This is a genomic window from Frankia sp. CpI1-P (genome assembly GCF_001421075.1).
In the GTDB taxonomy this organism is placed as follows: Bacteria; Actinomycetota; Actinomycetes; order Frankiales; family Frankiaceae; genus Frankia; species Frankia torreyi.
The window spans coordinates 56459-107472 of the sequence record NZ_LJJX01000026.1; the positions used below are offsets into that span (position 1 = coordinate 56459).

General features: G+C 72.8%; 24 protein-coding genes, 1 tRNA gene and 33 pseudogenes. 39 read left to right on the plus strand and 19 right to left on the minus strand.

The genetic code is table 11. From position 1 onward, the window contains the following. Positions 1 to 394: 394 nt before the first annotated feature. From FF86_RS17895 to FF86_RS17905, 5 genes and pseudogenes are all read right to left on the minus strand, one after another. Positions 395 to 2087 (minus strand): annotated as a pseudogene (locus tag FF86_RS17895) (glycosyltransferase 87 family protein); the annotation flags it as partial. 171 nt (positions 2088 to 2258) lie between these two features. Further along, a pseudogene (locus FF86_RS51295) lies at positions 2259 to 2739 on the minus strand (glycosyl transferase); the annotation flags it as partial. A gap of 1 nt (position 2740) precedes the next feature. Next, positions 2741 to 3548, minus strand: a pseudogene (locus FF86_RS51300) (penicillin-binding transpeptidase domain-containing protein); the annotation flags it as partial. A gap of 76 nt (positions 3549 to 3624) precedes the next feature. Continuing rightward, positions 3625 to 5966 (minus strand): annotated as a pseudogene (locus FF86_RS51305) (transglycosylase domain-containing protein); the annotation flags it as partial. Positions 5967 to 6346: 380 nt separating this feature from the next. Continuing rightward, positions 6347 to 6751, minus strand: coding sequence for a DUF5318 family protein (locus tag FF86_RS17905; protein ID WP_011607893.1), 405 nt, complete (start codon positions 6749 to 6751; stop codon positions 6347 to 6349). 584 nt (positions 6752 to 7335) lie between these two features. Between FF86_RS17905 and FF86_RS51310 the strand changes: the two genes are divergently transcribed. The 4 genes and pseudogenes from FF86_RS51310 to FF86_RS17920 form a co-directional block, all read left to right on the plus strand. Next, positions 7336 to 7793 (plus strand): PadR family transcriptional regulator (locus FF86_RS51310; protein WP_242418973.1); only part of this gene is annotated, 458 nt, incomplete at its 3' end. A 437-nt stretch (positions 7794 to 8230) separates the two neighbouring features. Beyond that, positions 8231 to 9019: inositol-3-phosphate synthase (locus FF86_RS17915; protein ID WP_242418974.1), on the plus strand; the 789-nt coding region annotated here is incomplete at its 3' end. A gap of 1 nt (position 9020) precedes the next feature. Continuing rightward, positions 9021 to 9304 (plus strand): annotated as a pseudogene (locus FF86_RS51320) (inositol-3-phosphate synthase); the annotation flags it as partial. 216 nt (positions 9305 to 9520) lie between these two features. Continuing rightward, the gene (locus tag FF86_RS17920) at positions 9521 to 10939 is read left to right on the plus strand and encodes an MFS transporter (protein ID WP_044885645.1); all 1419 of its coding nucleotides are present in this window, start codon (positions 9521 to 9523) and stop codon (positions 10937 to 10939) included. Between the two features lie 45 nt (positions 10940 to 10984). On the opposite strand, the gene FF86_RS17925 is transcribed toward FF86_RS17920, so the two are convergent. Together FF86_RS17925 and FF86_RS51325 are read right to left on the minus strand one after the other, a co-directional pair. Further along, positions 10985 to 12163 (minus strand): CCA tRNA nucleotidyltransferase (locus tag FF86_RS17925; RefSeq protein ID WP_242418975.1); only part of this gene is annotated, 1179 nt, incomplete at its 5' end. Between the two features lies 1 nt (position 12164). Beyond that, a pseudogene (locus tag FF86_RS51325) lies at positions 12165 to 12454 on the minus strand (CCA tRNA nucleotidyltransferase); the annotation flags it as partial. Between the two features lie 174 nt (positions 12455 to 12628). On the opposite strand from FF86_RS51325, the gene FF86_RS17930 reads away from it, so the two are divergent. The 18 genes and pseudogenes from FF86_RS17930 to FF86_RS51390 form a co-directional block, all read left to right on the plus strand. Then, a complete protein-coding gene (locus FF86_RS17930) occupies positions 12629 to 13099 on the plus strand; it encodes an NUDIX hydrolase (RefSeq protein ID WP_044885647.1) in 471 nt (156 codons plus the stop codon). Further along, positions 13096 to 13326 (plus strand): annotated as a pseudogene (locus tag FF86_RS51330) (hypothetical protein); the annotation flags it as partial. The gene FF86_RS17930 and the pseudogene FF86_RS51330, both read left to right, overlap by 4 nt. A 1-nt stretch (position 13327) precedes the next feature. Continuing rightward, positions 13328 to 14313, plus strand: a pseudogene (locus FF86_RS51335) (DUF6049 family protein); the annotation flags it as partial. A gap of 33 nt (positions 14314 to 14346) precedes the next feature. Beyond that, a pseudogene (locus tag FF86_RS51340) lies at positions 14347 to 14949 on the plus strand (hypothetical protein); the annotation flags it as partial. 1 nt (position 14950) lies between these two features. After that, positions 14951 to 15924 (plus strand): annotated as a pseudogene (locus FF86_RS51345) (DUF6049 family protein); the annotation flags it as partial. Positions 15925 to 17600: 1676 nt separating this feature from the next. Next, positions 17601 to 18877: murein biosynthesis integral membrane protein MurJ (murJ, locus tag FF86_RS51350; RefSeq protein ID WP_242418985.1), on the plus strand; the 1277-nt coding region annotated here is incomplete at its 3' end. Between the two features lies 1 nt (position 18878). Further along, positions 18879 to 19388, plus strand: a pseudogene (locus tag FF86_RS51355) (murein biosynthesis integral membrane protein MurJ); the annotation flags it as partial. 695 nt (positions 19389 to 20083) lie between these two features. After that, positions 20084 to 22087: a serine/threonine protein kinase gene (locus FF86_RS17945; RefSeq protein WP_044885649.1), complete on the plus strand. Its 2004-nt coding sequence runs from the start codon at positions 20084 to 20086 to the stop codon at positions 22085 to 22087. Positions 22088 to 22254: 167 nt separating this feature from the next. Then, positions 22255 to 22372: pseudogene (locus tag FF86_RS51360) on the plus strand (RNA polymerase sigma factor SigM); the annotation flags it as partial. 229 nt (positions 22373 to 22601) lie between these two features. Then, complete coding sequence (locus tag FF86_RS17950) at positions 22602 to 23813, plus strand: hypothetical protein (RefSeq protein ID WP_044885650.1); 1212 nt, start codon at positions 22602 to 22604, stop codon at positions 23811 to 23813. 209 nt (positions 23814 to 24022) lie between these two features. Next, on the plus strand, positions 24023 to 24277 hold a 255-nt coding region (locus tag FF86_RS51365; protein ID WP_396229933.1), incomplete at its 3' end, for an FAD-dependent oxidoreductase. A gap of 1 nt (position 24278) precedes the next feature. After that, a pseudogene (locus tag FF86_RS17955) lies at positions 24279 to 25063 on the plus strand (NAD(P)/FAD-dependent oxidoreductase); the annotation flags it as partial. A 92-nt stretch (positions 25064 to 25155) separates the two neighbouring features. Beyond that, positions 25156 to 25479, plus strand: a complete 324-nt coding sequence (gene trxA / locus FF86_RS17960; RefSeq protein ID WP_044885652.1) for a thioredoxin — start codon at positions 25156 to 25158, stop codon at positions 25477 to 25479. 375 nt (positions 25480 to 25854) lie between these two features. Beyond that, on the plus strand, positions 25855 to 26436 hold a 582-nt coding region (locus tag FF86_RS51370; RefSeq protein ID WP_242418976.1), incomplete at its 3' end, for a peptidoglycan-binding protein. A gap of 1 nt (position 26437) precedes the next feature. Further along, a pseudogene (locus FF86_RS51375) lies at positions 26438 to 27096 on the plus strand (N-acetylmuramoyl-L-alanine amidase); the annotation flags it as partial. 260 nt (positions 27097 to 27356) lie between these two features. Then, positions 27357 to 27492 (plus strand): annotated as a pseudogene (locus FF86_RS51380) (GNAT family N-acetyltransferase); the annotation flags it as partial. A 37-nt stretch (positions 27493 to 27529) separates the two neighbouring features. After that, positions 27530 to 27746, plus strand: a pseudogene (locus FF86_RS51385) (GNAT family N-acetyltransferase); the annotation flags it as partial. An 11-nt stretch (positions 27747 to 27757) separates the two neighbouring features. Continuing rightward, positions 27758 to 27995 (plus strand): annotated as a pseudogene (locus FF86_RS51390) (GNAT family N-acetyltransferase); the annotation flags it as partial. 318 nt (positions 27996 to 28313) lie between these two features. Here the strand turns inward: FF86_RS51390 and FF86_RS51395 are convergent. The 11 genes and pseudogenes from FF86_RS51395 to FF86_RS51405 form a co-directional block, all read right to left on the minus strand. Beyond that, positions 28314 to 28419: pseudogene (locus FF86_RS51395) on the minus strand (chromosome partitioning protein ParB); the annotation flags it as partial. A 1-nt stretch (position 28420) separates the two neighbouring features. Next, positions 28421 to 29315, minus strand: a pseudogene (locus tag FF86_RS17975) (ParB/RepB/Spo0J family partition protein); the annotation flags it as partial. Next, positions 29312 to 30208: a ParA family protein gene (locus tag FF86_RS17980; protein ID WP_396229935.1), complete on the minus strand. Its 897-nt coding sequence runs from the start codon at positions 30206 to 30208 to the stop codon at positions 29312 to 29314. The pseudogene FF86_RS17975 and the gene FF86_RS17980, both read right to left, overlap by 4 nt. 111 nt (positions 30209 to 30319) lie before the next feature. Further along, positions 30320 to 31094, minus strand: a pseudogene (gene rsmG / locus FF86_RS17985) (16S rRNA (guanine(527)-N(7))-methyltransferase RsmG); the annotation flags it as partial. Positions 31095 to 31444: 350 nt separating this feature from the next. Next, positions 31445 to 33652 (minus strand): hypothetical protein, encoded by a 2208-nt coding sequence (locus FF86_RS17990; protein WP_044885656.1) that lies wholly within the window; start codon positions 33650 to 33652, stop codon positions 31445 to 31447. Between the two features lie 179 nt (positions 33653 to 33831). Then, entirely contained in the window at positions 33832 to 34389 is a 558-nt protein-coding gene (locus tag FF86_RS17995) for a R3H domain-containing nucleic acid-binding protein (RefSeq protein ID WP_044885657.1), read from the minus strand. Positions 34390 to 34507: 118 nt separating this feature from the next. Next, a complete protein-coding gene (gene yidC / locus FF86_RS18000) occupies positions 34508 to 35944 on the minus strand; it encodes a membrane protein insertase YidC (RefSeq protein WP_044885658.1) in 1437 nt (478 codons plus the stop codon). 48 nt (positions 35945 to 35992) lie between these two features. Then, a pseudogene (gene yidD / locus FF86_RS18005) lies at positions 35993 to 36561 on the minus strand (membrane protein insertion efficiency factor YidD); the annotation flags it as partial. Then, complete coding sequence (rnpA, locus tag FF86_RS18010; protein WP_044885659.1) at positions 36558 to 36977, minus strand: ribonuclease P protein component; 420 nt, start codon at positions 36975 to 36977, stop codon at positions 36558 to 36560. The pseudogene yidD and the gene rnpA, both read right to left, overlap by 4 nt. Before the next feature lie 29 nt (positions 36978 to 37006). Then, the coding region (locus FF86_RS51400) for a 50S ribosomal protein L34 (RefSeq protein ID WP_242418988.1) at positions 37007 to 37088 on the minus strand (82 nt) is incomplete at its 5' end. Between the two features lies 1 nt (position 37089). Beyond that, a pseudogene (locus FF86_RS51405) lies at positions 37090 to 37144 on the minus strand (50S ribosomal protein L34); the annotation flags it as partial. An 846-nt stretch (positions 37145 to 37990) separates the two neighbouring features. Here FF86_RS51405 and dnaA point away from each other — a divergent pair. The 14 genes and pseudogenes from dnaA to FF86_RS62675 all read left to right on the plus strand — a co-directional run. Further along, positions 37991 to 39543: pseudogene (gene dnaA / locus FF86_RS18015) on the plus strand (chromosomal replication initiator protein DnaA); the annotation flags it as partial. Between the two features lie 952 nt (positions 39544 to 40495). Then, positions 40496 to 40705 (plus strand): annotated as a pseudogene (locus tag FF86_RS51410) (DNA polymerase III subunit beta); the annotation flags it as partial. A 1-nt stretch (position 40706) separates the two neighbouring features. Then, positions 40707 to 41558 (plus strand): annotated as a pseudogene (gene dnaN, locus FF86_RS18020) (DNA polymerase III subunit beta); the annotation flags it as partial. 1 nt (position 41559) lies between these two features. After that, positions 41560 to 41674 (plus strand): annotated as a pseudogene (locus FF86_RS51415) (hypothetical protein); the annotation flags it as partial. A gap of 1 nt (position 41675) precedes the next feature. Continuing rightward, a complete protein-coding gene (gene recF, locus FF86_RS18025; RefSeq protein WP_044885662.1) occupies positions 41676 to 42812 on the plus strand; it encodes a DNA replication/repair protein RecF in 1137 nt (378 codons plus the stop codon). Positions 42813 to 42882: 70 nt separating this feature from the next. Next, complete coding sequence (locus FF86_RS18030) at positions 42883 to 43482, plus strand: DciA family protein (RefSeq protein ID WP_082121928.1); 600 nt, start codon at positions 42883 to 42885, stop codon at positions 43480 to 43482. Positions 43483 to 43897: 415 nt separating this feature from the next. After that, the coding region (locus FF86_RS51420; protein WP_304438155.1) for a hypothetical protein at positions 43898 to 44080 on the plus strand (183 nt) is incomplete at its 3' end. A gap of 8 nt (positions 44081 to 44088) precedes the next feature. Beyond that, a pseudogene (locus tag FF86_RS51425) lies at positions 44089 to 44913 on the plus strand (ATP-binding protein); the annotation flags it as partial. 20 nt (positions 44914 to 44933) lie between these two features. Further along, a pseudogene (locus tag FF86_RS51435) lies at positions 44934 to 45278 on the plus strand (toprim domain-containing protein); the annotation flags it as partial. Position 45279: 1 nt separating this feature from the next. Beyond that, positions 45280 to 45832: pseudogene (locus FF86_RS51440) on the plus strand (toprim domain-containing protein); the annotation flags it as partial. Positions 45833 to 46001: 169 nt separating this feature from the next. Beyond that, positions 46002 to 47050, plus strand: a 1049-nt coding sequence (locus FF86_RS51445; RefSeq protein WP_304438156.1) for a DNA gyrase subunit A, incomplete at its 3' end; no start/stop codon positions are given. 1 nt (position 47051) lies between these two features. Continuing rightward, positions 47052 to 47620 (plus strand): annotated as a pseudogene (locus tag FF86_RS51450) (DNA gyrase subunit A); the annotation flags it as partial. 1 nt (position 47621) lies between these two features. After that, positions 47622 to 48385 (plus strand): annotated as a pseudogene (locus FF86_RS51455) (DNA gyrase C-terminal beta-propeller domain-containing protein); the annotation flags it as partial. Position 48386: 1 nt separating this feature from the next. Further along, a pseudogene (locus tag FF86_RS62675) lies at positions 48387 to 48506 on the plus strand (hypothetical protein); the annotation flags it as partial. Positions 48507 to 48661: 155 nt separating this feature from the next. Here FF86_RS62675 and FF86_RS18045 read toward each other — a convergent pair. Then, positions 48662 to 49510, minus strand: coding sequence for a hypothetical protein (locus FF86_RS18045; protein WP_128423317.1), 849 nt, complete (start codon positions 49508 to 49510; stop codon positions 48662 to 48664). A 157-nt stretch (positions 49511 to 49667) separates the two neighbouring features. On the opposite strand from FF86_RS18045, the pseudogene FF86_RS51460 reads away from it, so the two are divergent. From FF86_RS51460 to FF86_RS18055, 3 genes and pseudogenes are all read left to right on the plus strand, one after another. Further along, positions 49668 to 49955, plus strand: a pseudogene (locus tag FF86_RS51460) (DUF3566 domain-containing protein); the annotation flags it as partial. A gap of 42 nt (positions 49956 to 49997) precedes the next feature. Then, positions 49998 to 50339 carry a DUF3566 domain-containing protein gene (locus FF86_RS51465; protein ID WP_255355836.1) on the plus strand — a complete coding sequence of 114 codons (342 nt, stop codon included), beginning with the start codon at positions 49998 to 50000 and terminating at the stop codon, positions 50337 to 50339. Positions 50340 to 50403: 64 nt separating this feature from the next. After that, positions 50404 to 50477 (plus strand) — tRNA-Ile (locus FF86_RS18055). Positions 50478 to 51014 lie beyond the last annotated feature (537 nt).

Here is a 51014-nt window from a genome sequence, read left to right on the forward strand (position 1 = left end):
CGGGCCGCTCCCCCTGACCGATCGGGTCCCCCTGACCGATCGGGTTCCCCTGACCGATCGGGTTCCCCTGAGCGGCCTCAGCCACCAGCGGATCCGCTGCCGTCGGGTTCCGCTCCGCCGACGGTGTCCGACCGGTTCTGCCGCGGCCGGAACAGCGCCCCCGGCTCCATCGGCGCGAGCTCCGGCCGCGGGGCGGACCCGGCTGGCGGCTCCGCTGCTGGTGACGCGGCGATGGCTGCCGGCTCCGGCTCCGGGGCGCCACGTGCCGGCCTCGTCGGCCGGCCGCGCCAGCCACCGCGTACGTCGGGCGCGTGATCCAGGACCCCTCCGGCCGGGTCGTCCACCGCGTCCGGGTCCAGCCCCGCCGCCGGCCGATCCACGGCGATTCGGTCGNCCGGGTCCAGCGACCCCCCGGTCCGCACCACATCCGTCCGCGGATGCAGGATCTCCCGCACCACGAACGCCGCCATGACGACCAGCACCAGGTCGCGCAGCGCCACCGCGCCCACGAACCAGCCCCGGTCGATCCCGTGCCGGCCCTGGGTGTCGTTGTAGATGAAATGCATGAAGCGGGTGAACAGGACCCACGCCTCGCATGCCTGCCAGAGCAGGAACAGCCGCCACCGCGGCCGGGCCAGCGCGACCAGGGGGAGCAGCCAGATCGTGTACTGAGGAGAGAAGACCTTGTTGCTCAACAGGAACGCGACGACCAGCAGGAACAGCACCTGGGGCAGCCGCGGCCGGCGCGGCGCGAACCAGGTGAGCAGCCCGATCGCGACGACCGCGACCACCAGGGTCGCGGCAGTGATGATGTTCAGTGTCCCGATGGGCAGGCCGTGCTCACGGATGCCCTGCAGGACCAGCGGAACGCCGATCGCGACGGTCCCCCACGCCGCTACCGACGAGGCGGCGACGAGGCGGCGGGTATCCGGGCGGTGCACGATGAGCGCCGCCGCCACCGCGAGGACGACGACCGCCATCACCACGCAGACCACCAGGTGCAGCGGGCCGAACCAGGCGGGGTCGTGACGGTCTGCGAGCCAGGTCGCGCCGAAGGCCACCGAGTCCCAGTCGGCGCCCCGGTCGGAGTTCAGGTCGATGAACCGGGCGAGACCGTTGCGTGCCCCGTCCGGGCCCCCGCCGAGCAGGCGCAGCCAGTCCCCGCCGCGCCAGAAGGTCGTCCAGATGCTGTCGCCGACCTTGTTGCTCTGCTCGTCGAAGTAGCCGGCGGACAGCCACAGCGGCACGATGACGACGATCACCGTCACGATCGCCGTGGTGACGGTCTTCGCCAGCTCCCGCAGCTTCCCGGCACGCAGGCAGAGGAAGCCCAGCCCGATCAGAAACAGCACCGGGTACAGCTTGGTGAGGATGCCCAGGCCGAGGAGCAGGCCGGCCAGCCGCGGTGCCCGTCTGGACCAGGCGAGCAGGCCACCGGCCGCGAACGCCACCGCGAGGATGTCCCAGTTCGTCAGCAGATGCAGGACGAGCGCGGGCGCCAGCGCGAACAGCGCCGCGTCCCAGACCCGCCGGGATCCGGCCGTCAACGCGGTGCAGGCCACCGCCACGCACACGGCGACCATGAACAGCAGCGCCGTGAGGTCGTAGAAGACAGCCGAGCGCCGGTCCATCGTGTAGTGGTCGAACACCCGACGGCCGCCCTCGTCCCGGTAGACCGCCTTAGGGCCGGAGGCGTGGCCCGCGGGCCAGGAGATGAGGGCCATCGCCGCGCCGATCAGCGGCGGGTACTCCGTCGGGTAGTCCAGATAGGGGATCTTCCCGTCGACCAGGCCCTCCTGGCTGTAGAGGGCGACGACGTCGGAGTAGCACAGCGCGCTGTACTGGTGCTCGTGCGTCCAGGTTCGGGTGTCCCGACAGCCGATCTTCTGCGTGTAGCCGAGCACGCTGGCCACGATGGCCAGGGCCATCAGCACGCGCAGCGGGGTCAGCCAGGTCCGCCGGTCCGCAAGGACCGCGTGTTCGCCCGGCGGCCCGCCGATGAGCTGGCTCGCGCCCGCCACGACCGGGTCCTCCCGGGCCGGGCTGACGCGGGCGGGAGACGCCGGTGTCGTGGCCATGCGGGCCATTGTGGTACACGGCCCGCTCGGGCCGGGGACCGCAGTTCCGNCAGGGGAGCAGTCACCCGGGGGTGGGGCCGGTGGACGGACCGCCGCCCGCCGCGGCGGACTCGGGATTGCGGGTTCGCATCTCGACGATGCCCCGATGTCCCGAACCCGCCGGCGCGGTCGGCCCACCGGTCACCCCAAAGGGTCTGTGAAGAGCCCCGGCGGTTTGGACGAACGGTTCGGGCGGTTCGCTCCGGGCTGCTGCTGTTGCTCCTGTTGCTGCGGCTGCTGCTGACCGCCGCCGTTTCCGCTGAACAGGCCGCCCAGCAGATCAGTGAGGCCCGACGTCGGCGCGGTGCTCGGGGTGTCCGTCGGCGTGGGCGTGGGTGCCGGCTCGTTGTCCTGGACCAGTCCACCGAACGCCGGCGGGTCGAACTTCGACTTGGGCACGCCCTGCAGGGCCGCGTCCATGAAGGCCTTCCAGATCCGGGCCGGATAGGTGCCGCCGTAGACACCCTTCTCCGCCCCGGGAATGCCCTTGAGTAGTTCCTTGTCGGTGCCGCCGCCGCGGAACATGTCGACGCAGGACGACACCTCCTTGGTGTAGCCGCAGAACCACGCGGAGCGGAAGTCCGTCGATGTGCCGGTCTTGCCGGCCGCCTCGCGCCCGCCGNCCAGTCTCGCCTTGGTGCCGGTGCCGGTGGGATCGGTGATGACGCTCTGCAGGGCGTAGGTGGCGTCGCGCGCCACGGTGGTCGGGATGACCTGCTTCGCCTCCGGGTTACCCGAGTAGATGACCTGCCCGGTGCCGTCCACCACCTTGTCGACCATGTGCGGCTTGGCCCGGACGCCGCCCGCGGCGAGGGTGGCGTACACCGAGGTCATGTCGATGGCGTGGACGGGGTCCTTGCCCAGCGTGATGCCGGCCTCGATCGGCAGCGCGGTGTTGTCCGGGATGCCGAGCAGGTGCGCCGTGCTGACGACGTTCTGCACGCCGATGTTCTGGCCGAGCGGCACGTAGACCGTGTTGATCGAGGCGGCGGTGGCCTCGATGAGGTCCTTGTAGCCGAGGTCGCCCGCCTCGCCCTCGTCGTTGCCGACCACGTAGTCGCCCGGAAGAGTGATCTTCGCGGGCGCGGCGAAGGTCGACTTCAGGTTGATGTTCTTCTGTAGCGCCGCGACCAGGGTGATCGTCTTGAAGGTGGAGGCGGACTGCACCTCCGCCTGGGAGACGTTGTCCTGGTACTGCTCGTGTCCCTGGGCGTCCTTGCCGTACAGCGACCCGCCGTACCAGGCGAGGATCCGCCCGGTGCCGGGTTCCACCGCGGACAGGCCGGTGCGCAGGTCCGGCACGGCGGCGTACGCCTGGCTGAGCACCCCGCTGACGGCCTGGAAAGCGGCGATCTGGCGGCCCTTGTCGATGGTCGTGGTGATCCGCAGACCGCCGCGGTTGATCTGGTCCTCGGTGATGCCGTGGGCCATCAGCTCGCGTTTGACCTGCTCACGAATGTAGGCAACCTGGTCGGAGGAGGCGGCCGCGTCCTCCGCCTTGGCCAGNGGCGGCGGCGGGGTCTCCTGCGCGAGGCCTGCCGGTGCCCAGCCCTTGGCGACCATAGTCGCCACGACGTCGTGCCAGCGGTTGGCGGCGGGGACCGGGTTCTTCGCCGGATCGAGATAGTTCGGCGAGCGGATCAACCCGGCGATCACCGCGCCCTGGCTCGCGGTCAGATTGGCCGCGCTCGTGTTGTAGTACGCCTTTGCCGCGGCCTCGATACCGTAGGCACCGCGGCCGAAGTAGATCGTGTTCAGGTAGAACTCCAGGATCTGGTCCTTGGAGTACTTACGGTCCAGCTTCACCGCGAGCACGATCTCCCGCATCTTGCGGCTGAACGTGCGCTCCTGGCTCAGATAGGCGTTCTTCGCGTACTGCTGGGTGATGGTCGAACCACCCTGCAGGTCGCCGCCGGTGACATTGACGTAGAGCGCCCGCGCGATACCCTTCGGCGAGATGCCGGGCTCGCTGTAGAAGTTCTTGTCCTCGGCCGCGAGCACCGCGTGCTGCATCTCCTTGGACACCTGGGCCAACGGCACGTCGGTGCGGTTCACCGTCCCGATGCGCGCAAGCTCGTCGCCGGTTCCCTGGTTCGTTCCGGCCGGCGGACCGTAGAAGATGATCGAGGTCTGGTCGGTCTTCACCTCGCCGGGCAGCGGCACCCGGGTCGCCGCGTAGACGACGGCGACGCCGGCGACGAACAGCAGGATCGACGAGAAGACCCCGGCGAGCACGAGCCGACGCAGCCAGCGTGGCCGCCGTCGCCACCACTTCGGGCCACGACGGCCCTCGCCCGGCCTGGGGGAACGACCCCCACCGCCCGGCCCCTCGGGTCCACCTGGTCCGTCCGGGCCTCCCATCGCCGCCCGCGACGAGCGCGCGGGAGCGCCCCGCCCCGGCCCGGTGCGCGCGGGCGTGGGACGGCGGGCGCCGGGCCGGGGCGGGCCGGTGCGGCCCTCGGCCGCCTCCAGCTCGCCGACCCGAAGCGCCATTCGCTCGGTCGCCTGGGTGGGCCGGTCACGGCGCCGCCCGGCGACCCGGCGCACCGGCGTCACCTCCGTCATGCCGGCACCGGCCGCCGCGTCTCGCCCGGCCTGCTCCGCCGTCACCTTGCGGTAGACGGTCGCGTCGGCGGTGCGTTCGCTGACGTCGACCCGGCGCAGGGCCGCCTGGTCGACGGTGTCGTAGATCGTGTTCACCTCCGCCGAGGTCCGCGGGGCGCCAGCGGCCCGATCGCGTCCGGTCGGCAGCGGTGGGCCGGACGGGCGGTCCAGGTCGGGCCCGCTCCGATCGCCCACTCCGGCCATACCGCCCGAGCGCCGGTCCGGCACGCCTCGTCCGCCGGTGCGCTCCCGCCCCCGCCCGCCGCGGACGGCGGGCTCGTCGCCGGCCAGCCGGTCGGCGCGGCGACGCGGATCGGTTCCGTTCCCGCCCACGGGCGGCTGATCGGGGCCGGTGCCACCCCTCGGGTCCACCACCGGGATGAACGGTCCGCCCGCGACCGCGCGGGTGGGACCCGCATCTCGGGTGGGACCCGCATCTCGGGGCCTCCCGGCATCCCGGAACGTCGCCGGATCACGGGGGGCTGCCGGAACGCGGCCGGGTGCGTCGGACGTTGTCTGCCGGCCCGCCGCGCGGGTCACGGGCCATTCGGATGCGCCGCCAGGCAGCGACCGCTCGGCAGCCGCCCGGTCGGGCGTTGCACGCTCCGGTCCCCGCCCGGGGGAGGCGACCCGCTCGGGGGAGACACTACGGGCGGCGGCGGCGCGGCCGGCCCGCTCGTCGGCGACCGGATCGGGGCCGGAGGGCACCCCACGACCCGCGGCCCGGGCGGCCGAGCCGTGGTCGGGTACCCAGCCGGCGGTGGGGATCGCCGCGGCGCCGGCACCCGGGCGCCGGTCGGGCTGCGCGGCCTCGGCGGGAGCCACCGCGCGAGGCGGCGGTCCCCCGGCACGCCCGCCGGGACCAGCCGACCCAGCCGACCCGGCCGACCCGGCAACTCCCGGCGGCCCGGCAACTCCCACTGGCCCGGAGGGTCCGGCAACTCCCGCTGGCCCGACGGGTCCGGCGGGCGGCACCAGGGCGGCGCGTCCGGCGGCGGACCGACCGGCCGCCGGCACCAGGGCGGTGCGCTCGCCGCGGGGGCGGTCGACCGGCGGCGGGCCGTCGTGGCCGGCCCGGGCAGGCGAGTCCGGCCGGCCAGGCTGGCCGGCTCGGGCGATCCGGTCGCGCCTAGCCCGATCGGGGGACGCGTCCTGAGGCTGGCCGGGTTCGGACCGCGTCGGGTCCGAATCCGGGCCGCCCCGGTAGGCGCCCCGGTCGTAGGGAGAGCTCACCAACCGCTCCATCCGTCGCTCTGGGACTCCCCGGTCGCCGATCCGCCACAGGGGACGGGCCGGCACCCCCGACCGCTACCGAAGGTCCGGCCCCCACCGGTCCGATCCCGCTGGAACCCGGCCGTGGTGTACGCCGGGGGCCACAGGCCCTGGGCGGGACTCGGCCGACCACGCAGGGCCGGGCCACTCGCCGGGCTCACACCGGCAAGGTCACGGAACGGGACCACTCGTGGTCGGCACCACGCCTGGACCCGCCGCGACACCCACATGGCAGACCAGGATCTCACGCCAGATTCCGCCCGCTCGCGCAGGGCGCCCGGACCGCGGTCGCGCCGGACGGCGCAGCGGTGCGGCGCGGCCGGGAAGGCAGAGAGGGCGGCAGGCGTGCACCGTCAGGTATCGGCGGCACGGCGGTGCTGACGCTTCGCCTTCGGCTCGCCGGTGCCGATCACGTAGGACGTGATCAGGTGGTTCCACCCGCACGGGCGGCATACCTCGACGACGTAGACCCGCAGCTCGCTGTACCTCGCCGCGAGCGCCGGGAGGTCCTTCGTCGCCCGCACGCGGCCGGAGCTCTCACCGAGCTCGTCGCCGTAGGTGTAGGTGACGTGGATGAGCGGATCGGCGCCGCGGCAGACCGGACAACGCTTGCTGGTCGGCTCGCCGTGGTACTTGGCCGCGCGCAGCAGATAGGGGTGCGCGTCACAGACGTCGAGCGAGGACACCCGACCCGCGAACAGATCCGCGAGCGTCGCCCGGCGGGCGAGCGCGTAGTCGATGACCGACCGCGACCGCATGTCTCAACGGTACGCCGCGGACGTGTTCCAGGCAGATGGTCCGGACAGATGGTCACCGAACGGACTGCCGTCCGCCGCCCGTGCAACGGCCAGGCCCGCACGCCCCAGCGCGGGCCCCACGGCCACTGTGAGCCGGATGACACTGTGACGCCGGCCCCACCCACAGCAAGGTCGCTCGGTGGGCTCCGCCAGCCNCGGCGCGGTCACGCGGGTGAGCGGGCCACGACTGGATCGGACGCCGATCACCCCTGCGAACAAGCAGTTCTCGGGTCAACCACCGGCTGCGGCGAGATCACCGGGGGACCGAGCGGCACCGGCCCCTGGTGGCAGCCGGCAGGGGCCGCGCCGCGACCGCGCCCAGAGGTGGAGGTGTCGTTCTGTCATCTCCTGGTCGCCGGATGGTCATTCCTGGTTGCGGCGCTCGTCCCGAGACGTCTATCCTCGATGTATCGCTTCGATATGTCGGAGCGACAGTATCGGGGGAACAGCACGAGCGAGGCACAGCAGGAAGCGCCGCGCAACGAGGCGGCAGGCCGGGCGGCGATCAGGCCCGCGGCCGGGGCACGGTCGAGGGAGGGCGGGTCATGCTGGAACTGGCGGTTCTCGCCCTGCTCTCCGAGAGCCCGATGCACGGCTACGAGCTGCGCAAGCGGCTGGCCGCGGTCCTCGGCGCGTTCCACCGGTTCAGCTACGGCTCGCTCTACCCCTGCCTGCGCCGCCTCGCGGACGCCGGGTACGTCACCGCGGACGACGTCAGCGCGACGACCCGGCTCGGCGGGCGCAGTCGGGTCGTCTACACGTTGACCGGCGAGGGCAAGGAGAAGCTCGCCGAGCTGCTCGGTGAGGGTGGCCCGTCCTCCTGGGAGGACGAGATGTTCGGCGTGCGGTTCGCCTTCTTCGCGAAGACGGACGCCGCCGTCCGCCTGCGCATCCTGGAGGGGCGCCGCGGCCGGCTCGAGGAGCGCCGGGAGAAGGTACGTTCGGCCCTGACCCGGACCGTCGAGCGGTTCGACACCTACACCCTCGAGCTGCAGCGTCATGGNCTCGAGTCGGTGGAACGCGAGGTCCGGTGGCTCAACGAGCTGATCGAGACGGAGCGGGCCAGCGCCCCGACCGGCTTCACGGAACCACAGTTGTCCACAGCGTCCACAGGGTTGTCCACAGCTCCATCCACAGGATCGGAGCCATCCACCGGACCGGAGCCGGGCACGCTCCCCCCTCCCGCTCGTGGCGGCGGGACGGACGCGGCACCTATCTCGACGGCACGCACGGCGGCAACGACGGCGACGCGCGCACCCGGAACAGGCACGCCCCGGCCGAGGCCGGCCCGGACCCCGACGGTGAGGTTCCGGCCGGCCGGTGAGTGGCACCGCGTAGCGGCGCCCGCACCCTGCCTTCGGCTGGCGGGCGGCGTCGTGGCGGAGCTGGATGCCCGATATTTCCACTTCCATAGAAATCGCAGCTAAGGAGTAGACCGTCATGGGTTCGGTACGTGTCGCCATTGTCGGCGTGGGCAACTGCGCCGCCTCTCTGGTCCAGGGGGTCGAGTACTACCGCGGCGCCGACCCGTCGGCGCAGGTCCCCGGGCTGATGCACGTGACGCTTGGCGACTACCACGTCTCCGACCTGACGTTCGTCGCCGCGTTCGACGTGGACGCCAAGAAGGTCGGCCGCGATCTCTCCGAGGCCATCGTCGCCAGCGAGAACAACACCATCAAGATCGCTGACGTGCCGCCGCTCGGCATCACCGTCTCCCGGGGTCACACCCTCGACGGCCTCGGCCGCTACTACCGCGAGACCATCGAGGAGTCGGACGAGGCGCCGGTCGACGTCGTGGCCGCCCTGCGGGAGGCCCGGGCCGACGTGCTCGTCTGCTACCTGCCCGTGGGTTCCGAGGACGCCGCGAAGTTCTACGCCCAGTGCGCGATCGACGCCGGGGTCGCCTTCATCAACTGCCTGCCGGTGTTCATCGCCGGGGTGCCCGAGTGGGCGGAGAAGTTCCGCGCCGCCGGCGTGCCGATCGTCGGCGACGACATCAAGTCGCAGGTGGGCGCCACCATCACCCACCGGGTGATGGCGAAGCTCTTCGAGGACCGCGGCGTCGTCCTCGACCGCACGATGCAGCTCAACGTCGGCGGCAACATGGACTTCAAGAACATGCTCGAGCGTGACCGGCTGGAGTCGAAGAAGATCTCCAAGACCCAGGCCGTGACCTCCCAGGTCTCCCACGACCTCGGCAAGGACAACGTGCACATCGGGCCGTCGGACNACGTGGCCTGGCTCGACGACCGCAAGTGGGCCTACGTCCGGCTGGAGGGTCGTGCGTTCGGCGACGTCCCGCTGAACCTGGAGTACAAGCTCGAGGTCTGGGACTCCCCCAACAGCGCCGGCGTGGTCATCGACGCGGTGCGCTGCGCCAAGATCGCCCTGGACCGGGGCGTCGGCGGGCCGATCCTGTCCGCCTCGTCGTACTTCATGAAGTCCCCGCCGGAGCAGTACCGCGACAACGAGGCCCGCGACAAGGTCGAGGCGTTCATCCGCAACGAGGGCTGAGCGAGGCCCGTCGGGGCCCCGGCGGGCCCGTCCACCCGGCCTGCACGCCCGCTTCCCCGGCCGGGGAGGCGGGCGCCGGGTTCGGTCGTCCGGAGGGGGCGGCCGAACCCGGTGACACCCCCCGGCCACGCCGCAAGCGGCCCGAGCGGGCCCGAGTGGGCCTGCGCAGGCCCACCGGTGACCTGAGGCGGGCCGGGTGGCCCTACGCTGACAGGCGTGGCATGGTCGGCGAACCTCCGCGAGCTGCTTGGCGGCCGCCGGTTCCGGATGCTGTACGCGGCCCGGCTCACCTCCCAGGCCGCCGACGGCGTCTTCCAGGCGACCCTCGTCAGCTACGTGCTGTTCTCCCCCGAGCGGGCGACGTCCGCGGGGGCGCTGGCCTCGTCGCTGGCGATCGTCGTGCTGCCCTTCAGCGTGATCGGCCCGTTCGCGGGCATCGTGCTGGACCGGACGTCCCGCCAGCGGGTGCTCGTGGTCAGCTCGCTCGTGCGGATGGTGCTCATGGCCATCCTGGTGGTCCTCATCGCCGCCGGGCGCACCGGCGTCGACTTCTACGCGGTGGCGCTCGCGTCGGTGAGCGTGAACCGCTTCGTCCTCGCGGCGCTGTCCGCCGGGCTGCCCGTCGTCGTCGACGTCGACCGCCTCGTCACCGCCAACGCCCTGTCGGTCACCTCCGGCACCGTCGCGACCCTGCTCGGCGCCGGTCTCGGCAGCGGGGTACGGGGCCTCGTCGGCGGCGACGACCGGACGGTGGCCCTCGTCGCGGGCCTGGCGGCGCTCGCCTACCTGCTGGCGATGATGACGGCGTCGCGCTCCGGCCGGGGCGACTTCGGTCCCGTGGTCGCCGTGCCCTGGCAGGGAGCCTGGCGGCAGGCCACCGAGGTCGTCGCCGACATGGTCGACGGTGCCCGCTACCTCGCCGGCCACGGCCCGGCCCGCCGGGCGCTCGCCGCGCTGACCAGCTCGCGGGCGGCCTACGGGCTGGTCCTCGTGATGACGGTGCTGCTGTACCGCAACTACTTCACCGGCAACGAGGGCGGGCTGACGGGTCTCGCCGCCGTCGTGACCGCCAGCGGGATCGGCACCGTCACCGCCGCCGTCGTGACCCCGCGGGTCACCCGGCGGATGCCGAAATCGAGCTGGATCACGCTGGTCCTGGTGTTCGGGGGCGTCGTCGAGGTGGTGCTCGGCCTGCCCTTCCAGGCTCCCCTGTTCATCGTCGCCGGCGCGCTGCTCGGGTTCTCCGCCCAGGCCAGCAAGATCTGTGTGGACACCATCGTCCAGGAGGAGACCGACGACGCCTACCGCGGCCGCGCCTTCTCGCTCTACGACCTGTTGTTCAACGTCGCCTTCGTGGCCGCGGCGGCGATCGCGGCCGTCGTCCTGCCCGACGACGGCCGCTCGGGCGCGGTGGTCATCGTCGCCGGGCTGGGCTACGCGCTGGCCGGGCTGGTGTACTACCGGGCCGCCCGCCGCCACCCCGAGGACCGGGTGATCCGCGGCGTGGGCGACGGGCCGCCACCGCACCCGGCCGTTCCCCCGCCCAGCGGTCCCGCCGAGCCGGTTGATCCGACCGATCCCGCCGGCCGGATCAACCCGATCATCTCCGCGGGGCCGGCCGAGAGTCGCGGCTGACCCGCCCCGATCGCCCCGATCGCCCCGGCTGCTCCGGCCGCCCGGTCACGCGTCCGGGATCGGCACCTCGTGCTCGCGGGCCCACCGGAACAGCTCGGCCTCGGCCGCCTCGCGCCCGACGAGGCCGCACTCGAAGCGGAACTCCAGCATGTGCGCGCGGGCCTGGCCCACCAGGCGGGATGGGGCGAGCCCGAGCAGCGCCATGATGTCGTCACCGGACAGCTCCGGCCGGATCGCCGCGATCTCCTCCCGCGCGGCGAGGTCGGCGATCCGTTCCTCCAGCGAGTCGTAGGTGCGCGACAGCGCCGCCGCCTTGCGCCGGTTGCGGGTGGTGCAGTCGGAGCGGACGAGCTTGTGCAGCCGGGTGAGCTGGGGACCGGCGTCGTGGACGTAGCGACGCACCGCCGCGTCCGTCCACTCGCCCTCGCCGTAGCCGTGGAACCGCAGGTGCAGGTAGACGAGCCGGCAGATGGCGTCCGTGACGTCCTTGGGGAAGTGCAGCGCGGCCAGCCGGCGCCGCGTCATGTCCCGGCCGACGACCTCGTGGTGGTGGAACGACACCCGGCCGCCCGGGATGTGCCGCCGGGTGCGCGGCTTGCCGATGTCATGCAGCAGCGCCGCCCAGCGCAGCACCTCGTCGGGTTCGCCCGGCTCCTCCAGGGCGATCGCCTGGCGCAGCACGGTCAGGGTGTGCGCGTACACATCCTTGTGCTGGTGGTGCTCGTCGATCTCCATGCGCATCGCCGCGACCTCGGGCAGCACGATGTCGGCGACGCCGATCTCGACGAGCCGCTCCAGGCCCGCCACCGGATCGGCGGCGAGGATGAGCTTGCGCAGTTCGTCCCGGATCCGTTCGGGGGAGACGATCGCGAGCCGCTCGGTCCGCGCGCGCATCGCCTCGACCAGCTCGGGCACCGGGGTCAGCCCGAGGGCCGCCTCGAACCGGGCGGCGCGCAGGATGCGCAGCGGGTCGTCGTCGAACGACGCCTCCGGGCTCGCCGGGGTGCGCAGCACGCCGCGAGCGAGGTCGGCCATCCCGCCGAACAGGTCGACGAAGTCGTGGCCCGGGACCGACACCGCCATCGCGTTCACGGTGAAGTCCCGGCGGGACAGGTCCGCCTCCAGGCTGTCGCCGTAGGTGACCGCCGGGTTGCGGGACTGCCGGTCGTACGCCTCGCTGCGGTAGGTGGTGATCTCGAAGCGCAGCCCGCGCCGGGCCAGCCCNACCGTGCCGAAGGCGATCCCCGCCTCCCAGGTGGCCTCCGCCCAGCCCCGGGTGATCTCCAGCACCCGCTCGGGCCGGGCGTCCGTGGCGAAGTCGAGGTCGGCCGGGGCGCCGGTGGCGCCGGTGGCGGGCCGGCCGAGCAGGGCGTCGCGGACCGAGCCGCCGACGAGGTGGAGCAGGTGGCCGTGGGCGGCGAAGACACGACCGAGCTCGTCCGCGGCCGGCGGCACCCTGAGCAGCTCACTCACCACCCGTTCGGCCGAGTCGCGCGGGTTGTCCAGACTGATCACTGACACACCTTCAGGTTACGGGGTTGGACGCGGTGAACCGGCACCCGGACGAGCCGGGGACGATCACACCGCGGCCACGGCGACGCGGTTCCGACCACCGGGATCAACGGGCACAACCGGGGCGTTGCGGGCACACGGGCCGGCCGGGGGACCCGCGCCTCGTACGATCAATCCATGCCGCCGTCGACCTCCTCCGCCGGTCGCACTCCGCTGCCCCGGGTGGAGGAGACCTCGGCGGGCGGCCTCATTCTCGACCAGTGCTCCACGGACGCCTCCGCCGCGCTCATCGCCCGCCGGGATCGCCATGGGCGGCTGTTGTGGCTGCTACCCAAGGGTCACGTCGAGGCCGGCGAGACCACCGAACAGGCCGCCGTCCGGGAGGTCCGCGAGGAGACCGGGCTGACCGGGTCCGTCCTCGGCCGGTTGGGCACCATCGACTTCTGGTTCGTCGCCGGGGGGGCACGCATCCACAAGACGGTGCACCACTTCCTGCTGCTGCGCAGCGTCGGCTCGCTGTCGGACGCCGACATCGAGGTCGACGCCGTGGCCTGGGTTCCACTGGCCGAGGTCGCCGAGCGCCTCGCCTACGCCGACGAGCGGCGCCTGCTCGACGAGGTGCCCGTCGTGCTGGCCGCGACCGCATGACGGCGCCGCGCCGGCCCGCGCGACGGGCGCGGCCCCGCGGGGCGTCCGGCGCCCGGCGCTGGCCGGCCCGGCTCGCCGCCGTGGTGCTGCTCGCCCTCGTCATCCCGGTGGCCGGCGGCTCCGCGGCGGGCGCGGCGATCCGCGGCGGGCTCGTGGAACGGATCGCCCGACCCGATTCATCCACAGGATCACCACGGTCTTCCACAGCTTCATCCACAGACGAATCGNGCGGTTCGCTACCTTCTTCACCGGGATCGGCGTCGTCGTCCACCGGTCCGGGGAACCGGGTGACCGTGACCGTCGACGAGGTGCAGGCGCCGGCCGCGGGGTCCTCCGTGGTGTCGGTGCAGGGCACGCTGTCCACCTCGGGGCCGCAGCCCCTGACCGACCTGCGGATGAGCCTGTCGATCGGCTCCCCGGCGGTGACCTCCCGCGGGCGGCTCGAGACCCTGGCCGAGAACGGCGAGGCCCGCCCCCAGCCCAGCTACCGCCAGCTACCCCTCTCCGGCGGACAGAGCACGCAGCCGCTGTCCGATCCGCCCGTCCAGGGCGCCGACCCGGTCAGGTTCATGATCACAAGTGATCTCGGTGCATCCGCGCTGCCGGTGCGGGTCGGCGTCTACCCCCTGCGGGTGAAGGTCACGGGTTCCGTCGGCGGGCAGCCGGTGGCGCCGCTCGGCGTGGCGTACACCTTCCTGGTGCGTTCGTCCGGCCAGCAGCAGCGGACCCCGGTGGCGGTGGTCCTGCCGCTCGCCGACCAGCCCCGCCTGCGCTCGGACGGCCTGCTGACCGACAACGAGCTCGCCGACGAGGTGAAGCCGACCGGGCGGCTGTACCGCCTGCTCGACGCGGCCCGGTCGACCGTCACCGCCGAGGGCCGGCCCGCGGTCACCCTCGCCGTCGACCCGACGCTGGTGCAGGCGCTGCAGATCATGACGAACCCGGACGGCTACCACTACGCCAGCCCCGGCGGCGGCGCGGACGGCGTGAAGGAACCGCAGAGCTCCGACGCCGCCCAGTTCCTCAACGACATCAAGAACTTCGCCGACGCCGGCGGCGGTGTCTTCGCCCTGCCCTACGGCGACGCCGACCTGGCCGCCCTGGTCCACGCCCAGAAGCTGGACACGGTGAGCTACGCCGTCAACACTGGCCAGGTCGTGCTCGCCGCTCTGCTGAAACGAGAACCCGCGCAGATGGCGTCCGTCGCCTACCCCNTCGACGGGCTCGCCGACACCGCCACCGTGGACGTGCTGCGCCAGTTGAAGGTCGGGACCGTGTTGCTCGACGACCGCATCCTGCGTCCCGGGTCCGCCGTCCCCTACACGCCGTCGGCCACCTACGAACTCCCGACGTCGGCCGGCCCGATCCGGGCGCTCGCCACCGACCACCGCCTCGCCGAGATCGCCACCTCCTTCGACGGCCGAGCCGACGGTCCCAGCGCCGGGGTCGTCCTGACACACTTCCGAGCCGACCTCGCCATGATCACCGCGGAGCAGTCCGAGCCCCGGTTCCAGGTCCTCGCCCTGCCGCGGGGCTGGAACCCGCCCACGGACGACTGGGCCAAGCAGGTGCTGGGGGCGATCGACAGCGACTACTCCGTCCCGGTCCCGCTCGACGGCGGCGCCGGCCAGAACCAGTCGCCGGCCCGCCGCGGCGTGCTGGTCTACCCGGCCGACGCGCAGGCCCGGGAGCTGCCCGTCACCTACCTCGACGCGGTGGCGAGCGTCCGCGACGAGGCGCTGGCGCTGGGCCCGGTGCTCTGCCCGCCGCCGAAGGCCACCCGCACCTGCCGGATCGACCGGGTCGACCCGATGAGCAACGCACTTGTCACAGCGACCTCCGTCGCCTGGNGCGGGGGGCGCATGGTCGACGGTGTGTCGTTGAGCCAGCAGGTGGACGGGAACGTGTCCGCGATCCGCAACGGCATCCAGGTGGTGGCCTCCCGCAGCGTCAACCTGACGAGCAAGCACGGGCTGGTACCGATCACGCTCGAGAACAACACGAAGTTCGAGGTCACCGTCGTGCTCGCCTTCTCCTCGACCCACTCCCGGCTCCGCTCGCCGGCCCGTGAGACCCGCAACCTCCCCTCGGGGCAGAAGGCCCAGATCGAGATAGAGGTGGACGCCGAGGGCGCGGGGACGTTCCCGCTGGAGATCCGCCGCCTCAACCTCGACGGCCAGGCCCTCTCGACCGATCCCCCGACCCGGGTACTCGTGCGCTCCACCGTCTACGGCGCGATCGCCACGGCCATCACCATCGGCGCGGTCAGCGTGCTGCTGCTGGCCGTCGTGGTGCGCCTCGCCCGCCGGCTGCGGCCGGGCGCGCGCCGGACCGCCGACTCCGCCGGCGGCGCCCCCGAACCGATCGCCGGCGGCCCGGCGGCCTCGGACGGCCCGGCGGCCCCGGACGGCACGGCGATCCCGGGCGGACTGACGGACCCGGGTGCCGCCACGGCGGGGGTGGCGGCGCTGCCGGGTCGCCCCGGGAGCGAGTCCGATGCCGCCCGGCCACCCTTCCGGCGGGCGCCCGCCGCGGTCGCCTCCGGGTGGTCGACGGGCGCCCCCACCGCCGATCTCTCCTACGCCACGCGTCGCGAGCCGAGCGTCGCGCCCGCCGCCCGCGGCCTGGAGCCCGGGACCGACCAGGACCGAGACCAGGACCGAGACCAGGACCGGGACCAAGACCTGGATCACGACCGGGGCTGGGACCGGGGCCCGGAGCATCAGCCCGATTCCGGCCACGGCGCCGCGGCGGAACACGCCGGCCCCGGGTGGGACGTGGCCACCGGTGAGGTTCCGGCCCGTCGGCGACGGAGCGGCCCGTGACCCCCGTCGAGGGGGAGGGCGGCTCGGGTCCCCGGCACCGCCGGGGCGGCACCGGCCCCCGCGCTGGCCGCGGCGATCGTGGTCGCGATCCGTGGCGCGACACCCCCGGCGGCCCGGACCACCGGGCTGAGGAGTGGGCCGACGGCGCCGGCCGGCCGGGGGCGACTCTCGATCCGCCCCACGTCCCCGACCCGCTGCCCCAGGCGGACTGGTCCTACCCCGCCCAGGACCCGCCGCAGTACCGGGATTCCGGCCGGCCTTACCCGGAGCCTCACCGCTCCTACCCAAATGGTGATCAGCCGTACCCGGGAGGCGACCGGTCCTACCCGGGAGACGGCCGATCCTTTTCCAACCCGAGTGGGCGGCGCCCGGACCTCGACGAGCGATATCCGGACCTCGACCAGCGGTATCTCGATCCAGCCGATCAATACCCCGGCCCCGACGGCCGGCCCGGGAACCCGGACGACGGGTACGGGGATCGCGACGACGGCTACCGCCGCCGGGACGGCGCGTACGCGGATGAGCCGTACGCCGAAGGGCACTATCCACGGCGGGCACGGCGAGCGGCCTACCCCGAACACCAGTTCGATGATCACGACCCGGCCGGGCGGAACGACGCGTCCCACAGCGGCCACGACCGATGGGCCGACCCACGGGACGGCGCCGCGCCGCGCCCGGTCCCACCCCCCGGCGCGCCGCGGGCCGCGGTTCCGGAGGCGACCCGGAAGCTGCCGGCCGCGCCGCGGACACCACCGCCGCCCCCCGGCGTGCCGCCCCCGTCCGAGAGAGGTCCCGGCTCCGCCGCACGCGGACGGGTCCAGCCCGCTGCGCCGGTCGACGGGACACGGACCACCAGACTGCCCACCCCGCCCGGCCCGCCGCGGCCGGCGGACCCGGTACCCGGACGGCGGCCGCAGACGGAATCCGGCTCGCCCCCCGGCCAGGTCGGTCGGCCCACTGGTCCGGGTTCCGCCGGGCGCGGGTCGCAGGAGCAGCAGCCGGATGCCGCCGACCGCCCCCGACGCTTCGCCGGCGAACGGCGCCGGCCGTCTCTTGGCGAGTCCCGGCCGACGGTGGCGCTTCCGCGCAGCAACGTCCGGCGCATCCCCCCGGAGTCACACCAGCACGGCCGCAGCCGGGACGATGGCCGCGGCCGGGACACCGCCCTGCCCCCCGAGGCCCGGGACGGCCGAAACGCCCGCACCCGTGACCGTCGCGGCGACGCCCGCTACGGCGCGGACCGCGACGGCGCCCCCGGCGGTTGGCGCGACGATCCGGCCGCCGACCCGCGGGCAGACCGCCACGCCGGCGAGGTCGGGGACGGCGGGAACGGGGGGAACGGCGGCGGCTTCAGGGAGGGCGACCTCAGGGACGTTCGCGCCGCCCGCCCCCGGACCCCGGCCGCCCGCGAGACGGCCGGGCGGAACGCCCGGCGTGACCCGTCACGTCGACGGACCCCGCGCCCCACCGATGCCGCGGCCACCACCGCGCTCGCGAAGCCGTCAACCGCGAAGGCAGCAACCGCGCAACCCGCGAGCACCCCATCCACGAGCGCCCAACCCGCGCGGACGCCGTCGACGAGGGCACAGTCGACGACCGCGAAGTCGACGACCGCCCGCCGGGGGAAGTCCGGCGCAAGGAAGTCCGGGCCGAGCCTCGGCCAGGCCAGCGGGATCATGGCGATCGGCACGATCGTCTCCCGGGCGTCCGGCTTCCTGCGCACGGTCGCGATCGCCGCCGCGCTCGGCACCAGCGGAGTCAGCCAGGCCTACAACGTTGCCAACACCACGCCGAACGTCCTCTACGACCTGCTCCTCGGCGGGATCCTGACCAGCGTCATCGTCCCGGTGATGGTGCGCGCGGCCAAGGAGGACCCGGACGGCGGGGACAGTTTCGCCTCCTCCCTGCTGACCATCATGATCCTCGGGCTGGGCGCGGCGGTGGCGGTCGGCATGCTGGTCGCGCCCTGGATCACCGACGCCTACCTGCACTCGGGGCCGGCGGAGCGGGCGCTGGGCACCGAGATGCTGCGCTGGTTCCTGCCGCAGATCGTCTTCTACGGGGTGGGCGCGACGATCGGCGCGATCCTCAACGTCAGGCAGTCCTTCGCCGCGCCCATGTTCGCGCCGATCCTGAACAACCTGATCGTCATCGCGACGTGCGTGGCCTTCGTCTACATCGTGTCGGGACCGCACCCCCCCGGGGTGGACGGGCCGAAGGCCATCAGCAACGCGCAGATCACGGTGCTCGCCGGCGGGACGACGCTGGGTGTCGTGGCCATGACGCTCGCTCTGCTGCCATCTCTGCGCAAGGTTGGTTTCCGGTACCGCCCGCGGCTGGACCTGCGCCATCCGGAACTGCGCTCGGCGGCCCGGCTGGCCGGCTGGACGCTGCTGTTCGTCATCGTCAGCCAGGCCGGCTACCTGGTGATCGTCAACCTGTCGACGGCGACGACCGCCTACACGATCTACACCTACGGCTACCAGATCTTCCAGCTTCCCTACGCGATCATCGGTGTCTCGGTGATCACGGCGCTGCTGCCGAGGATGAGCGGGCACGCCGCCCAGGGCCGCCGGGATCTCGTCCGGGCCGACATCTCGACCGCGACCCGGGTCGCGGTCACGGCCATCGTGCCGGCGGCCCTGTTCATCCTCGCCCTGGGGCGGCCGATCGCCGTCGCGGTGTTCTACCACGGCGCGGTCCGGTACCACGCCGCGGTGGACATCGGCGACACGCTCAGCGCCTTCGCGCTGGCCCTGGTGCCGTTCTCGCTGTTCCAGGTGCAGTTGCGGGCGTTCTACGCCTACCAGGACAGCCGGACGCCGGCGCTGGTCAACATGGGCGTCGTCGCGGTGAACGTGCTGGGCGCGGTGGTGCTCACCGTGCTGGTGCCCGAGCAGCATCGCGCGCCGGCGCTGGCGCTCGCCTTCGCCTTCGCCTACCTGGTCGGGCTNGCGGCCACGACGATCCTGCTGCGCCGGCGGCTGGGTGGCGTCGACGGCAACCGCACCGCTCGGGTGATCACTCAGGTCGCGGTCGCCGCGGGCCTCGGCGCCGTCATCGCGTCCCTGCTGGCCCGCGGAATCCGGTCGGTGATCGGGACGGGCTGGCTCAGCTCCGGGGTCGCGGTAGTGATCGCGGCCGTGGTGGGCGGCGCGCTGTTCATCGCGGTCGCCAGACGGATGAACGTGCACGAGGTCAACGCGCTGGCCGAGGTTGTCAACGGCCGTCTGCGCCGCGGGCGCGGGCGGGGCAGGCCCGGCGGGCCGACCGCATCGCCGGCGGCGGCCGACCGGACCGGGCGGGCGGAGCGCACGGGCAGGACCGAGCGGACGGCCCGCCGGGAGCCGTCGTCGCGGACCGGGGCACGCGCCCCGACACCACCGCGGCGGGAAGGCCCGGACGACCGGTCGGGATCCGCGACCGGCACGCGTCGGGCGGGGCGAGCGCCGCGGCGGCGCTGACCGGTCGGCGCCCGCGACGGCCCAGGCCGGGCCCGGCGGAGGTTGCCGAGCGACGCTCGCGGCGGGCACCAAAGGGCCAGCTCGGACGTCACCCCGACCCGGCGAAATCCTCATGACCATGGTCTGGTGATGGAGGTGTACGCGGGGCCGACAGCGGCCGCCGATCCTTCCATCACCATAACGCGGTGTAGTTGGGAAACGCCGCGAGGATTACTCTACTAATGCGTAGGAATACGGCGGATATTCGCCATAGCCCGGTTGGCTGGACGGGAGCTTAACGACCCCGGCGGACAGCTCCGTCTTGGCTGGGGGAAACGTCCTTCCGGGCCCTGCGGCGGCGCACCCGGGCGCGGCCGGGCGCGGCCGGGCCGGCGGCCACGGAGGCCGACGGGAGGCGATCAGGCGGCTATCGTCACAGCCGGTACACAAGGGCGGGTTGTCCCAAGACATTCGCGAGATCCTCCGGCCATCCTCGTACACTGGACACGCTGTGCGCGGNCCCCGCCCAACGTCGCCGGTGAACCAGGCGCAGCCTCCGCTCGTCACGTCGTTCACCGTGGCGACAAGTTCCGGGCGACGAAGGATTCCGGGGTCTCCGCCCACGGTCACGGCACACTGGGCGGACCCCTGCCCGGGTGAGGTAGGGAAGCCCGACGGCGGATCGTCCCCGTCAGGCCGTGGACGACGGAGGCGCTGTGGTCGACGGAAGCAACCGACCGCAGGCTGAGGACGTCGACAACGACGTAACACTGACCGCCCCCGACCCCCGGAGCTCGTCGACCCCCGCCGGCACCGCGGTGCTCGCCGAAACCGTCCTAGACCGCCGTTACCGCCTGCTTTCCGCGCTCACCAGCCGCGGGCCGGTCACCCTCTGGCGCGGCGACGACAACGTGCTCGCCCGGCCGGTCGCGGTGCGCATCGTCGAGCACGGCCCGGTGAACCCGGGCGACAACGGCGCCGCCGCCGCGGACCCGAACCGGGAGCAGGCCGCCCGGCGTCTGCTCGCCGCGGCCATCAACTCCGGCCGGCTCGTGCATCCGGGTGCCGCCTCCACCTACGACGCCACGACGACGACCACCGGATCGCGGCGCATCTCCTACGTCGTCTCCGAATGGGTCGACGGCAAGACCCTGCGCCAGCTCACCGCCCAGGGGGCGCTGCGCCCCGAGCAGGCCGGCGCCGTGGTGCTCGCCGCGGCCCGGGTCATCGCCGCAGCCCACGAGCGGGGCATCCATCACGGCGATCTCAGCCCCGGCGACGTCATCGTCTCCAGCCACGGCACCGTGAAGATCATCGATCTGGAGATCGGTGGCGTGCTCGCGGAGCTGGAGCGCTCGGGGACGCCCGGGGAGCTTGACGGCCCCGACGCCGCCGGGAACGGCGATGACGCCGAGGCCACCAGGGTGGTGGGCGCGGGCGACGCCGCCGCCGCCGATCTGCGAGCGCTCGGCGGCCTGCTGTACGCGGGGCTCACCGGCCACTGGCCCCTCGGCGGGGACCGCGGCCTGCCCACCGCGCCGACCTCGGGCGGGCGGCTGCGCAGCCCCCGGCAGGTCACCTCGTCGGTGCCTCGCGACCTGGACGCCATCACCATGGCGACCCTCGGCGACGAGCGGGCGGGCGCGCCCATCACCACCGTCGCCGAGCTCGTCGAAGAGCTGGAGTCGATCAACCCGGTCGACGCGGTGCTCGACACCGGCCTGATGAGCCTCGGCGAGGAACCCCCCAGCACCGAGGCGATGGACGTGGACGGTTTCGCCTCCTCCGACTACCTCGCCGCGTCCGACTACCCCGCGCAGGGCCGCTACACCGACACCGCTGGCTACCCGGGCCCTGACCAGGCCCGTGACGGCCGCTACGAGACCCGTGTCGACGGCCCGAGCGGGCCGCGTGGCGGCGACACGGGGTACGGCCGTGGCGGCTACGACACCCGCGGCGGGTACGACACCCGCGGCCACGACCATCGCGGGCGGCCCGACCGGGGCAGGGATGACCGGGCCAGGGACGACCGGGGCTACGCCGCCGGGGCCGGCGGTTATCCGCCGGCGGACCGCTATCGGGACGCCCCGGGACGCGGGCGCGGCGGGTCCGGCCCCCGGCTCGGCCGGATGCTGCCGTGGATCGCCCTCGTCGTGGTCGTCATCATCGTCGCGGTCGTGGCCGTGTTCGCGCTGCGCAGCGGCGGCGATGGTGGCGGCGCCAGTCCGACTGCCTCGCCCACCAGCCAGGCCACCCCGCTCGGGACTGTGCTGAAGCCGCAGAGCATCGACACCATAGATCCTCCCGCCTCGGGCGGCGACGGCACCGAGCGGCCGAAGGAGGCCGCCAACGCGGTCGACGGCAACCCGTCGACCGTCTGGCACACCGAGGGCTATGTCACCGCGAATCTCGGCGGCCTCAAGCCCGGCGTCGGCCTGCGGCTGACCTTCGGCCAGGCGATCAGCCCCACCTCGGTCACAGTCCAGGTCGGCAGCGGCCCGGTGTCGTTCGAGCTTCGTAGCGCCGCCACCCCCGGGGACACGATCGACAGCTACCGGGTCGTCGTCCCGAAGACCGACGCCCCCAGCGGCCCGGTGAACCTTCCCATGCCCTCCGACCTCACCCCGGCGCAGTACTGGGTCCTGTGGCTGACCTCCCTACCGAAGGACAGTGACGGGCAGTATCGCGGTTCGATCGCGGAGATCACCTTCCGGTCCTGACCGAGAGCCGGTCCCGAAGGGGGAGGAGGTGGGAATCCCGCCGTCTTCGGCGAGCTGTTCCGCCGACACGCGGATCGGCTCCGGTCGGTCGCCCACGGCCCCCGACCGATCCGCCTCCGACCGATCCGCCTCCGACCGATCCGCGGGGCACCATCACCGAGCGTGACATGCGTCTCGGTGTCGGCGGCGTCCCCGGCCGGCCCCCGGCGCTGCGCACGGCCGTGGTGCTGGTCGACGTCCAGAGACTGCCCCTCGCGGACGCTGCGCGGCTGCTCGACATCTCTGNCGGCACGGTGAAAAGTCACTGTTCGCGGGGGCGGGCGCACCTCGCCCTGCTCCTCGGATACCTCCCGCCCGGGAACCCAGGAGCCCCGCCCACCGTCTCAGAAGAAGGACACCATGATGCGGCGGCCTGCGCGCAGCGGCCGCCCGACGCCCGCAGTCGGTCCGCCGGCCGCAGTCCTCACCATGCGGCCCCATGGGTGCCCGGACCTGCCGGAGGAGGTGATCAGCAATGGCGAATGACCCGATGGACGACCGTCACCGATCAGCGGAGACGCGCCCCGCATTTCCCCTCGGCCGCCGGTCCCGCGGGCACGACCAGCATCCCGACGTGGAGCAGCTCGACGCCGTCGCCGGGGGCGAGACGGTCACCCGCTCGACCCGGGACCACGTCGAGGTCTGCCTGGAGTGCCGGGAGTCGATCGCCGCGCTGCGCAAGGTCCGCGCCGACCTGTCCCGGCTGGCCGCGATGACGATGCCGGGCGACGTCGCCGAGCGCATCCAGGCGGCGCTGGCCGCACAGTTGCCCCCCCGCCCGCTGCACGATCCCCCGGCCCGGCCCGGTGCCGACGTGACCACCACCGACGTGACCACCACCGACGCGCCCGCGCCACGCCCAGCCCCTGACGCGGGCCGCTCCCCCGCCGGTCCGATGGCCTCGGCACCGACCGGCGCTCCCCAGACCGGCACCCCCGGGACCGGCCCCGGCCGGCGGCCGACGGCCCGCCCCGAGCGGCGACCGGCGCCGGGTGCGGCGGCGGCCCCGCGGCGGGACTGGGTGTCGCTCGCGGCGGTCTGCGCGGCGTTCGTCACCTTCGGTGCTGCCGTCCTCGCCTTCTACAGTCTTCGGGTGGTGGACGCCCACCACCCGGTCGCGGCGTCGAGCGTCGCGCAGGGCCGGGAGTCGGCCGGCGCCGCGGCCGCCGGAGCCGGACCGGGCCGGCTGACCATGATGGCGGACTCGCGGACAACCGTCGCCCCGGCCGAGGTCGGCCAGCACGGCAGGGAGCTGCTCACGGGCCGGATCGCGGGTTCGGTGGCGCTGTCGCTGCCGCTGACCGGACCGACGGGGGACGCCACCGATGCGGGAGCCGTGGCGACGGCACGGTCAACGGGCGCCGTGCCGTTCCAGGCGGTCGCCCCGGCCGCCGCGCGCCATCCCGCCTCCGTCGTGGCGGCCCCGCCGGCCGCGGCCGGCACCCGGCTGCGCGCCCTGCTGGACACCCCGGATCTGCGCTCCTGCTACCAGAGCCTCATCGCCCAGTCGGGCGGCGAGATCCTCGCGGTCGACCGCATCCGGTACGACGGCCAGTCGGCGCTGCTGATCGTGCTGTCCATCCCCATGCAACCCGCGGCGGCGCGGGTGCTCGTCGTCGACACGCACTGCGGCGTCGTCAGCGTCTCCGCGGCATTGTGGTACAGCGCGACCACGCTGCGCAGGTAGCGTGAGCATCGACACTGGTGATCACCGGTTGCTCGGCACCGGCGGGTACAGGATGGAATCAGACGCCCTCGAGGACCGTTGTCGCTCTCGGACACCGTCTTCACGGATCAGACCTACGACCAGGGATCCCGACGCACCACCGAGGCCGATGGGCACCGGCGGGGTCCACCCCGGCTGACGGGGAATCGCGCAGCGTGAAAGGAGCGGGTGTGACAGCCCAGCAGCAGGTCCAGGACGTCACCGGCCACGGTGATCGACCGGCAGACGACGTGCGCGATGTCATCATCGTCGGCTCGGGGCCGGCGGGCTACACGGCCGCCATCTACACCGCCCGGGCCAACCTGCGGCCCCTCGTCTTCGAGGGCGCGGTCGCCGCCGGCGGCGCGCTCATGAACACCACCGAGGTCGAGAACTTCCCCGGCTTCCCCGAGGGCGTGCAGGGCCCGGAGCTGATGGAGAAGCTGNGCCAGCAGGCGGAGCGGTTCGGCGCCGAGCTGGTCGCCGACGACGTGACCGAGCTCGACCTCACCGCCGACCCGAAGATCGTCAGGGTCGAGGACCAGACGTTCCGCGCCCGCACGGTCATCGTCGCCACCGGCTCGGCCTACCGCAAGCTCGGCGTCGAGCACGAGGATCGACTGCTCGGGCGCGGGGTGTCGGCGTGCGCGACCTGTGACGGCTTCTTCTTCCGCGACCACGACATCGCCGTCGTCGGCGGCGGCGACTCGGCGATGGAGGAGGCGACGTTCCTGACCCGGTTCGCCCGGTCGGTCACGGTGATCCACCGGCGGGACAAGCTGCGAGCCAGCGCGATCATGCAGGAGCGGGCCTTCTCCAACGAGAAGATCCGGTTCCGGTGGAACGCCGACGTCGCCGAGCTCCTCGGCGAGGACAAGCTCAGCGGCATCCGGCTGCGCGACACGATCACCGGTGAGACGGAGGATCTCGACGTCACCGGCCTGTTCGTCGCGATCGGCCACGATCCGCGGACCGAGCTGGTCCGCGGCCAGCTCGAGCTGGACGACGCCGGTTACGTCAAGGTCGCGCATCCCACCACCAAGACGAACCTCGACGGCGTGTTCGCCTGCGGCGACGTGGTCGACCACACCTATCGGCAGGCCATCACCGCCGCCGGCACCGGGTGCGCCGCCGCCCTCGACGCGGAGCGCTTCATCGCCGCCGGAGAGGGTCCCGGCGAGACGACCACCGAGGCCCCGCGGGTCTCCACCCTGGCGCCGCAGCCGGCCTGACGCCGCCCCCGCGCATCGACCACCCATCCCACCACCGCCTTCCAGCCACCACCGCCTTCCAGCCACCACCACATCCAGCAGGGAGAACAGCTATGGCAGGCACCACCCCCGTGACCGACAGCACCTTCACCGCCGAGGTCCTCCAGAGCGACGTACCGGTCCTCGTGGACTTCTGGGCCGAGTGGTGCGGCCCGTGCAAGATGGTCGGACCGGTCCTCGAGGAGATCGCCAAGGAGCACGGCGAGAAGCTGCGGATCGTCAAGCTGAACATCGACGAGAACCCGGAGACGGCGCGGAACTACCAGATCATGTCGATCCCGACCATGGCGGTCTTCGTCAAGGGCGAGGTGGACAAGAGCATCGTCGGCGCGAAGCCGAAGGCCGCTCTGCTGCGCGACCTCTCGCCGTACATCTGATCGTTTCCTGCCAACTGACCTCCTCGACGGCCACGCGGCGCGCCTATCCCTGACGGGTGGGTGCGCGGCGGGCCGCCACCGACGGCCCGCCGCGCGTTCCTGCCGGCGGGCCGTCGGCGTATCCGGGGGACCGACCTGCCCGCACCCCCGGGCCAGCGGCGGGAATCGGATGCCACAGCACAGCGTGGACAGGTTGGTCACGCTGGGTCAATGACGGAGGATCCCGTTCGCGGCCGGTCGGGACCACGTGGGCATGCCCTAGGCTTGAGATTCAGCAATCGGCAGTCGGGAAACAGTTCGTCGACGCGGCGGCCCCGACCACCGGGTTCCGCCGGGGAACACGTTGGGGGCAGGCAAGCTGAAAGGTACACGTTCGTGAAGCTGTTGCGGCTGGGAGACCAAGGTTCCGCCGTCGCCGAGGTTCGGGCGGCCCTGACCTATCTCGGTTTTCTTCCCGCGACCCCCCGGCAGAGCGGAGAACGGGGCGAAGCGGCACCGCCCGCGGCACCGCCCGGGGAGTCGAAAGGCGCCGAGCCGCCTCCGCCGGCCGCCGAGCCGGCCGCCGCGGAGGGCGCCCGCAGCCCGGCTGTGGGGCCGGCCGGCGGCGCGGGCGGTGCTGCGGCCGCTCCCCCCGACCGGTTCGATCGCGACCTCGACAATGCGCTGCGGGCCTTCCAGCAGAGTCGTGGTCTGTCCGTCGACGGGATACTCGGTCCGGATACGGCGCGGGCGCTCGAGGAGGCCCGACACAATCTCGGCGACAGGTTGCTCTATTTCAGCGCCGCGCACCCCTTCGTCGGAGATGACGTGGCCGCGTTGCAGGAGCGCCTGTTCAACATGGGCTTCGACATCGGCAGGACCGATGGCATCTTCGGTCCGCGGACCGAGAGCGCGGTGCGCGACTTCCAGCGCAACCGCGGCCTGGATCCCGACGGTCGCTGCGGCCCGCGGACGCTGNGCGAGCTCAAGCGACTGCGCCGCACCGTGACCGGTGGTCGTCCCGACGTGCTGCGCGAATCCGTCCGTCTCCTCGCCCGCGGTACCTCCCTGCTCGGGGTGGTTGTCGCCCTCGATCCCGGGCACGGCGGCGACGACCTCGGCATCGTCAGCGGCGGCCTGTGCGAGCGGGACCTCATGGCCGATCTCGCCGCCCGGCTCACCACCCGCCTGCTCGACTCGGGCCTGGAATCCCACCTCATCCATGGCCCGGACGAGTCACCGAGCGAGGAGGATCGCGCCGCCCGCGCGAACGAGCTGGAGGCCGACCTCCTGATCTCGCTGCACGCGGAAGGCAGCACCTCCCGCCACGCGCAGGGAGTATCGGCCTACTACTACGGCAACGCCCGCGGCTCCTCGGCCGTCGGCGAACGTTTCGCCCAGCTTGTCCAGCGCGAGATCGTCTCCCGCACCGACATGCTGGACTGCCGCACCCATCCGAAGGTCTGGGACCTGCTCCGCCGCACCCGGATGCCGACGGTCCGGCTCGACCTCGGCTACCTGACCAATGATCACGACGCGCGTGCGCTCGGCTCGACCGACTTCCGCGCCGCGGTCGCCGAGGCGGTCCTCGCGGCAACACAACGGCTGTTCCTCCCGCCGGAGATGGACGCCCCGACGNGACAGCTTCACGTCCCGCGGCTCGCCGGTCGCGCCTGACAGGTCCGCCGGTCCCCGTCGACTGGACGGAGGAGCTGGCCTGCTGGCCCGCCGACCTGCAGCCGTCCAGCTCGGGGCACGAGAGAGGTTTCACGTGAAACAGGCGCGGTGCGTCGAGGGTCGATCCGCGCCGGTCGGCCTAGGCTGATGCCAAAACCGCCGCCGTCCACGCAACCGCTGTGGACGGCGGCCCGGTGGCCGACCGCGGGAGTGCCCTTTCGATGAGCCGTCGCATCGCGAACATCACCCTGGACAACATCGACGACATGCCGCTGCCCTGCCGCCGCTGCGTGTTCTGGGAGCTCGATCCGGTCGCGCGCAGCCGCGCGGAGGAGACCGGAGCCACCGATCTGGAGANGGAGGCCTGGGTCTCCGCGGCGCTACTCGAATGGGNAAGCTGCGGGAAGATCGTCTACGTCGACGACGTCCCGGCCGGTTTCGTCATGTTCGCGCCGCCCGCGTACGTGCCCCGCTCGGTCGCCTTCCCCACCAGCCCGGTGTCGCCGGACGCGATCCTGCTGATGACGGCGCTCATCGTGGAGGAGTTCGCGGGCCAGGGCCTCGGCCGGATCCTCATCCAGTCCGTCACCAAGGAGATCCTGCGGCGGGGGNTCAAGGCGGNGGAGGCGTTCGGTGACCTGCAGAACTCGGGCGCCCGGTGCGTGGTACCCGCCGACTACCTGCTGGCCGTCGGTTTCAAGACGGTGCGACCCCATCACCGGTGGCCCCGGTTGCGCCTCGAGGTGAAGAACACGGTGAGCTGGCGCGAGGACGTCGAGGTCGCGCTGGAACGACTGCTCGGCTCGATGACGCCGGAAGGCGTGCTCCGCAAGGTCGGTCAGGCCGGCAACCCCGCCTGACCGCCGCCTGGCCGCCGCCTGGCCGCCGCCGGGACGCCGCGCCCCCGCGTCCCTTACGGCAGCCACTCCTCCCGTCGGGAACCATCTCTCGATCTGGCGGCTCCACCGCCGCTGCCGACCCTGCAACGCCGCCGGCCCAACCATGTCGGCCCAGCCATGCCGGCCCAGCCATACCGGCCCAGCCATGGCTGACCTCACCCACGACGGACAGCCCGATCCCCTCGGACCCGGCGGCACCGACCGGCTCGCGAGCCGGCGCGGACACCGCTGGCCAGTCGTCGCGCCGAAGACGCGACGACGGCGATGCGGCCGGGAAGGCTAACGCGGCGAAGCGGCGTCCGGCGCGGTCGCGGGGGACATCACCGCGACGATCCGCTCCAGGTCCTCCATCGAGCCGAACTCAACCGTGATCTTTCCCTTGGTGNGGCCCATATCGACCTTCACCCGCGTCTCGAAACGGTCCGAAAGCTGGTCGGCGAGTCGCGACAGGGTGGGCGGGGTCGAGCGAGGGCCACGCGGGGCGCGCTTGCGCGGCGTGTCCTCGTCCAGGGCCACGATCTCCTCGACAGCCCGAACGGACAGCCCCTCCGCGACGATGCGGGTGGCGAGCCGGTCCTGGGCCTCGGGATCCCGCAGCGAGAGCAGCGCCCGCGCATGCCCCGCCGAGAGCACGCCGGCCGCCACCCGCCGCTGCACCGCCGGCGACAGCCCGAGCAGGCGAATGGTGTTGGTGACGTGCGAGCGGGACCGGCCGAGCCGGCCGGCGAGCTCCTCGTGGGTTGCCCCGAAGTCCTTGAGGAGCTGCTCGTACGCCGCCGCCTCCTCCAGCGGGTTGAGCTGCTGGCGGTGCAGGTTCTCCAGCAGGGCGTCGCGCAGCATGGCATCGTCGGCGGTCTCCCGCACGATCGCGGGGATGCGGGTCAGCTCCGCGAGCTGGGACGCCCGCCAGCGCCGCTCGCCCATCACGAGTTCGTACTGCTCCGGCCCCACCGATCGGACCACGACCGGCTGGAGCAGGCCGACCTCACGCAGGCTCGCCGCCAGTTCCTCCAGCGCGTCCTCGTCGAAGTGCGTCCGAGGCTGGCGCGGATTCGGGACGATCGACCCGATCTCCAGCTCGCGGAAGGTGGCGCCCTGGACGGGCAACGGACCGATGTTCTCGCCGCTGCGTAGGCCGAAGGCGCCGAGATGCCCGCCGCCGTCGGGGCGGCCGCCGGCGTCGGCTGCGGGGCGATCGGCGCCGTACGCCTCCGCGGGCGGGGGGGCGACGGGGATGAGCGCCCCGAGCCCGCGTCCCAGACCGCTGCGGCGCGCGCTCACCTGACCGCACCGTTCGGCTCGAAGCCCCGCTCGGCGAGCTCACGGGCCGCGGCCAGGTAGGACAGGGAGCCGCGGGAGGTCGGGTCGTAGGTCAACGCCGACTGCCCGTAGCTCGGGGCCTCCGCGAGCCGGACGTTACGGGGGATCGTCGTGCCCAGCACACGGTCCCCGAAGTGCTCCTTGACCTCGTGCACGACCTGATCGGCCAGCCTGGTGCGCGAGTCGTACATGGTGAGCAGAATCGTCGACAGGCGCAGGTCCTGGTTGAGGTGGGCCTGGACGAGCTCGACGTTGCGCAACAGCATGCCGAGTCCCTCCAGCGCGTAGTACTCGCACTGGATCGGGATGAGCAGCTCCCGCGCCGCCACCAGCGCATTGACGGTCAGCAGGCCAAGCGACGGGGGGCAGTCGATGAGGACGTAGTCGACCTCCCGCTGCATGCTCTGGATGGCCCGATGCAGGCGGTTCTCCCGAGCCACGAGCGAGACGAGCTCGATCTCGGCGCCGGCCAGGTCGATTGTCGCCGGGGCGCAGAACAGTGCGGGCGCCTCGGCCGAGGCGACGATGACCTCGTCGAGCGGGCGGTCACCGAGCAGCACTTCGTAGATGGAGGGGACACCGGAGTGGTGGTCGATGCCGAGCGCCGTCGACGCGTTTCCCTGCGGATCGAGATCGATCACCAGGACGCGGATGCCGTGCGACGCCAGCGCCGCGGCCAGGTTGACCGTCGTCGTCGTCTTGCCCACGCCACCCTTCTGGTTGGCCACCGAGATGATGCGCCGCCGAGTGGGACGGGGGAATGGTTGTCGTCGTTCTGTCGCCAAGGCTTCCACTGCTGCTGCCGCCGCCGCTCCGATCGGGGTCGACCGGTCGAGCGGGTCCAGCGGGGGAATGACGGAGTCGTAACCCCGGTATCCNCCACCCACGGATCCACCTCGGNCCGTCGACGCTGTTTCACGTGGAACGAGACTGCCCACGCGTCGGCTGGTCACGATCGACCTCCNGTGATCGTCGTGAGTCCCGCGCCGTTCGTCTGACCTGTCTGCCATCGTGCCGCTCACCGTCGCCGCGCCCTTTCCTGCCTTCGGCCCGGGAGAGCTGGGATGACCGCACGGCTCGGAGGACCCGGGTGGGTTCGTCCACCCGTCCCTCTCCGCACACCACGACATCCACGGGATGCCACCCCTGGTTTCCGAGACTGCCGCGCGCGTCCTGCAACTCCTCCAGGATCCGCGAACCGCGCATCGCCAGCATGACACCACCCGGTTGCAGCATCGGAAGGAGGATTGCACCCAGCCGCTCGAGCGGGGCGACCGCGCGTGCGACGGCTACCCCGAATCTACGACCCTCCGGGCCGATTCCGGCATCCGGCGCGCGGCCACGCAGGACGGAGACCTGCTCCTCCAGCCCCACGGCAGCCACGACCTCCTGGAGAAAGCGGCAGCGTCGTTCCATCGGTTCGAGCAACACGACCCGCACGTCCGGGCGGGCCAGGGCGAGGGGGATTCCCGGCAGGCCGGCGCCGCTGCCCACGTCAACGGCGTCGGCACCCTCGGGAACGACCTCGGCGAGGACCCCGCAGTTGAGCACGTGCCGCTCCCACAGCCGGCCGGTCTCCCGCGGACCGATCAGCCCGCGTTCCACTCCCGCGGTTGCCAGCAGCGCGGTGAAGCGCTCCGCCGCCGCGAGCCGCGAGCCGAACAGCTCGGCGGCGGCCGCCGGCGTCGGCGGCGGGGGACCCGCCGGACGCGCCGGACGCGAGGGATCGGAGTCGGTCATCGCACACCCGCCCGGGCCAGTCCAGTAGTGCCATCCCGTGCGGCCCGGCCATCCCTGCCGTCTCCGACGGCAGCGCNGGCGGCGACGGGTGGGCGGGGCCGGCCGGCTCCCCTCCGGAACAGCGGGTCGGGTGGGCCGCCGCCAGGCACCGCGAGCCGGGGGAGACAGGACGAGAGGGGTAGAGGATCGCGCACCCGACAAGCATCCCCGCTGCGCCCGGCGGGGCATGCGCCGCGTGCCGTCAGGTCCCCTCTGCCCGGATCAGCCGCCGCTCCGGGGCGGGGCCCCGCTGGGAGCCGAGGCCACCGGAGGTCGAGGGCCACCGGAGGTCGAGGCCGCTGAGGGGCGGGTCAGTGGTAGGCGACGATGACCCGCCGGGGCGGCGGGGAGCTCGGGGCGCAGCGGTCATAGCGGGTCAGCACGCCGGTCAGCCGGAAGTTCCAGTCCTGGGTCGCGCACCAGCCGGCCCGGTGCAGCGGCGCGAGCTGACCGGCCAGGCTCGTTCGCTCGACGTCGAAGACGAAGACGAGCAGATGCCCGGGCGGGACGGGGCGGCGCGCAAGCTGGCGCAGCAGAGCGGGCTTGGCGCCACCGAAGAAGACGGTGTCCCGTCGGGCGATCCGGGCGGGCGCACCGACCCCGCCGGTCGCGGGCGCCTGGGCGTCCGCCGCCGGTCCCGCGGGCCGGTGATCGCCGACGGCGCTCCCCCCGTCAACCGCAGAACCGCCGGCGGCGACGCGGCTCGGCGCGGGCACCGCCCCCACCGAGCCGACGGTGGACGCCTCACTCGCGGACGTCTCGCCGACGGATCTCTCGGCGGCGGCGGAGGCGACCGTGCCACCGACGGCGCCCCGCCGCGGGCGACCGTCCCCGGCGGGGCCGGGCTGGAGATCGGTGGGCTCGCGCGGCCCGTCGTCGCTGGCCTCCATTGCATAGAGCCAGCCCGGCCGGGCGAGGCGGCCGCCGACCGCGACGACGTCACCCGGCCGGGCCACCCGTCGGGTGACGATGGCCGCGTCGACCATCAGGTCCAGGCCGCGCAGGCGATCCCGGTGCTCCCACAGCGGCCGACTGCCCGACAGGGACGTCTGCAGGAGCAGCACGCCGCAGCCGGTGATCGCGACGACCGCCGCGAGGGGAAGCACCACCGCGGCGCGGGCCAGGCCGACCCGCGAGCCTGCGAGCCCGGGCACCCGTGCCGGGCCGGCCGGCGCCGGCGGCGGGGAGTCCGCGACGGCCGAGTCCAGCGCCCCGGGAAGGGCGCAGGAACCGTCGCTTTCCGTCACCAATTCCGGCGAAGAATCCGATAGTGATCGAGCAATCACGGATCCCGGCAGGGCGAGGGTAGGGAGTGCATCCTTGGAGCGCCCAGCAGCCTGCTGGGGCCCACCGCGGGGCAGGCGGCCGCGCACCGCCGACAGGAGGGAGCGAATCGCCCGCTCGACACCCACCACCACCACAACAACGAGCAGCGGCACCACGTACAGGTTGGTCCGGGTCGGTCCGAACGGCCAGTACCGGGCGGCGCTCGCGCCGAGCATCATCAGCTCCGCGCCGCCGAGCGCGGCAAGCAGAGCCCGGCCCTGCCGGTGGCGGGCAAGCGCCGCGACGCCGGTCGCCCCGGCCGCGGCGACCGCGATCGCGATCAGGGCGGCCGGTGCGGAGCCCAACGGCCCCGTGGGCACCGTGCCGTGGATGAGGCTCGGGTCGAAGCGGTCGATCCCCGGCGGCGAGCCGGTGACGGTGGCGCGGACCTGATCGGCGACGAACCGCAGTGCCGCCCACGGCCCGCGGCCCGCGAGGAACTGGCGATCCCAGTAGTCGCCGTTGCGCTGGCTGGACTGGTGGGCGACGAAACCGACGGTGTGCACGGCGCTGAAGGCGAGCGCGGGCAGGCACTCGACCAGCCGCCACCGCCGCGCCGGACCCCGCCACACGTCGACCGCCGCCAGCGGGAGCACCACGAAGATCCCGGGCACGGCGACGAGCGCCAGCACACCCGCCACCGTCCGCCGGACCAGGCGGCCACGGTCAGGCCCTCGCGGGGCCCCCGCGGCCGGGACCTCGTCGGGCGGCCCGAGCGGGTCCGCGGTCCAGATGACGACGATGCACACCGTGACGAGCGCCTCGACCGTGTACGGCTTGAGCTGGGTGGCCAGATCCAGAAATGTCGTGTTGAGGCACAGCCAGCAGGCGGCGAACACCGCCGACGCCGTCCCGGCGAACCGGCGGGTGAGCACGACAATCGCGGCCCCGAGCAGGGGCACCGCGACGAAGCCGGGCAGACGCAGCGACCATGAGTGCCAGCCGAACGCCTCGCCCGCGAGCCGGGTGATCCCGAGCCAGCCGAGCGCGGACGGGGTGTTGGCGACCGTCAGCTCCGACCAGAACGACGTCAGCGGCTCGCTGACGAAGTGCGCCCGCCAGATTTCGTCGTACCAGAAGGGTCTGGTCAGGTAGGCATGCAGCAGGCACAGAACGCCGGACAGGCCGAGCGCGACCGCGCCGGCCGCCACCACCGTGGACCGCCCAGGCCGGCGACGGCCCGCAGGCGGCACGGCATCCCCCGATCACCAGCGACGCTTACCGCCGCACCTCCAGCCTGAATCTAGCGCTCGGCACCGGCCCCCAGCGCGGGGGAGGTCGTTGTGCCCGCCCGGCGAGGTCCGCGCGCAACGCGCCGAATCAGAACGCCCGAGTGTCAGTCGCGCGGGGCCCGGGTCAGCCGGGGGCCGGGTCAGCCGAGCAGGATGACGACTCGCCGGCTCGGCTCCTCGCCCTCGGACTCGCTGTGGACGCCGTCGATCTCGGCGATGGCGTCGTGGACGACCTTGCGCTCGAAGGGGGTCATCGGGGCGAGCGTCTCGGGCTTGCCGCGTTCGATCGCGCGCTCCGCCGCCGCCGTCGCGATCTTGCGGAGCTCGACCCGACGCCGCGCCCGGTGACCGCCGACGTCGAGCATGAGGCGGCTACGAGTCCCGGTCTTCTGCAGGACGGCGAGCCTGGTCAGCTCCTGCAACGCCTCGAGGGTCTCGCCACCGGTCCCGATCAGCTTGTCGAGCTTCTCGCCGACCACCGCGACGACGGCCCGGCCGCCCTCGACATCGAGATCGAGGTCGCCGTCCATGTCGACGATGTCCAGCAGGCCCTCGATGTAGTCGGCGGCGATCTCCCCCTCCTGTTCGAGGTCGACGAGTCGCCGCTCCTGCGGGCTGAGCCCGGTCTCCTCCGGGGAGCCTTGCTCGTCGGAGACTCCAGCTCCATCCACAGCCAGGTCAGGTGCCGAACCGGTCATCAGCGCTTCTCCAGGGGAACAGGGGGCGGCGGAGCAGAGATTACGGGATGCCCCCGCATGGTGACGAAATCAGGGGGACCGGCGAGTTCGCCCGCCGGTCGGGGAGGGGTTCCCCGGGTCAACGCCGCCCGCCGGGCCGCTTGCCCTTGCCTCGTCGCTTGGCGGGACGGGAACCACCGACCTGGCGACGGACACCGGCGGGAACCGGGGCGGGGCGGGTCGCCGCAGCGTCGCCCGTCGCGGGCACAGCCGCCGGCTCGGCGCCGCCACCGGCGGCCTCAGCGGCACCCTTGCCCGGCGAACTCTTCCGGCCGCCGGACGGGGCCTTCCCTCCCGCAGTCTTCCCTCCCGCGGCCGTGGAACGCGCCGCTGCGGGGGCTTCTTCGGCTCCCCCGGCCGCACCCGCGACCGGCAGAGCCGGCGGCGGCTGCGAGGTCTTCGCCGTCCCGGCGGTGCGGGCCGCCGACGCGCCGCTGCGGGACCGGGTCCCGGGCGGGGCCGATGACGAGCCTCGCCCGGCCTTCGCCGCCCCACCCTTGGCCCCGGCACCCTTCGCCGCGGTCACACCGCCGCCCGCCGTAGCCACCGTCCCCGCGCCGGAGTCGCCGCTCCTGGTCAGGCTCGGCCCGCCCGCAGCCGCCGGCCGCGCGCGGTTCTTGGACTTGGCACCGGCCCGCACGCCGGGCGCCGGGCGGGCCGGGGTGGGCGCTGCGTCGACGCCGGCACCGGCGCGGGCACCGGGGAGCCGGCCACCGGCGGCGAGCGGGCGGACCGGCGGCATCCGCTTGATCACGAAGAACTGCTGGCCCATGCTCCACAGGTTGGTCGTCAGCCAGTAGAGCAGCACGGCGATCGGGAACCGGAAACCGAAGATCGCGAGCATCAGCGGGGAGCCATAGAGCAGAACCTTCTGGACGATCGCCTGCTGCGGATCCACCGGCCCGGTGCGGGCCATGATCTGCCGCTGGGTCATGAAGGTGGTCAGACCCATCAGCACGATCAGCACGACCGCGAGGATCTTGACGTGGGTGCTGTTCACCCCGAGGAAGTGCACGAAGTCGCTGTCGGAACCGAACTCGCTGGCGAGCGAGATTCCGAAGACCTTCGCCGAGGCGATCTGCTCGACCTGATCCGCGGACAGCCCCACCCGGGGCCGCCAGACGAGAGCGCCGTTCGGGCCCTCGTTCATCGGGGCCAGGTGGGTGAACACGTGGAACAGCGAGATGAACAACGGGATCTGGAGCAGAATCGGCAGGCAGCCGAAAAGCGGGTTGCCGTGCTCCTTCTGCAGCGCCATGATCTCTTGCTGCATGCGGGGCTTGTCGTGCCCGTACTTCTCCCGGATCTCCTTGATCCGGGGCTGCATCATCTGCATCGTCCGCTGCGACTTCACCTGCTTGACGAACAGCGGGAAGATCAGAACACGCACGGCGATGACGAGCAGGACGACCGAGAAGGCCCAGGCGAAGAAGCTGTCGGCGCCGAAGATCGGCGCGAACCCCTTATGGAAGAAGACGATCGCGTTCGCCGCGAGATGGTAAAGGGGATTCAACAACGTTCAGACTCCTCACGCCCACGGTCCGCGACCGGAACCGACGATCTNGGCCCGCGTCCCCTCGACCGGAGACGGAAAGCCATGCCTGTGGGCCGGCGCGACGGCACCGGTGGTCCGGGCGCGACCGTGCGGCTACCACGCCCGGAGGCGGTCGACATCCCTCTGGGCTTGCGAACGACTCTCGGCCCCGTGCTGGTTCCCGGATCCGCGCTCGTTCGCGGCCGCGCCCCGGTTTCCGGCGGCCCGCCGGACGGCGGGGGCCGGTCGGTGGGCTCCCCGGGGACCGGGTCGTACCCGCCGGCCGACAGCGGCTGGCAGCGCAGCAGCCGGCCGACGGCCAGCGCCCCACCGCGCATGCCGCCATGGCGGCGAACCGCCGTCAGCGCGTAGGCGCTGCACGACGGCTCGAACCGACACATGCCTGCGTTACGGCCTGACCAGCCGGCCCGGTAGAGCCGCACGAGCCCGGCGAGTGCCCAGGACAGCGGGCCACGGACCGCGCCGTCGGCCGTGCGGGCCACGGTCGGCAGGCGCCTGCGGGCCAGTTCGGAGGCCAGGGTGAGATCGATGACGACGGCCACCGCCAGCGCCACGAGCAGGAACATCCCGACGGTCATCGGCCGCTTCCCGCCACGAGCCGCGGGGATCGGGCCGGCTGCGCACGCGCGTCATCGCCCCGCCCGTCCGAGGCTGCGCGGGCACGCAGCGCCCGCGCGAGCGCGTCGTCAAGGGCCTGTCCGAGCCCCTCGGAGCTGGCCGAGGCCGCCTCCGGCAGGGCTCGGACCACGAGCATCGTCCCCGGGGGCAGCCGGTCCAACCGGGCCCGCACCTGCTCTCGCAGGCGGCGGCGCACCCGGTTACGCACCACGGCCTTGCCGACCCGGCGGCCGACGACGAAACCCGCGCGCGGCGACTCCCCACTGGTTGTCCACAAGCTGTGGACAACCAGTGGGCCGGACCGGGTCCGCCGGCCCGCGGTCCCCACGCGGGCATGCTCGCCCCGAGTCCGCACGCGGGAAACCTCGGGAAGCATGTCAGCCGGGGTACAGCAGGAACCCGCCGTCAGGCGGAGAGCTCGCTGCGGCCCTTGCGACGGCGGGCAGAGACGATGGAACGACCAGCGCGGGTCCGCATACGCAGCCGGNACCCGTGCGTGCGGGCCCGCCGGCGGTTGTTCGGCTGGAAGGTGCGCTTACTCACGTGAAGACTCCGTCTGCAAGATGGACGCGGGCGGTGATCTCCGCCGCCGAGGGGTGGGCCCCACACGGCCCGCGCAAGCGCATCCCACGACAAACGAAGCGGTCTAACACCGCGGTTCGACCTAGCGTACACATGCCGGTGCCGCGGACGACCCGGCGACCGCACCCGTCCGCCGTCATCTCAAGTCCGGCCCGCCCGACCCGGACCCCGCAGCCGTGACCCGGGGCGCGACCGTGGCCCACCCCGGTCGCTCCGAAGTCATCGCAGGCCCGACCACGGCCCACCGCGGGCCGGGGCCGACCGTCGACGTGACTGCTTGTAAGCAAATGCCACACGACCGGGTCCGCCGACTCCGGTGACCTGCCCGCCGTGCCGGAGCCGGACATTCCCGTCCGGCCCCGGCACGGCCGTGCGGGCGGCGCCTTACGATCCTTGGACGACATCCCGCGCATGCGGGTGCCGGACGGTGCCGGGCAGACCCGCGTTCGGGGGGCACCGCCGGCCGGGTGCACTCTGGCCTGTGGAAAACGCCTGTGGAGAGGGCGATCGGCGGGGGCGGGGCAGATCCGGATGACGGCCCGGAGTAGGGCGTCGTACCGGGAGTGAGCCGGTTCCGCCACGCCGGAGGCCCTGCCGTGTCCATGCACAGGTTGTGGACGACGATGTGGAGAACCATCGGGACGAGAAGTCCCGGTCGCGGCCGGACCGGGACCACATCAGCATCCGCGACGTACCCCACTCATGGGGCCAGCACCGCCCGCAAACCGTACCGAACTGCCCGAGGAGCCCCCGTGTCCAACCCCCGCGCCGACTCCGTCGCCGGTCTACCTTTCGGGGAGGAACCCNCGGGCGACCCGGACCTGGCCGCGGTCTGGAGCCAGGCCGTCGCCGGGGTCGCCGACGGCACGCTGTCCGCGCAGCAGCGTGCATGGCTGCGGCTGACCCGCCCGCTCGGCCTTGTGCAGGACACGGCCCTGCTCGCCGCCCCCAACGAGTTCACCAAGGAGCTTCTCGACTCCCGGCTACGGCCGTTCCTGTCCACAGCGTTGTCCACAGCTTATGGACGGGAGATCCGGGTCGCGGTCACCGTCGAGCACCTGCCCGACCCGGAGCCGATGAGCGGTCCGATCAGGATCGTCCGGCCGGGGGAGGGCGACGGCGGCGCGCAGCGGGACGCGGGCGGCTCCCGGGGGCGCGGGCCGGGCGGCACGGCAGCCTCGGATACCGCCCGGCGGGCGGGGGATGCCGGCGCGCCGGTGAACGGCGAGCTGCCCTTCCCCGACTCCGCCGAGGGCACTCCGCCGGTGCGGGTGGGCGCGGGGCTCGGCCGCGACGCCGCGCCGCTGGAGACCGAGCCGGCGCAGGCCCGCCTGAACCCGCGCTACGTCTTCGAGACCTTCGTCATCGGGGACAGCAACCGGTTTCCCCACGCGGCCGCGGTAGCGGTCGCCGAGGCGCCGGCGAAGGCGTACAACCCGTTGTTCATCTACGGGGACTCCGGGCTCGGCAAGACCCACCTGCTGCACGCGATCGGCCACTACGCACTGAAGCTGTACCCGAACACCCGGGTCAAGTACGTGAGCTCGGAGGAGTTCACCAACGACTTCATCAACTCGATCCGGGACGACCGCCAGCAGGCCTTCCAGCGCCGCTACCGGGACATCGACGTCCTGCTCGTGGACGACATCCAGTTCCTGGAGAACAAGGAGCGGACGCAGGAGGAGTTCTTCCACACGTTCAACGTCCTGCACGACGGCGAGAAGCAGATCGTCATCAGCTCCGACCGGTCGCCCAAGCAGCTCTCGGCGCTGGAGGACCGGCTACGCAGCCGGTTCGAGTGGGGCCTGATGACCGACATCACCCCGCCGGACCTCGAGACCCGCATCGCGATCCTGTCGAAGAAGGCCGCCACCGAGCGCCTGCCGGTGCCGCCCGACGTGCTCGAGTACATCGCCACGCACATCGAGCGCAACATCCGCGAGCTGGAGGGGGCGCTGATCCGGGTCGCGGCGTTCGCGAGCCTGAACAAGTCACACGTCGACCGCACGCTCGCCGAGATCGTGCTGCGGGACCTGATCCCGGACGCCGGCAACCCGGACATCACCGCCGCCGCCATCATGAACGCGACTGCGGCGTACTTCGGCGTCTCCATGGACGACCTGTGCGGCACCTCCCGCAGCCGGGTGCTGGTGACGGCCCGGCAGATCGCCATGTACCTGTGCCGCGAACTGACCGACCTGTCGCTGCCCAAGATCGGCCAGCACTTCGGCGGCCGCGACCACACGACGGTCATGCACGCCGACCGCAAGATCCGCGGTCTGATGGCCGAACGGCGCGCGATCTACAACCAGGTCACCGAACTGACCAACCGCATCCGGGTCCAGGCCCGCCAACCCTGACTCGGGCAGGGCGGCTCCGATTGCAGCAGGCAGGCGGACACCGGTCCCTGATCCCGGGGACCGCGCAGGAGTGCCCCGCCCCCGGGGCCCTGGGGGCGGGGCGACAGGGGCCTCGCCCGCTCTGACCGCCCGCCGTCTGCCACCGGCAGGGCTGTGCCGGCCCACGCGTCCGGTCTGCGGTGCGCCGGACGGACCGCAGACCGGACGCGCCCCGCAGACCGGACGGACCGCGGGGCGCTCTGCCCGGTCTGCGGGCTCGAACCGTCCGGAACGCACCCGCAACGGGCATCGGTCTGGGCGGCGGCCGAGCCGATTGGCTCTCGGCACTCACGCGTCGAGGTGGGCGGGATGCGCGTTGCCCGGTCAGGGGATCCCCGGGGACGGCTGTCGCAGCGTGTGGGTGACCGTCGCGGGGGTGGACACCGCGAAGCGTCCCGTAGCACACCCGGCCGGCGGCCTCGAGCCCACTGGGTGGTTCCGCCCACAGCTTGTGGAAAACCTTGTGGACATCGTGGGGGCGGATCGGTGGAAGAAGGCGTGGACAGCCTGTGGATAACTCGGGGACGGCCTGTGGAGGGACAGAGTGGTCCCTGGGGACGACCGCTCGGCATGTGGATATCCACTGCGTAAACCCACAGCTCCACCCACAGGTTTTGCACCGGCTCTTCAGGCCTCTGACCTGCGAAAACGCAGGTTATCCCCAGCATCCACAGCCCCTACTACCACCACGAACTTCAATTTTTTCTAGAAAGATCAAAAGCTTGAAGTACTAGGGGGTGTGGACAACTTTTCGCGATCTTGAAAGAGCGCGATCCGTGTCACTTCGTGGGCTCCGGGTGAGCGTTCGTGGTGGGGCCGACCGCCCGCTGCGGCCGCCTGGCACTCTGGGATGCTGATCGGTGTTCCCGACGGGCTGACTCCGAACACCGGAGGGGACGAAGGAGGGCTAACCATGAAGTTCCGGGTGGAACGGGACGAATTCACCGAAGCGGTCGCCTGGACCGCCCGTACGCTGCCGAGCCGGCCGACCACGCAGTTGCAGGTGCTGTCGGGCCTCCTTCTCGACGCCACCGGGCCGATGCTCAAGGTCGCCGCCTACGACTACGAGGTGGCCGCGCAGGGCACGGTGCACGCGACGGTGTCGGAGGAGGGCCGCGCCCTCNTCAACGGCAAGTTGCTCGCGGAGATCACCCGGGCGCTGCCGGCCGCACCGGTCGACCTCGGCATCGACGGCACCCGGCTCGTGATCACCTGTGGAAACGCCCGGTTCGCGCTGCCGATGCTGCCGGTGGACGACTACCCGGCGCTACCGGCCATGCCCCCCGTCACCGGTCACATCGAGGGATCGGCCTTCGCGGCTGCGGTCGCGCAGGTGGCGATCGCAGCCGGGCGCGACGACACCCTCCCGGTACTCACCGGCGTCCGTATCGAGATCGAAGGCGACACCCTCACCCTCGCCGCGACCGACCGCTACCGGCTCGCCGTGCGCTCGTTGAAGTGGCGTCCGGACGACTCCGCCGGCGAAGCGGACGCGGCGGGCCCCGCCACCGTGGCCCTCGTCCCCGCCCGGACGCTGTTGGACACGGCCAAGTCGCTGTCCGGGTCGGGAGTGGAGGTCTCGATCGCGTTGGGGACGGGCCCGTCCGGCGAGACGCTCGCCGGCTTCGCGGGTTCCACCCGGCAGACGACCACCCGGCTGCTCGAGGGCCAGTTCCCGCCCTTCCGCAAGCTGCTTCCGGACAGTTCCCCGCTGATCGCCCAGCTCGAGATCGCGCCGTTGCAGGAAGCGGTCAAGCGCGTGGCCCTGGTGGCGGCGAAGACCGCCCCGGTGCAGTTGTCGTTCTCTCCGGACCATCTCGTTTTGGAGGCCGGTACCGGCGGCGAGGCGCAGGCGACGGAGACGCTGCCGGTGACCTACGACGGCCCGGAGCTCTCGGTGGCGTTCAACCCGTCCTACCTGCTCGACGCGCTCGGTGCGTTGGAGTCCGACATCGTGCGGATCGGCTTCGCCAGTGNCGAGGACCCGGCCGTCGCCGCGAACAAGCCGGCGATCCTCACCGGCAAGGCCGACGACGACGGCGAGGTGCCCGACTATCGGTACCTGTTGATGCCGATCCGGCTGCACGGGTGACGTGCACCTCACCCACCTGTCCCTCGTCGACTTTCGGTCCTACCGGTCCCTGGATCTCACTCTTGGTCCGGGAGTGGTCACGCTGGTCGGCCGCAACGGTCAGGGGAAGACGAACCTGATCGAGGCGATCGGGTACGTCGCGACGCTGGCCAGCCACCGGGTCTCCGCGGACGCCCCCCTGGTCCGCCAGGGCGCGTCGCACGCCGTGGTGCGGGCAAGGATCGTGCGCGGCGACCGCGCGGCCCTGGTGGAGCTCGAGATCGTGCCGGGGCGGGCGAACCGGGCCCGGCTGAACCGGGCACCAGTCCCCCGGCCCCGCGACGTCCTCGGGCTGCTGTGCACGGTCCTGTTCGCTCCGGAGGACCTCGCCCTGGTGAAGGGGGACCCGGCGGGGCGCCGGCAGTTCCTCGACGAGCTGCTCGTCGCCCGCACCCCGCGGATGGCCGCGGTGCTCGCCGACTACGACCGGGTGCTCAAGCAGCGCTCGACCCTGCTGCGCACGGCCGGGGCGGCCCGACGGGCCGGCGGCAAGGGTGACCTGCGCACCCTGGACGTCTGGGACGGCTACCTGGCCAGCTACGGCGCCGAGCTGCTCACCGCCCGCCTCGCCCTTGTCGAGGCGCTGCGTCCGGGGGTGGCCGGGGCCTACGCCGCGGTGGCCGGCGCGCAGGCCGCGGTCGGGTTCGAGTACCGGGCCAGCGTGCCGCAGCCGGCGCCGGATCCGGTCCGCCCCGACCGCGAGCAGTGGGAGGAAGCGATCCGGGCCGAGCTGGTGGCCGCCCGCCCGCGGGAGATCGAACGCGGGCAGACCCTGGTCGGACCGCACCGCGACGACCTGCTGCTGACCGTCGACGGGCTGCCGGCGCGCGGCTACGCCAGCCACGGCGAGTCCTGGTCGCTCGCCCTGGCCCTGCGGCTCGCCTCGTTCGAGCTGTTGCGGGCCGACGACCGCGAGCCCGTCCTGCTCCTCGACGACGTCTTCGCCGAGCTGGACGTCCAGCGGCGGTCCCGACTCGCCGAACTCGTCGCCCCCGCGGAGCAGGTGCTGGTCACAGCCGCCGTCGAGGCCGATGTGCCGGCCGAGCTGACCGGCACCCGCTACGTCGTCGCCGCGGGAGAGGTGCTCCGTGCCTGCTGAACCCGACGACCATCAGCCCGCCCCGGCCTCGGCGCCGGGTGGTGGGCGCGGCGCCGACCTGGCCCGGGAGATCCTCGCCCAGGCAAAGCGGGACGCCCGCGAGCGGGCCAGGGGACGTCGCGGCGGGTCACCCCGCGCCGACGGTTCCTGGCCCGGCTCCTCCGCCGGCGGCCCCGGTCCGGACGGGGCAGCCGGCGTCGGCGGCGACCCCGCGGCCGCGGACCGCGCCGGTCGGCGGCCCCGGTCCGGCGAGGACGACGGCCAGGTGCCCCAGCGCCCGCGGTTGCCGGGCATTGCCGCCCCGGGCCGGGAATGGCGCGACCCGGTCCCCTTCGGCACCGCGATCAGTCGGCTGCTCGCCACGCGCGGCTGGAAGGCGCAGGCCGACGACGCCGGCGTGCTCGCCCGGTGGGACGCCATCGTCGGCCCGGACATCGCCGACCACTGCACGCCGGTCTCGCTGCGCGACGGCGACCTCGAGCTCGTCGCCGAGTCGACGGCCTGGGCGACCCAGCTTCGGATGCTGTCCCGCCAGATCCTCGCCATCCTGCACCGGGAGCTCGGCCCGCAGGTCGTCCGGCGGATCACGGTGCGCGGCCCGACGGCCCCGTCGTGGCGGCACGGGCCGATCCGCACCGCCGGCCGCGGCCCGCGCGACACCTACGGCTGAGCTCGGCGGCCGGTCACGCCAGGCCGGTCACGACACAGGCCGGTCACGGGGGCGCGCCCGGGACGGCCCTGCTCGGCCGCCGCGGGCGCGCCGGCTGTCCCGCCGGAAGAGACAGACAGACCGGAGGAGCGATCCGGTGCTCACTGTTCGCGACGGTCCNCTCGGGCGGTCGGGATGGTCCGGACGTCGCCGGGGCGTGCAACGCGAGGCGATCATGTGGGCGAAGGTTGATCGTCGCGTCGGGTGACCGTCGTGAAGGCGCGCCAAGGCCCCGGGAGGCGGCGGTCCCGTAGGGGGGTTCACCGTCCNGCCGTACGGGGCGCTGCGCAGACGTCAGGGGTCACCCTGCGTCCGCTATAACGGGTCGGCGGGTAGACTGGTGGATACTTCCGCCCAGAACGAGGGGACCCGCCGCGTGGCCTACGATGCAAGTTCGATCAAGGTTCTCGAAGGTCTTGACGCGGTCCGCAAGCGTCCGGGCATGTACATCGGCTCCACCGGGGAGCGCGGCCTGCACCATCTCGTCTACGAGGTGGTCGACAACGCGGTGGACGAGGCGCTGGCCGGCTACTGCGACACGATCGTCGTGAGCCTGCTCNCCGACGNCGCCGTCCGCGTCGTCGACAACGGTCGCGGCATCCCCGTGGGCATGCATCCCACCGAGAAGCGGCCCGCGGTCGAGGTCGTGCTGACGACGCTGCATGCGGGCGGGAAGTTCGACGGCAAATCCTACGCGGTCTCGGGCGGTCTGCACGGCGTCGGCGTCAGCGTCGTGAACGCGCTGTCCACCAAGCTGGACGTGGAGATCCAGGTCGATGGGCACGTCTGGTTCCAGCCGTACGTGGCGACCCGTCCGGCGGCGCCGCTGGTGAAGACCGGCACAACGAAGAAGACCGGCACGTCGGTCACCTTCTGGGCGGACCCGACGATCTTCGAGACGACCGAGTACAAGTTCGAGACCCTCTCCCGGCGCCTGCAGGAGATGGCCTTCCTCAACAAGGGCCTGTCGATCACGCTGATCGACGAGCGCCCCGAGGAACGCCTCGAGGTCACCTACAAGTACAGCAACGGTCTGGTCGACTTCGTCGCCCACCTCAACGCCACCAAGGACGCGATCCACCGCAGCGTGATCTCGCTGGAGTCCAAGGGCGTCGGCATCGAGGCCGAGCTCGCGATGCAGTGGAACGCCGGCTACAGCGAGTCGGTCTACACCTTCGCGAACACGATCAACACGCACGAGGGCGGCACCCACGAGGAGGGCTTCCGCGCCGCGCTGACCAGCGCCGTCAACGCCTACGCCAAGGACCAGAACCTGCTCAAGCCGGTGAAGGCGGGCGCCAAGAGCGGCGACGAGCGGCTGTCGGGCGACGACATCCGCGAGGGCCTGACCGCGATCATCTCGGTGAAGCTCGCGCAGCCCCAGTTCGAGGGNCAGACGAAGACGAAGCTCNGCAACACCGAGGCGAAGAAGTTCGTCCAGGAGATGTGCTACTCGGCGCTGAAGGACTGGTTCGAGGTCAACCGGACCGAGGCGCGCGCCATCGTCAGCAAGTCGCTCGACGCCCAGCGCGCCCGGATCGCGGCCCGCCAGGCCCGGGACCTGACCCGGCGCAAGGGCCTGCTCGGCGGCACCGGCCTGCCCGGCAAGCTCGCCGACTGCCAGTACACCGACCCCGAGCGCTGCGAGCTGTACATCGTCGAGGGCGACTCCGCCGGCGGGTCGGCCAAGGGCGGGCGGGACTCGAAGTTCCAGGCGATCCTGCCGCTGCGCGGGAAGATCCTCAACGTCGAGAAGGNCCGGATCGACCGCGTCCTGAAGAACACCGAGGTCCAGGCGCTCATCCAGGCGCTGGGCACCGGCATCCACGACGACTTCGACATCGCCAAGCTGCGCTATCACAAGATCGTGCTGATGGCGGACGCCGACGTCGACGGCCAGCACATCCGGACCCTGCTGCTGACCCTGCTGTTCCGGTTCATGCGGCCCCTGGTCGAGGCCGGCCACGTGTTCCTCGCCCAGCCGCCGCTGTATAAGATCAAATGGGGTCGGGAGGACTGGGAGTACGCCTATTCCGACCGCGAGCGCGACGGGCTCGTCCAGCGCGGGGTGGAGGCCGGCCGCAAGCTGCCCAAGGACGCCATCCAGCGGTTCAAGGGCCTCGGCGAGATGAACGCCACCGAGCTGTGGGACACCACCATGGACCCGGACAAGCGCATCCTGCTCCAGGTCACCCTCGATGACGCGGCCGTCGCCGACGAGCTGTTCTCCGTGCTTATGGGCGAGGACGTCGACGCGCGCCGCAGCTTCATCCAGCGCAACGCCAAGGACGTGCGCTTCCTGGACATCTGACGCGGTGTGAGCGGTGCCGCGGCGGTCCGGCCCGCGCGGCGCCGCCTCGCGCCGCCCGGCCGGGACGACCCCGGGGCGAATCGTGGCTGGCGCCCCGCCGGACCGCCCGGCCACCCGCCGGGACGCCCGTCCCACCTGACGACTGATCCCACTGCCCTGGAAGGACCCCGTGGTCGACGTCCTACCGCCGCCCCCCGGCGACCGCATAGAACCCATCGGCATCGAAGTCGAGATGCAGCGGTCATATCTCGACTACGCCATGTCGGTCATCGTCGGCCGCGCGCTGCCGGAGGTCCGGGACGGGCTCAAGCCCGTCCACCGACGGGTCCTCTACGCCATGTACGACGGTGGTTACCGTCCCGACCGCGGGTACTTCAAGTGCTCGCGCGTGGTCGGCGATGTCATGGGTAACTACCACCCCCACGGCGACTCGGCCATCTACGACACCCTCGTCCGGCTCGCGCAGCCCTGGTCCCTGCGTTACCCGCTGGTCGACGGCAACGGCAACTTCGGTTCGCCCGGCAACGACCCGCCCGCCGCCATGCGGTACACCGAGGCGCGGATGGCGTCGCTGGCGATGGAGATGCTGCGCGACATCGACCAGGAGACCGTCGACTTCGCGCCGAACTACGACGGCCGTTCGCAGGAGCCGCTGGTCCTGCCGAGCCGGTTCCCGAACCTGCTCGTCAACGGCGCCGGTGGCATCGCGGTCGGCATGGCGACGAACATCCCGCCGCACAACCTGCGCGAGGTCGCCACCGGCGTCCAGTGGGCGCTCGACCACGCCGAGGCGACCGACGAGGAGATGCTCGAGGCGCTGATCGGCATCATCAAGGGGCCGGACTTCCCGACCTCGGGTCTGATCGTCGGGCGCAGCGGCATCGAGGACGCCTACCGGACCGGCCGGGGCAGCATCCGGATGCGCGCCGTGGTCAACGTCGAGGAGAACAAGGGGCGCACCCAGCTCGTCGTCACCGAGCTGCCCTACCAGGTCAACCCGGACAACCTCGCCGAGAAGATCGCCGAGCTCGTCCGCGACAACAAGGTCACCGGGATCGCGGACGTCCGCGACGAGACCTCGGCCCGCATCGGCCAGCGGCTCGTCATCGACCTCAAGCGCGACGCCGTCGCCAAGGTCGTGCTCAACAACCTGTACAAGCACACCCAGCTCCAGGACACCTTCGGCGTCAACATGCTGGCGATCGTCGACGGGGTGCCNCGCACGCTGCGCCTGGACCAGATGGTCCGCTACTACGTCGAGCACCAGGTCGACGTCATCGTCCGGCGCACCCGCTACCAGTTGCGCAAGGCCCGCGAGCGGCTGCACGTCCTCGACGGTCTGCTCATCGCGCTCGACCACCTCGACGAGGTCATCACCCTCATCCGCAACGCGGAGTCCGCCGACGCCGCCCGCGGCCAGCTCATGGAACGCTTCACGCTGTCGGAGATCCAGGCGACCGCCATCCTCGACATGCAGCTGCGTCGCCTCGCCGCCCTGGAACGCCAGCGGATCATCGACGAGGCCGCCGAGCTGCGGGCGCGGATCTCCGAGCTGGAGGCCATCCTCGCCTCGCCGGTCCGCCAGCGGCAGATCATCGGCGAGGAGCTCGCCGAGGTCGTCGAGAAGTTCGGCGACGAGCGGCGGACCCGCCTCGTTCCCTTCGAGGGCGACATGTCCATCGAGGACCTCATCGCCCAGGAGGACGTGGTCGTCACCGTCACGCGCGGCGGCTACGCCAAGCGGACCAAGACCGACCTCTACCGCTCGCAGCGGCGGGGCGGCAAGGGNGTGCAGGGCGCGGCGCTGCGCGAGGACGACATCGTCGAGCACTTCTTCGTCACGACGACGCACCACTGGCTGCTGTTCTTCACCAACAAGGGCCGGGTGTACCGGGCGAAGGCGCACGAGCTGCCCGAGCAGGCCCGGTCGGCGAAGGGCCAGCACGTCGCGAACATCCTCGCGTTCTCCCAGGACGAGCGGATCGCCGAGGTCATCGCGCTGAAGGACTACGAGGTCGCGCCGTACCTCGTCCTCGCCACCAAGCGTGGGTTGTGCAAGAAGACCGCCCTGAGCGACTTCGACTCCAACCGCGCCGGCGGCCTCGTCGCGATCAACCTGCGCGACGACGACGAGCTGATCGCCGCCCGCCTCGTCGCGCCCGGCGACGACCTGCTGCTGGTCAGCCGCAACGCCCAGTCGATCCGCTTCCACGCCGACGACGAGCAGCTGCGGCCGATGGGCCGGGCCACCTCCGGCGTGATCGGCATGCGCTTCGACGCCGAGGACGAGCTGCTGTCCATGGACGTCGTCGTGCCGGGCACCACCGCCGACCTGCTGGTGGCCACCTCCGGCGGCTACGCCAAGCGGACCCCGCTGGCCGAGTACCCGGTGCAGGGCCGCGGCGGCAAGGGCGTGCTGACGGCTAAGATCGTCTCCACCCGGGGTGGCCTGGTCGGCGCGCTCGTCGTCGACCCGGACGACCAGCTCTACGCGATCGCCTCCAACGGGGGCGTGCTGCGCACGATCGCCAAGGACGTCCGCCGGGCCCAGCGNCAGACGATGGGGGTCCGCCTCATCGATCTGGAGACCGGTGTGCAGGTGGTCGGGGTGGCGCGCAATGCTGATGTGGAGGACGCCGACGCCCGCACCGACCCCGGGGCCGAGGAGAGCTGAGCNCAGGGCCGGCAACGGTCCAGGTCCGGGGCGATGGCGGTCCTCGACGTCGGCGCCGTCCCCCGGTGCCGCGGTGACGCCGAAGCGGGGATCCGGCGTGCGCATGGCCCGCGTACGCCGCCAGGAGCGAACCGGGAGTAGACCGTGAGCGACAGTCAGGAAGACCGGCCCGCCCGGTCGGCGGTCCACCGCGGCTCCTCCCCGGCCGCCGGGCCGGGGGGAGCGCGTGACGGCGACCGTTCCCGCCCCCCCGGCGACGGCGGCGACGGGGAGCCGGGCGGCGAAACGCTGAAGATGCCCGCCGCCGGCGCTTCCGGCGGCGGAGCTCCCCCCGCCGGGGCGGCCGCCGGCGGCGCTGGCACCCCGGCCGCCGGCGACCGCCCGGCGGCCTCGGGCGGGGCCCGTTCCGGCGGCGCCGGCTCGCTGGACCCGTCGGCAGGCAACCCCTTCTTCCAGCGTTCCGGCCGGGGGCAGTCCCCACACGCCGACGACGGCCGTGAGGGCACCCCGGGGGCCGGCGCGGCCGGGTCCTCCCCGTCCGCCTCGTCGTCCGCCTCCCCGCCCATCTCGTCGAAGCCGGGATCGTCCGCCTCGTCGTCCTCGACCGTCCTGGGGGGTAAGGCGTCCGGCAGCGCGGGCGGCGACCGGGCGGCGGCCGCGGAGCCGGCGCGGTCGTCCGCGGCGCCGGCCAGGTCCGCGCCACCGAAGTCCGCGCCACCGAAGTCCGCGTCACCGAAGTCCGCGTCACCGTCCAAGTCGGGATCGGCCCCGTCAGCGTCGTCCTCGGTGCCGCCGTCGTCCTCGCTTCCCGCCGGCTCTGCGGCGGCGTCCCGGCCCGCGGCATCGGCGGACGAACGGTCCGGCCGGTCGCGGGTGGCGCCGACCCGCAACGGAGCGGGCGGGGCCCCGGCCGGTATCACGGGGTCGGCGGTGCCCCCATCCGGGTCGGCTCGTCCCGAGAACGCCGGGACCCACGGCGGCGATGCGGGCTCGGCTACCCGCAAACTCGGCTCCCCCGCCGTATCGTCGCCCGCGAAGTCCCTCGGTACGACGCCGCCCGGCGCCCGCCGAAGCACGACGGGCCTGCCCAGTGCCCGCCCCGAACACCCGGTCGAGCGGCCCGGTGAGACCGACACGATCTCCCTGGTCCGTCCGCCCAGCATGACGAGGAGCGGTACCACGAAGCCCGACAGCAACCGTGCCGCGCCGGAGCGGGTGCCCGCTCCCGACGCGGTGCGGCCGGCCGCGCCCGCCGCGGGCCGCGGTGCCAACGCGACCGCGGCCTACGAGCGGCCGATCGCCGCGTCGGCGTCCGCGGGCACCGCCACCGCCGCCGCGTCCCCGCACGCGGCGACCACGACCTCTCCTGGCGCCCTCGACGACCAGCTCGAGGCCGTACCGGCCGACCGGGCCAGTGCCCCTCGCGGCCCCGGTCGCTCCGGTCCGGGCNTGGGTCCCATCCGCCCGCCCGGCGCCGGCCGGCGCGCCAAGCTGCGGCTGTCCAAGGTCAACCCGCTGACCGTGACCCGGCTCAGCTTCGCGTTCTCCCTGTGCGTCTTCGTCGTGTTGCTCGTCGCGGTCGCCGTGCTGTGGTTCGTGCTCAACTCGATCGGGGTGTTCAACAGCGTCACGGACGCTGCGGACACCCTGACCGACAGCAGCGCCAGCAACGTCAAGGGCTGGCTGTCGTTCGGCCGCGCGATGGAGATCAGCCTGCTCATCGGCGCGATCAACGTCATCCTGATGACCGCGCTGACCACTCTCGGCGCCCTGCTCTACAACCTCTGCGCCGAGATGATCGGCGGCATCGAACTCACCCTCAGCGACCAGTAGCGCCAACGGACGGCGGCGGCCGCCACCCCGGCCCCGCCGTCCTGTATGGTTGCAGTCGTTGCCGGGACCTATAGCTCAGTCGGTTAGAGCGCTTCCCTGATAAGGAAGAGGCCGGTGGTTCAAGTCCACCTAGGTCCACAAGAGTGGCGATGTTTGAAACTTGATCTTCGCTCCTCTTGAGCTGGTAGGGCGTAGCGCCGTTCGGGTAGATGCCGGACGGCGCTTTCGTTTGCCCGTGAAGGGGTCTGCCGTCCTCGTGGGCGGTCGGGGGTCCCTCGCTGGTGGAGACGTGTAGGTCCGGGGGTCCGGGTTCGTCTGTGGCGCTCTGGGCCTTGATCAGATTCCTGGTCTCCTGGCTCAGCAGGTCGGCAAGATCGTCGCCGAGGAGTTGGGCGAGCGGGGGGAACAGGTCCGCTCCGTGAATCCCCTTGTCGATGATCCAGAACCGCTTGAACACTGCCTGGTTGAGTTGGCGTTGCACGAGTGCCGGGGCGGTGGTGTAGAGGGTGTGGCTGTCCTCGCAGAGGCTCAGCAACCGGTCGAGAATCGCGCCGATCGACTGCCATTCGCCTTCGCTGGCGTGGAGCAGGGCACGCGCCTTACCAAGGTCGCGGTCGATCCGCTGCTGTTCTTCCTTGAGGAATTCCTGGCTGATCGCGCCGTTGTAGTAGGCGC

Excerpts from the sequence above, each read along its gene's own strand:
- FF86_RS17905 (WP_011607893.1), bottom strand. The coding sequence starts at position 6,751 with ATGCGGTCGCGGTCGGTCATCGACTACGCGCTCGCCCGCCGGGCGACG.
- FF86_RS17930 (WP_044885647.1), top strand. The coding sequence starts at position 12,629 with ATGCCGCCGTCGACCTCCTCCGCCGGTCGCACTCCGCTGCCCCGGGTG.
- FF86_RS17950 (WP_044885650.1), top strand. The coding sequence starts at position 22,602 with ATGGCGAATGACCCGATGGACGACCGTCACCGATCAGCGGAGACGCGC.
- trxA (WP_044885652.1), top strand. The coding sequence starts at position 25,156 with ATGGCAGGCACCACCCCCGTGACCGACAGCACCTTCACCGCCGAGGTC.
- FF86_RS17995 (WP_044885657.1), bottom strand. The coding sequence starts at position 34,389 with ATGACCGGTTCGGCACCTGACCTGGCTGTGGATGGAGCTGGAGTCTCC.
- rnpA (WP_044885659.1), bottom strand. The coding sequence starts at position 36,977 with ATGCTTCCCGAGGTTTCCCGCGTGCGGACTCGGGGCGAGCATGCCCGC.